The sequence below is a fragment of the Uliginosibacterium silvisoli genome, assembly GCF_036017035.1.
Taxonomy (GTDB): Bacteria; Pseudomonadota; Gammaproteobacteria; order Burkholderiales; family Rhodocyclaceae; genus Viridibacterium; species Viridibacterium silvisoli.
In genome coordinates, this window is record NZ_JAYXHS010000004.1 from 1 (window position 1) to 55,404 (window position 55,404).

Annotated in this window: 54 protein-coding genes (1 of these 54 only partly in view); 29 read left to right on the forward strand and 25 right to left on the reverse strand. The window is 58.8% G+C overall.

Annotation, left to right across the window (positions count from 1 at the left end; translation table 11 throughout):
- From VVD49_RS17975 to VVD49_RS18000, 6 genes are all read right to left on the reverse strand, one after another.
- Nucleotides 1-135 (reverse strand): flagellin N-terminal helical domain-containing protein (locus VVD49_RS17975; RefSeq protein WP_465189374.1); only part of this gene is annotated, 135 nt, incomplete at its 3' end.
- A 443-nt stretch (nt 136-578) separates the two neighbouring features.
- Nucleotides 579-1,568, reverse strand: a complete 990-nt coding sequence (locus tag VVD49_RS17980) for an NAD(P)H-dependent glycerol-3-phosphate dehydrogenase (protein WP_327600605.1) — start codon at nt 1,566-1,568, stop codon at nt 579-581.
- Nucleotide 1,569: 1 nt separating this feature from the next.
- Nucleotides 1,570-2,010, reverse strand: coding sequence for an SH3 domain-containing protein (locus tag VVD49_RS17985; RefSeq protein ID WP_327600606.1), 441 nt, complete (start codon nt 2,008-2,010; stop codon nt 1,570-1,572).
- Between the two features lie 12 nt (nt 2,011-2,022).
- Nucleotides 2,023-2,481, reverse strand: a complete 459-nt coding sequence (gene secB / locus VVD49_RS17990) for a protein-export chaperone SecB (protein ID WP_327600607.1) — start codon at nt 2,479-2,481, stop codon at nt 2,023-2,025.
- A gap of 75 nt (nt 2,482-2,556) precedes the next feature.
- Nucleotides 2,557-2,811 carry a glutaredoxin 3 gene (gene grxC, locus VVD49_RS17995; RefSeq protein ID WP_327600608.1) on the reverse strand — a complete coding sequence of 85 codons (255 nt, stop codon included), beginning with the start codon at nt 2,809-2,811 and terminating at the stop codon, nt 2,557-2,559.
- Between the two features lie 39 nt (nt 2,812-2,850).
- Complete coding sequence (locus VVD49_RS18000) at nt 2,851-3,261, reverse strand: rhodanese-like domain-containing protein (protein WP_327600609.1); 411 nt, start codon at nt 3,259-3,261, stop codon at nt 2,851-2,853.
- Between the two features lie 220 nt (nt 3,262-3,481).
- On the opposite strand from VVD49_RS18000, the gene gpmA reads away from it, so the two are divergent.
- From gpmA to VVD49_RS18015, 3 genes are all read left to right on the forward strand, one after another.
- The gene (gpmA, locus tag VVD49_RS18005) at nt 3,482-4,231 is read left to right on the forward strand and encodes a 2,3-diphosphoglycerate-dependent phosphoglycerate mutase (RefSeq protein WP_327600610.1); all 750 of its coding nucleotides are present in this window, start codon (nt 3,482-3,484) and stop codon (nt 4,229-4,231) included.
- 35 nt (nt 4,232-4,266) lie between these two features.
- Entirely contained in the window at nt 4,267-5,601 is a 1,335-nt protein-coding gene (locus VVD49_RS18010) for a murein hydrolase activator EnvC family protein (RefSeq protein ID WP_327600611.1), read from the forward strand.
- An 89-nt stretch (nt 5,602-5,690) separates the two neighbouring features.
- A complete protein-coding gene (locus VVD49_RS18015) occupies nt 5,691-7,103 on the forward strand; it encodes a S41 family peptidase (RefSeq protein WP_327601096.1) in 1,413 nt (470 codons plus the stop codon).
- 99 nt (nt 7,104-7,202) lie between these two features.
- Here VVD49_RS18015 and hslO read toward each other — a convergent pair whose 3' ends face one another.
- From hslO to VVD49_RS18040, 5 genes are all read right to left on the reverse strand, one after another.
- Entirely contained in the window at nt 7,203-8,087 is an 885-nt protein-coding gene (hslO, locus tag VVD49_RS18020; protein WP_327600612.1) for an Hsp33 family molecular chaperone HslO, read from the reverse strand.
- 7 nt (nt 8,088-8,094) lie between these two features.
- Nucleotides 8,095-8,442 carry an ArsC family reductase gene (locus tag VVD49_RS18025; RefSeq protein WP_327600613.1) on the reverse strand — a complete coding sequence of 116 codons (348 nt, stop codon included), beginning with the start codon at nt 8,440-8,442 and terminating at the stop codon, nt 8,095-8,097.
- Nucleotides 8,442-9,182 carry a TerC family protein gene (locus tag VVD49_RS18030; protein WP_327600614.1) on the reverse strand — a complete coding sequence of 247 codons (741 nt, stop codon included), beginning with the start codon at nt 9,180-9,182 and terminating at the stop codon, nt 8,442-8,444. Before VVD49_RS18030 ends, VVD49_RS18025 begins: the two co-directional genes overlap by 1 nt.
- A 141-nt stretch (nt 9,183-9,323) precedes the next feature.
- Nucleotides 9,324-11,033 carry a single-stranded-DNA-specific exonuclease RecJ gene (gene recJ / locus VVD49_RS18035; RefSeq protein WP_327600615.1) on the reverse strand — a complete coding sequence of 570 codons (1,710 nt, stop codon included), beginning with the start codon at nt 11,031-11,033 and terminating at the stop codon, nt 9,324-9,326.
- 39 nt (nt 11,034-11,072) lie between these two features.
- Nucleotides 11,073-12,137 (reverse strand): hypothetical protein, encoded by a 1,065-nt coding sequence (locus VVD49_RS18040; protein WP_327600616.1) that lies wholly within the window; start codon nt 12,135-12,137, stop codon nt 11,073-11,075.
- A 119-nt stretch (nt 12,138-12,256) separates the two neighbouring features.
- On the opposite strand from VVD49_RS18040, the gene VVD49_RS18045 reads away from it, so the two are divergent.
- From VVD49_RS18045 to VVD49_RS18055, 3 genes are all read left to right on the forward strand, one after another.
- A complete protein-coding gene (locus tag VVD49_RS18045; protein WP_327600617.1) occupies nt 12,257-13,531 on the forward strand; it encodes a lipoprotein-releasing ABC transporter permease subunit in 1,275 nt (424 codons plus the stop codon).
- Nucleotides 13,524-14,231, forward strand: coding sequence for a lipoprotein-releasing ABC transporter ATP-binding protein LolD (gene lolD / locus VVD49_RS18050; RefSeq protein WP_327600618.1), 708 nt, complete (start codon nt 13,524-13,526; stop codon nt 14,229-14,231). The genes VVD49_RS18045 and lolD overlap by 8 nt, the downstream gene beginning before the upstream one ends.
- Before the next feature lie 130 nt (nt 14,232-14,361).
- Nucleotides 14,362-16,386 carry a methyl-accepting chemotaxis protein gene (locus VVD49_RS18055; RefSeq protein WP_327600619.1) on the forward strand — a complete coding sequence of 675 codons (2,025 nt, stop codon included), beginning with the start codon at nt 14,362-14,364 and terminating at the stop codon, nt 16,384-16,386.
- Between the two features lie 19 nt (nt 16,387-16,405).
- On the opposite strand, the gene VVD49_RS18060 is transcribed toward VVD49_RS18055, so the two are convergent.
- Nucleotides 16,406-16,945 carry a DUF2062 domain-containing protein gene (locus tag VVD49_RS18060; protein ID WP_327600620.1) on the reverse strand — a complete coding sequence of 180 codons (540 nt, stop codon included), beginning with the start codon at nt 16,943-16,945 and terminating at the stop codon, nt 16,406-16,408.
- 118 nt (nt 16,946-17,063) lie between these two features.
- Between VVD49_RS18060 and VVD49_RS18065 the strand changes: the two genes are divergently transcribed.
- From VVD49_RS18065 to purL, 4 genes are all read left to right on the forward strand, one after another.
- Complete coding sequence (locus VVD49_RS18065; RefSeq protein WP_327600621.1) at nt 17,064-19,397, forward strand: DNA internalization-related competence protein ComEC/Rec2; 2,334 nt, start codon at nt 17,064-17,066, stop codon at nt 19,395-19,397.
- Nucleotides 19,398-19,467: 70 nt separating this feature from the next.
- The gene (locus VVD49_RS18070; RefSeq protein WP_416384914.1) at nt 19,468-20,397 is read left to right on the forward strand and encodes an alpha/beta fold hydrolase; all 930 of its coding nucleotides are present in this window, start codon (nt 19,468-19,470) and stop codon (nt 20,395-20,397) included.
- Between the two features lie 25 nt (nt 20,398-20,422).
- Complete coding sequence (locus VVD49_RS18075; protein ID WP_327600622.1) at nt 20,423-21,169, forward strand: DUF599 domain-containing protein; 747 nt, start codon at nt 20,423-20,425, stop codon at nt 21,167-21,169.
- Between the two features lie 315 nt (nt 21,170-21,484).
- The gene (gene purL, locus VVD49_RS18080; protein WP_327600623.1) at nt 21,485-25,426 is read left to right on the forward strand and encodes a phosphoribosylformylglycinamidine synthase; all 3,942 of its coding nucleotides are present in this window, start codon (nt 21,485-21,487) and stop codon (nt 25,424-25,426) included.
- A 55-nt stretch (nt 25,427-25,481) separates the two neighbouring features.
- Here purL and VVD49_RS18085 read toward each other — a convergent pair whose 3' ends face one another.
- Complete coding sequence (locus VVD49_RS18085) at nt 25,482-25,817, reverse strand: nucleotide pyrophosphohydrolase (RefSeq protein WP_327600624.1); 336 nt, start codon at nt 25,815-25,817, stop codon at nt 25,482-25,484.
- A gap of 189 nt (nt 25,818-26,006) precedes the next feature.
- On the opposite strand from VVD49_RS18085, the gene VVD49_RS18090 reads away from it, so the two are divergent.
- A complete protein-coding gene (locus VVD49_RS18090) occupies nt 26,007-26,228 on the forward strand; it encodes a DUF1161 domain-containing protein (protein WP_327600625.1) in 222 nt (73 codons plus the stop codon).
- Nucleotides 26,229-26,262: 34 nt separating this feature from the next.
- Here VVD49_RS18090 and VVD49_RS18095 read toward each other — a convergent pair whose 3' ends face one another.
- Genes VVD49_RS18095 through VVD49_RS18115 form a run of 5 tightly spaced genes read right to left on the reverse strand, consistent with a single transcriptional unit; the run spans nt 26,263 to nt 30,239 of the window.
- A complete protein-coding gene (locus VVD49_RS18095; protein ID WP_327600626.1) occupies nt 26,263-27,264 on the reverse strand; it encodes a 2-hydroxyacid dehydrogenase in 1,002 nt (333 codons plus the stop codon).
- 16 nt (nt 27,265-27,280) lie between these two features.
- A complete protein-coding gene (locus tag VVD49_RS18100; protein WP_327600627.1) occupies nt 27,281-27,790 on the reverse strand; it encodes a DUF1993 domain-containing protein in 510 nt (169 codons plus the stop codon).
- A 49-nt stretch (nt 27,791-27,839) separates the two neighbouring features.
- Nucleotides 27,840-28,217 carry a cupin domain-containing protein gene (locus VVD49_RS18105; protein ID WP_327600628.1) on the reverse strand — a complete coding sequence of 126 codons (378 nt, stop codon included), beginning with the start codon at nt 28,215-28,217 and terminating at the stop codon, nt 27,840-27,842.
- 34 nt (nt 28,218-28,251) lie between these two features.
- Complete coding sequence (locus tag VVD49_RS18110) at nt 28,252-29,541, reverse strand: pectate lyase family protein (protein ID WP_327600629.1); 1,290 nt, start codon at nt 29,539-29,541, stop codon at nt 28,252-28,254.
- Nucleotides 29,542-29,588: 47 nt separating this feature from the next.
- Nucleotides 29,589-30,239 carry a pseudouridine synthase gene (locus tag VVD49_RS18115; protein ID WP_327600630.1) on the reverse strand — a complete coding sequence of 217 codons (651 nt, stop codon included), beginning with the start codon at nt 30,237-30,239 and terminating at the stop codon, nt 29,589-29,591.
- A gap of 154 nt (nt 30,240-30,393) precedes the next feature.
- Between VVD49_RS18115 and VVD49_RS18120 the strand changes: the two genes are divergently transcribed.
- The gene (locus VVD49_RS18120; protein WP_327600631.1) at nt 30,394-30,921 is read left to right on the forward strand and encodes a peroxiredoxin; all 528 of its coding nucleotides are present in this window, start codon (nt 30,394-30,396) and stop codon (nt 30,919-30,921) included.
- A gap of 12 nt (nt 30,922-30,933) precedes the next feature.
- Here the strand turns inward: VVD49_RS18120 and VVD49_RS18125 are convergent, their stop codons facing one another.
- The 4 genes from VVD49_RS18125 to VVD49_RS18140 all read right to left on the reverse strand — a co-directional run bounded on the left by VVD49_RS18125 (nt 30,934) and on the right by VVD49_RS18140 (nt 33,288).
- On the reverse strand, nt 30,934-31,461 hold the full coding sequence (locus VVD49_RS18125) for a C40 family peptidase (RefSeq protein WP_327600632.1): 528 nt from the start codon (nt 31,459-31,461) through the stop codon (nt 30,934-30,936).
- Complete coding sequence (gene dtd, locus VVD49_RS18130; protein WP_327601098.1) at nt 31,461-31,898, reverse strand: D-aminoacyl-tRNA deacylase; 438 nt, start codon at nt 31,896-31,898, stop codon at nt 31,461-31,463. Before dtd ends, VVD49_RS18125 begins: the two co-directional genes overlap by 1 nt.
- A 56-nt stretch (nt 31,899-31,954) precedes the next feature.
- Nucleotides 31,955-32,554, reverse strand: a complete 600-nt coding sequence (locus VVD49_RS18135) for an SIMPL domain-containing protein (RefSeq protein ID WP_327600633.1) — start codon at nt 32,552-32,554, stop codon at nt 31,955-31,957.
- A 209-nt stretch (nt 32,555-32,763) separates the two neighbouring features.
- Nucleotides 32,764-33,288 (reverse strand): gamma carbonic anhydrase family protein, encoded by a 525-nt coding sequence (locus VVD49_RS18140; RefSeq protein ID WP_327601099.1) that lies wholly within the window; start codon nt 33,286-33,288, stop codon nt 32,764-32,766.
- Between the two features lie 379 nt (nt 33,289-33,667).
- On the opposite strand from VVD49_RS18140, the gene VVD49_RS18145 reads away from it, so the two are divergent.
- The 5 genes from VVD49_RS18145 to VVD49_RS18165 all read left to right on the forward strand — a co-directional run bounded on the left by VVD49_RS18145 (nt 33,668) and on the right by VVD49_RS18165 (nt 38,413).
- Entirely contained in the window at nt 33,668-34,078 is a 411-nt protein-coding gene (locus VVD49_RS18145; protein ID WP_465189377.1) for a pilin, read from the forward strand.
- 72 nt (nt 34,079-34,150) lie between these two features.
- A complete protein-coding gene (locus VVD49_RS18150; protein WP_327600635.1) occupies nt 34,151-35,788 on the forward strand; it encodes a glycosyltransferase family 9 protein in 1,638 nt (545 codons plus the stop codon).
- On the forward strand, nt 35,788-37,353 hold the full coding sequence (locus VVD49_RS18155; protein ID WP_327600636.1) for a tetratricopeptide repeat-containing glycosyltransferase family protein: 1,566 nt from the start codon (nt 35,788-35,790) through the stop codon (nt 37,351-37,353). The genes VVD49_RS18150 and VVD49_RS18155 overlap by 1 nt, the downstream gene beginning before the upstream one ends.
- Nucleotides 37,337-37,654, forward strand: a complete 318-nt coding sequence (locus VVD49_RS18160; RefSeq protein ID WP_327600637.1) for a hypothetical protein — start codon at nt 37,337-37,339, stop codon at nt 37,652-37,654. Before VVD49_RS18155 ends, VVD49_RS18160 begins: the two co-directional genes overlap by 17 nt.
- Nucleotides 37,655-37,657: 3 nt before the next feature.
- Nucleotides 37,658-38,413 (forward strand): glycosyltransferase family 2 protein, encoded by a 756-nt coding sequence (locus VVD49_RS18165; RefSeq protein WP_327600638.1) that lies wholly within the window; start codon nt 37,658-37,660, stop codon nt 38,411-38,413.
- A 73-nt stretch (nt 38,414-38,486) separates the two neighbouring features.
- On the opposite strand, the gene VVD49_RS18170 is transcribed toward VVD49_RS18165, so the two are convergent.
- Together VVD49_RS18170 and VVD49_RS18175 are read right to left on the reverse strand one after the other, a co-directional pair.
- Nucleotides 38,487-39,827: a hypothetical protein gene (locus tag VVD49_RS18170; protein WP_327600639.1), complete on the reverse strand. Its 1,341-nt coding sequence runs from the start codon at nt 39,825-39,827 to the stop codon at nt 38,487-38,489.
- A gap of 670 nt (nt 39,828-40,497) precedes the next feature.
- Complete coding sequence (locus tag VVD49_RS18175; RefSeq protein ID WP_327600640.1) at nt 40,498-41,619, reverse strand: DegT/DnrJ/EryC1/StrS family aminotransferase; 1,122 nt, start codon at nt 41,617-41,619, stop codon at nt 40,498-40,500.
- A gap of 483 nt (nt 41,620-42,102) precedes the next feature.
- Between VVD49_RS18175 and VVD49_RS18180 the strand changes: the two genes are divergently transcribed.
- From VVD49_RS18180 to VVD49_RS18210, 7 genes are all read left to right on the forward strand, one after another.
- Nucleotides 42,103-43,860 carry a PglL family O-oligosaccharyltransferase gene (locus tag VVD49_RS18180; RefSeq protein WP_327600641.1) on the forward strand — a complete coding sequence of 586 codons (1,758 nt, stop codon included), beginning with the start codon at nt 42,103-42,105 and terminating at the stop codon, nt 43,858-43,860.
- A gap of 143 nt (nt 43,861-44,003) precedes the next feature.
- Nucleotides 44,004-44,879, forward strand: a complete 876-nt coding sequence (locus VVD49_RS18185; RefSeq protein ID WP_327600642.1) for an FkbM family methyltransferase — start codon at nt 44,004-44,006, stop codon at nt 44,877-44,879.
- On the forward strand, nt 44,876-46,000 hold the full coding sequence (locus VVD49_RS18190) for a glycosyltransferase (RefSeq protein WP_327600643.1): 1,125 nt from the start codon (nt 44,876-44,878) through the stop codon (nt 45,998-46,000). The genes VVD49_RS18185 and VVD49_RS18190 overlap by 4 nt, the downstream gene beginning before the upstream one ends.
- Nucleotides 45,997-47,406, forward strand: coding sequence for a lipopolysaccharide biosynthesis protein (locus tag VVD49_RS18195; RefSeq protein WP_327600644.1), 1,410 nt, complete (start codon nt 45,997-45,999; stop codon nt 47,404-47,406). Before VVD49_RS18190 ends, VVD49_RS18195 begins: the two co-directional genes overlap by 4 nt.
- Complete coding sequence (locus VVD49_RS18200) at nt 47,403-48,521, forward strand: glycosyltransferase family 4 protein (protein ID WP_327600645.1); 1,119 nt, start codon at nt 47,403-47,405, stop codon at nt 48,519-48,521. The genes VVD49_RS18195 and VVD49_RS18200 overlap by 4 nt, the downstream gene beginning before the upstream one ends.
- Nucleotides 48,514-49,572 carry a glycosyltransferase family 4 protein gene (locus VVD49_RS18205; protein WP_327600646.1) on the forward strand — a complete coding sequence of 353 codons (1,059 nt, stop codon included), beginning with the start codon at nt 48,514-48,516 and terminating at the stop codon, nt 49,570-49,572. The genes VVD49_RS18200 and VVD49_RS18205 overlap by 8 nt, the downstream gene beginning before the upstream one ends.
- Nucleotides 49,573-49,574: 2 nt before the next feature.
- Nucleotides 49,575-50,711 (forward strand): glycosyltransferase, encoded by a 1,137-nt coding sequence (locus VVD49_RS18210; protein ID WP_327600647.1) that lies wholly within the window; start codon nt 49,575-49,577, stop codon nt 50,709-50,711.
- A gap of 9 nt (nt 50,712-50,720) precedes the next feature.
- On the opposite strand, the gene VVD49_RS18215 is transcribed toward VVD49_RS18210, so the two are convergent.
- Nucleotides 50,721-51,020: a DUF3144 domain-containing protein gene (locus VVD49_RS18215; protein ID WP_327600648.1), complete on the reverse strand. Its 300-nt coding sequence runs from the start codon at nt 51,018-51,020 to the stop codon at nt 50,721-50,723.
- 192 nt (nt 51,021-51,212) lie between these two features.
- Between VVD49_RS18215 and purB the strand changes: the two genes are divergently transcribed.
- The 5 genes from purB to VVD49_RS18240 form a co-directional block, all read left to right on the forward strand.
- A complete protein-coding gene (purB, locus tag VVD49_RS18220) occupies nt 51,213-52,586 on the forward strand; it encodes an adenylosuccinate lyase (RefSeq protein ID WP_327600649.1) in 1,374 nt (457 codons plus the stop codon).
- Between the two features lie 54 nt (nt 52,587-52,640).
- On the forward strand, nt 52,641-53,450 hold the full coding sequence (gene murI, locus VVD49_RS18225; protein ID WP_327600650.1) for a glutamate racemase: 810 nt from the start codon (nt 52,641-52,643) through the stop codon (nt 53,448-53,450).
- Complete coding sequence (locus VVD49_RS18230) at nt 53,447-53,830, forward strand: MAPEG family protein (protein ID WP_327600651.1); 384 nt, start codon at nt 53,447-53,449, stop codon at nt 53,828-53,830. The genes murI and VVD49_RS18230 overlap by 4 nt, the downstream gene beginning before the upstream one ends.
- A 331-nt stretch (nt 53,831-54,161) precedes the next feature.
- Nucleotides 54,162-54,908, forward strand: a complete 747-nt coding sequence (locus tag VVD49_RS18235; RefSeq protein WP_327600652.1) for a PP2C family protein-serine/threonine phosphatase — start codon at nt 54,162-54,164, stop codon at nt 54,906-54,908.
- A gap of 268 nt (nt 54,909-55,176) precedes the next feature.
- Nucleotides 55,177-55,404: the 5' portion of a hypothetical protein gene (locus tag VVD49_RS18240; RefSeq protein ID WP_327600653.1), read on the forward strand. 15 nt of this gene lie beyond the right edge of the window; the window shows 228 of its 243 coding nt (coding positions 1-228); the start codon lies at nt 55,177-55,179; its stop codon lies beyond the right edge, outside the window.

Here is a 55,404-nt window from a genome sequence, read left to right on the forward strand (position 1 = left end):
GGCGTCGTCCTTGGCGCTGTTGATACGCAAGCCCGAGGACAGGCGTTGCAGCGAAGTCGCCAGCGATGACTGGGACGTATTCAGATTACGTTGCGAATTCAACGATGAGACGTTGGTATTGATGGTCATTGCCATGTTGGTAACTCCTTTTTATGTGCGTTTCTCACTTTGGCCGCGAGGCGGTCAGCAGTGTTTGTCACTTGCCTGACTACTTAACGACCCGACACCGATGAAGCTTTAAATTGAAGGCGTTTAGGCCTGTAATTTGGTTTCGATCATGTGCCTTGTGAATCCATCAACGGCGGCCTCAGGGGTTTCCACAGGGTTACCTGACCTGCAGGGTGGCGGGCAGGAAAGCACCCGCGATGGCCCACGAAAGCCCCGTCATTACTGGATTTTTTGAGTGCATGGCAGGTGCTGACAGCGCAAATTCCGGGTGTCGGCACGTACGACCACCGGTTATCTCTGCCGGTCAGACGTGAGAAATCGCACGCGGTAATGCAATCAGTAGTTGTGTAGAACGACTACGCCGGGTGGCGTGAGAGGGCAGTGCAGGGAGTAAAACGGGGAGTAGGGGGTTACTCGGGTCGCGGATCGCGCGCCATCAACTGCTCGACAGCACTGCGGGGAGATACGCGACCAGCCAGCACATCGTGTACGGCACGCGTGATCGGCATGTCTACGCCGAGTACCTCGGCACGACGTACCGCAACCTGGGTGGTCAGCACGCCTTCGGCGACATGGCCGAGGGTGCGCAGGATCTCGGCGAGCGGCTGGCCGCTTGCCAGTGCGAGTCCCACGCGACGGTTGCGCGACAGATCGCCGGTACACGTCAGGATCAGGTCACCCATGCCGGCCAACCCCATGAGGGTCTCGCGGCGACCACCCAGTGCCTCGGCCATGCGTGCAATCTCAGCAAGACCGCGCGTCATGATGGCGGCGCGCGCATTGAAACCGTAGCCGAGGCCATCGGAAATACCGGCCGCAATGGCCAGCACATTCTTGACCGCGCCACCGGTCTCGGCGCCTACGACATCGTCATTGGCGTAGAGGCGCAAGCGGGGGTGGTGTAGTTCGCGCGCCCAGTGACTTGCCAGCACGGCATCCTTGCTCGCTAGCGTAATGGCGCAAGGCAAGCCTTGAGCGACTTCCTGCGCGAAACTCGGGCCGGTCAACGCGCCGCAGGGATGGTTGGTGCCCAATACATCGGCAACAACCTCATGCGGCAACAGACCGCTACCTGTTTCGAAGCCTTTGCAGGCCCACAGGATCGGCGCCGTGACGGCCAGCTTCTGCAGGCGTTGCAGGGTTTCACGCAGGCCGGCAACCGGCGTGGCGATCAGGATGAGTTCGGCGCTCTCGCAAGCGCGCGTCAGGCTGTCTTCGATGCGGATACTCGCGGCCAAAGGCAGGCCGGGCAGATAACGCGCGTTCTCGCGCGCTTCCCGCATCTGCATGACATGGCTGGCTTCGAAGGACCATAGCGCGACATCGTGGTTGCTGCCCGCATAGGTCATCGCCAATGCAGTGCCCCAGGCGCCTGCACCCAGTACCGCTAGTTTTGCCATCTCAGGAGCCCCAGACAGCCTTCAGTTCAATAAAGCCGGTGCGGCCGTCGCGGTGCTTGACCTTGACCCAGCTGCCAGCGGGTTTGTCGACCGGCTCCAGCAAGAGATCCTTGCTGGCCGTAAAGACGACGGGCGCATCGGCAGCGGCGGATTGTCTGACGTCAGCCGTCACGGCCGTGACGATCAGCTGACGCCGTTCCGATAGCAAGCTCCGTTCAACCCAGCCGATGCCACCGCCGGCTTCGCGGACTTTCGCCCAACGGTCCAGCGTGACGATCAGTTCAACCGGCGTGCCCTTGAGCAGAATGAATTGCGCGTTTGCCTGCTTCGAGCCCGCGTCGAAGACCTGCGTGTTATCGCTGAGGGAGCGATAGTCCAGCGCCTGCGCCCCGAGAGGGACCAATGCAGATACCAGCAGCAGGAGCAGGGCAGACAGGCGCATGCGCATTCCCTATCAGGCGTTGCCCGCAGGTTGAGCCAGTTGTTGCTGGCGAGCGTGGTACAGGGCTTCGAAGTTGACCGGCTGCAGCAGCACAGGCTGGAAGCCTGCACGCGTCACGGCAGAGGTCACGGTCTCGCGAGCGTACGGGAACAGGATGTTCGGGCAACCAATTGCCAGCACAGGCTCGAGCTCAGCTTCGCCAAGGTTGCGGATCTGGAAGATGGCGGCTTGAGCGACTTCAACCAGGAACACAGTCTTGTCTTCCGGCAGCTTGGCCGTCACGGTCACGCGCAGGACGGCTTCGAAGAAGCCATTGTCCAGAGGCGCAGTGCTGGTCGACAGTTCAACGTTGATTTCAGGCGTTTGCGACTCCAGGAAGATCTGCGGTGCGTTAGGCACTTCGATCGACAGGTCCTTCACATAGAGCTTTTCGATATTGAAGACAGGTGCGTTGTTGTTTTGCTGTTCCATTTTCTTATTCCGTTCTGGTGAGGTTTATTGCGATGGATCAATTGAAGAATTGCGGTTGAAGCAGTTCGTTGTGACCTAGCCGAGCAAGGGGTCGAGCTGCCCGGCGCGGTCGAGTGCGTAAAGCTCGTCGCAGCCACCAATATGCTTGTCGTTGATGAAGATTTGAGGAACGGTGCGCAGGCCGGTCAGTGCAATCATCTCGTCTCGCCGTGCGGGATCGAGGTCAATGCGCACCTTGTCAATCTCGGCGATGCCTTTGCGGCGTAGCAATTGTTCGGCGCGGATGCAGTACGGGCACACGCCGGTCGAATACATCAAGATCTTGGGCATGGACAGCTCTAGCGAATCTGGTTGCGGGGGCCGTACAGATCAGGCGCGTGACACCGGCTGCCCGGCTTGCGACCAGGCCGCGAAACCGCCATCGAGATTCACGACGCGTTCGAAACCGGCTTTGCGCAAGGCGGCCAGCGCGCTGCGCGAACGATTCCCGCTCTGGCAAACCACGATCAGCGGACGCTTGATGAATTTCTTCAACTCGCTGCTGCGCGTTTCGATTTCGTTCAACGGGATATTGCGCGCGGCAGGCAGATGACCTGCAGCAAATTCAGTCTGGTCGCGCACGTCCACAATCACGGCGTTCTCGCGATTGACGAGCAACACGGCTTGTTGTGGCGACACCGCATCGGGGTTGCCACGCAGCATCGGCACGAACAACAGTGCGCCGGAAACGATGGCCAGCACAAGCCAGAGGTAGTTATAGTTTTGCAGCAAGAATTGCATGGGATACCTGAGGACAGACGAGCAGGGCGACTTGCCTTGCTAGGCGTAAGACAGCGCGTCGCAGCTTTTATTTGCGGGCGCTTACCGTTAAAGATGATCCGCTACAATATCATCAATCCCGGCCACCGCGCGACCCTGTGGCGGAGGCCGGTTGCAGTCCCCTTTGTCGTTGCGTGCATTGCCGCACATTCCCCTAAAACCCAAGAATCAGGCTCGTGACATGTACAAGATCGTATTGCTGCGCCATGGTGAATCCACCTGGAACAAGGAAAACCGCTTTACCGGCTGGACCGATGTGGATCTGACGGAACAAGGCGTCGAAGAAGCGATTGCCGCAGGCAAGCTTCTCAAGAAGGAAGGCTACAGTTTTGATGTGGCGTTCACCTCGGTTCTCAAGCGCGCCAACAAAACGCTCAACGTCGTGCTCGAAGAACTCGACCAGTTGTGGATTCCGGTGACGCATCACTGGCGCCTCAACGAACGTCACTATGGTTCGCTGCAAGGTCTCAACAAGGCTGAAACTGCGGCCAAGTTTGGCGATGACCAGGTGCTGGTGTGGCGCCGTTCCTACGACGTGCCGCCACCTCCGCTGGAAGAAGGCGATGAGCGTCTGAATCTCGATGACCCGCGCTACGCAGACGTTGCCGCGGCTGATTTCCCGCGCACCGAGTGTCTCAAGGATACGGTTGCGCGCTTCGTGCCCTACTGGCTCGAAAGCATCGCGCCGGTCGTCAAGTCGGGCAAGAAGGTGATCATTGCAGCACACGGCAACAGCCTGCGCGCCTTGATCAAGTACCTCGACAACGTGCCGGACGACGAAATCGTCGGCGTTAACGTGCCGACCGCGCAGCCGCTGGTGTACGAGCTGGATGCCGACCTCAAGCCCATCAAGAACTACTATCTGGGCGATGCGGACGCGATTGCTGCAGCCATGCATGCTGTTGCCAACCAGGGCAAAGCCAAGGCGTGATCGTTTCGTTCCACTCGATGTCCGGATGGAAGCTGATGAAGAAGGGGCTCGCGCTCGCAGGCGCGGGCCTTTTCTTTTGTCTTGCCGTGCCGATGGTCGTCGCCGCGCCATCAGCGCCGCCGCTGGATGAGCGCCGTGACGAGCTGAAATCCCTGCGTGAGCAGATTCGCAGTCTGCAGACCGATATTTCCAAGGGCGAAGAAGATCGCGGCGAAGCGGCAGATCAGCTGGCTGATTCAGAACGCGCCATTTCTGGTGCGCAACGGCGGCTGCGCGAAATCGTCGGTGAAAAGCAGGCGGTCGAGGCGGAAGTGAAGCGCCTGCGTGCCGAGCACGACCGTCTCGACGGTGAACTCGCGGAGGCGCGCAAGCAGCTGGGGACGACTCTTTACCGGATCTACGTGGAGGGCGGCGAAGCCGGCGCGAGACGCATGCTGGGCGGCAAGGATCCGAACCAGATGTCGCGCGACGCCTACTACCTGCAGAAAATTGCTGAAGAGCGTGCGGCTGCAATACAGGATGCTCGCCTTGCGCTGGTCAACCTGCAGCGGATTCAAGCAGATGCCGAAGCGCGCCGTGAACAGTTACTGAGCCTCGAAGCCGAGCGTGGAAGTGAGCAGCGCCGTTTGCTGGATGAGCGGGCCAAGCGCAAGACCGTACTGGTGGAAGTGGCCGAGCGCGTCAGTGCGCAACGTCGCGAGATGCAGACACTGCAGCGCAGCCAGGTCCGTCTGGAGAAATTGCTGGTCGGGCTGGAGCGTATTGCCCGCGAGCAGGCAGCCAAGGAAGCGCGTGCCCGTGAGCTTGCGGCAGCGGCAGCCGCCAGGGCGGCGGCCTCATCTTCCGCGGCAAGGGCGAGCGCGCAGTCCAGCCGACGTGGCGAAGCCCGCAGCAGCGCACAGGCCTCCTCTGAAGGGGCTCCGCGGCGAGCGGGTATTGCTGATCGCGTGGCGGAGGCAGGAGCTCCCAGTGCCGATTTTGCACAACTGCAAGGTCGTTTGCGTTGGCCGGTAAAGGGCGAACTCTTCGGCCGTTTCGGGGCTCCAAGAAGTGAGGGCGGCCAGTGGCGGGGTGTTTTCATCCGCGCGGCGGAAGGTAGCGAGGTACGTGCGGTAGCCGATGGCAAAGTGGCGTATGCCGACTGGCTGAGAGGTTTCGGCAACCTGATCATCGTCGATCACGGTAACGGGTATATGACGATTTACGGCAACAACGATTCGCTATACAAGAACCCCGGGCAGGCTGTACGCACCGGGGAGGCGATAGCCAGCGTGGGGGCTAGCGGTGGGCAGGAAGAATCAGGTTTATACTTTGAGATCAGGCATCGCGGACAGCCGACCGACCCCTCAAAGTGGGTCGCAGCAAAGTAGCAATATTCAGAGTCACCAGACTCGCGACGGAATAAAGTAGTCGTACGACAGGTTTACAGGATTCCCGCAGGATTCCACTCGGAGAAATGATGAGTAGCAAGTTCAAGCAGTTCAGTTTGGTATTCAGTGGCGTCTGCATTGGCGTGCTCATCAGCCTGAATTTCGCGGCCCGTGCGGATCGCGAGGTGCCGCCATCGTCGCTACCCGTGCAGGAGCTGCGTAGCCTTGCGGCGGTTTTCAACTCGATCAAGCAGAACTACGTCGAGCCTGTCGAAGACAAGAAGCTGCTCGACAATGCCATCAGCGGCATGGTCGCCGGCCTTGATCCGCATTCCAACTTCCTTGATGCCGACTCCTTCAAGGATCTGCAAGACTCAACCAAGGGCGAGTTCGGTGGCCTCGGTATCGAAGTCGGTATGGAAGATGGCTTCGTCAAGGTCGTTTCGCCGATCGAAGACACGCCGGCCTTCCGCGCAGGTATCAAGTCGGGCGACTTGATCGTCAAGATCGACGATACGCCGGTCAAGGGGTTGGCGCTCAATGACGCCGTCAAGCGCATGCGCGGCAAGCCGCAGACCAAGGTGGTGCTGACGGTCGCGCGCAAGGGCGAAAACCGTCCGTTCGACGTGAGCCTGACGCGCGAAATCATCAAGGTACAAAGTGTGCGCTCGAAGCTTGTCGAGCCGGGCTATGGTTACCTGCGTCTGACGCAGTTCCAGGAGCAGTCGACGATCGACCTCGTCAAGCACCTCGACCGTCTCTACAAGTCGGGCCCGTTGAAAGGTCTCGTGCTTGATCTGCGCAACGATCCGGGCGGTTTGCTGAGTGGCGCGGTCGGCGTATCGGCTGCCTTCCTGCCAAGCAAGTCGATGGTTGTGTATACCGACGGTCGCGTTGAAGACTCACGCCACAAGTACTTTGCTTCGCCTGAGGATTACGCGCGCGGCTCGGAAGACGTTCTCAAGGCGCTGCCCGCCGGTGTGAAGAACGTACCTATCGTGGTGTTGGTTAATGGTGGTTCGGCCTCGGCGTCGGAGATCGTTGCAGGCGCCCTGCAAGACTACAAGCGCGCCACCATCATGGGTACGCAGACCTTCGGCAAGGGCTCCGTGCAGACCATCATCCCGTTGTCCGAAACTACGGCGGTCAAATTGACCACGGCGCGTTACTACACGCCGCAAGGCCGTTCGATCCAGGCCAAGGGCATCACCCCTGATGTGATTGTGGAAGACTCCCTGCAAGGTAGCGCACCAGTGTTCCTGCGTGAGGCCGATCTTGAGCGCCACCTGATCAACGACAAGGACAAGGAGGTAGCACCTGCTGCGCCGAAGCAACCAGCAAAGCGTCGTAACGATGATGATCCGATTCCGCCGCCGATCGAATTCGGTAGCAAGGACGATTACCAGTTCGCACAGGCGTTGAATTTCCTCAAAGGCAAGCCGCTGGAATTGCCTCCAGTCGCAGCTTCCGCGCCGGCTGCTGCGGCTTCTGCGCCGAAGTAAGCTCAGCGCATTCAGATGAAAAAATGGCGGCCGGGAAACCGGCCGCCATTTTTTATTCTTCGTTTATTGCTCTTTGATTCCTGATGTCACGTGCGCTGCTCAGTGCAAGGTCGGCGGAATCCTGGCCTCTTCGGCAAACAAGGCCAACCCTTCTTCTGCGCTGAATTCGTAGCGGTTGTTCGAAAGGTCATCATCGACGACGATCTTGCCCTGTTCAGCAATGATGCGTTCGACCTCTTCGCGTCCGAGATTCTTCAGCATGGCGCGCACTTTGTCCGGATCAGGCGGAAAGTGATGCGTCACCGGCCGTGGTTCGAATATGCGTACGGTCTCTTCGTGGAACAGGCGTGTCAGCAGGGTCTCGGTGTCGAGTGTCTGCAATTCATCATCGCGCAAGGTCTGTGCGAGTTGCATGACGCGTGACCAGCCGTCGAGGTCGCGCGCGTCAGCGCCCGGCAACTTTTGTAGCAACAGGCCGGAAGCGCTGGTCTCATTCGCGCTCAGGATCAGGCAGGCTGCCTGTTGTTCCGACTGCGCGATGTAGTGTTCGAAAACCGCTGCGAGCGAATTGCCTTCGATCGGCACGAAGCTCTGGAAGGGTTGATTCGAACCGGCCAGATCGAGCGTCATGACGAGGCGCCCGTCGCCGAGCAAAGCGTGCAGGCCGTCTTCCGCACCGATATCGCCTTCTACGCTGGCATAGCCGCGAACATTCAGCTGGTCGGTGCAATCGACAACGATCATCGGCACCTTGCCATTGCCACGCAGCTGGAAGCTCAGTTTGCCGGCCTCCTTCATGCGCTCGCCGATGAGGACAGTCACGGCCGCCATTTCACCAACGCATTGCGTGACGGCACGCGGGTAGTTGCGGCGGGCGCGCATGCGCTGCCAGCTTTCCGTCAGGCGCACGTGGGCGCCGTGGATGTCGAGTTCATCGAGCAAGAAGCGCTGGATGAAATCCTGCGAAGACACGGAATCGTTCATTGCATTGTTACTTGAATGTTGTTTGCCAGGCAGCCGGGTCAAAGCCGACCAGCAAGCCTTTTCCGGTGTCGACGACCGGGCGCTTGATCAGGCTGGGCTGGGCCAGCATCAAGGCTTTGGCCTTGCCGGCATCCGGCGCTTCCCGATCACTTTCGGGAAGCTTGCGCCAGGTGGTGCCGCGAGTATTGAGGAGTTTCTGCCAGTCGGCCCTCTGCATCCAGTCCTGGAGACGTTCTGCAGTCAGGCCTTCCTTCTTGAAGTCGTGAAAGACATAGGCAATCCCTTGTTCGCTGAGCCAGGTACGCGCTTTCTTGACCGTGTCGCAGTTGGGGATGCCGTAAAGCGTAATCGTCATTATTCGGGGGATTTCTTGTTGAGGCGGATGGCCAGACGTTTGCGCAGGCGGATGTTGATCATTTCGACCACGACAGAGAAGGCCATCGCGAAGTATACATAGCCCTTGGGGATATGGGTTTCGAAGCCTTCAGCGATCAGTGTCACGCCGACCAGCACCAGGAAGGACAGCGCCAGCATCTTGATTGTGGGGTTTGCATCCACGAAGTCACCGATCGATTTTGCGGCAAACATCATCATGCCGACGGAAATCATGATGGCGATGATCATGACTTCGACCTGGTCGACGAGGCCGACTGCGGTAATGACGGAATCCAGCGAAAACACGATGTCGATGATGGCAATCTGCACCAGCACGCCAGCAAAGCTGCTCGCGCCACTTGTCGGTGCGTGCTCGTCGTGTTCCGGTAGCTGCAGCGATCCGTGGATTTCATGCACGCTTTTCCAGAGAAGGAACAGGCCGCCGAAGATGAGGATCAGGTCGCGGCCGGATACGTCTTGCCCCAGGAAGTTGAAGAGTGGTTCAGTGAGCCGCATGATCCACGCAAGTGACAGCAGCAGCACGATACGCGAGCCCATGGCAAGCAAGAGACCGAGGCGGCGTGCGATATTGCGGCGAGCTTCCGGCAGTCTTCCCACCAGAATCGAAATGAAGATGATGTTGTCGATCCCGAGCACGATTTCAAGGGCGGTCAGGGTTGCAAGGGCAATCCATGCATTCGGGTCGGCAAGCCAGCTCATTGGAAGTCCATTAGTGAGGTGATGGATGAATATCGTGCTGCCGCGATAACGGCAGCGCTATGAGAGCTACAAAAAGCAATGAAGTTCGCTTGTTTCGCGGAACATATAGCAAAAAAGCCTCGTTACCGGAACGGTTTGCCATCAGGCCGGCTCGAAATGCTCCAGCATGAGCTGGACGCTCGCTACGCCATTGTATTCATTAACGGATAGTCGATAGGCCACGCGGATGCGGTTGGGAACCGACTCGGCGCAGTTGAACTGGATGGCTTCGAAGCTGTTACCGCCCTTGCGCAGACGCAGCTTGAGGTGGCGCTCCTTCAGGATGCGCTGGCTCTCCACTTCGAAGACATCGTCGAAGAGCGGCTGGGCAAAGCCCTGGCCCCAGATGGCGGCTTCGAGCATGCGTGCCATCTCCAGCGACATGTAGCCGGATTCCAGCGCGCCATCGGTTTCCACGCAGCGCTGCAGGTCGGCGGGGGTGAGCAGTTCGGCAACTGTTTCGGCGAATGCCGTGGCGAAGCGGGGATAGTCGACCTCGCGGATCGACAGGCCAGCCGCCATTGCATGGCCACCGAATTTCAGGATCAAGTCCGGATGGCGCTTGCTGATCAGATCCAGCGCGTCGCGCATATGCAGGGCCGGGATGGAACGCCCCGAGCCCTTCAGCTCGCCGGTACTACCGTCACTGCTGGCGGGGGCAAAGGCAATCGTCGGGCGGTGTGCGCGTTCCTTGATGCGGCCTGCGACGATGCCGATCACGCCCTGATGCCAGTCGGGTTCGTACAGGCTGATGCCTGCCTGTTCGCCGATTTCGGTGAACTCCAGCGTGGCCAGTGCTGCATCCTTCATCTCCTCTTCGATGCTGCGGCGCTGACGATTGAGCTGATCCAGCTCCTGCGCGATGTTCATGGCACGCGCAAAATCATCGGTAATCAGGCATTCGATGCCCAGCGACATGTCGGTCAGGCGGCCGGCTGCGTTGAGGCGTGGTCCGAGGGCGAAGCCCATGTCGAAGGTACTGGCGCGCGCGGGTTCGCGTGCGGCGACCGCAAAGAGCGCTCGCAAGCCAGCCTGCATGCGACCGGCGCGCATGCGCGCGAGCCCCTGGCTGACGAGGATGCGGTTGTTTGCATCGAGCTTGACCACGTCGGCGACAGTGCCGAGCGCGACCAGGTCCAGCAATTCCCCCAGCTTTGGTTCGGCGCGGTCATTGGCCGCGAACCAGCCGCGCTCGCGAAGCTCCGCGCGCAGGGCCAGGGCGACGTAGAACATGACGCCGACACCGGCGATGCACTTGCTCGGGAAATCGCAACCAGGCTGGTTGGGATTGATGATGACATCTGCCTCGGGTAGCGAATCGCCGGGCAGGTGGTGGTCGGTGATCAGTGTTGCCATGCCCAGTTCGCGGGCCCTGGCGACGCCTTCGATGCTGGCGATGCCATTGTCCACGGTGATCAGCAACTCGGGCTCGAGGCCGGCAGCGAGATCCACGATGGCTGGAGTCAGGCCATAGCCGTACTCGAAGCGGTTCGGTACGAGATAGCTGACCCTGGCTCCCATGCTTCGCAACGCGCGCATGCCGACCGCGCAGGCTGTTGCGCCATCACAGTCATAGTCGGCCACGATGAGCATGCGCGAGCCAGCCTCGATCGCGTCGGCGAGCAAGCGGGCGCCTGCATCGATGCCCTTGAGACCTGCGGGCGGTAGCAAGGCGTTCAGGTCTGTCTTGAGTTCATCGACATGCGCGACGCCGCGTGCGGCGAAAAGGCGCGCGAACAGCGGATGCTGCCCGGCGTTGTGCAGTTGTCGGGCTGCCTGTTGTGGAACGGAGCGTTGAACGATGCGGGTCATGCAGATGAGTTCGGGAAAAGGGGACGGGGTGGGGCCGACTTACTCAGCGGGCCTGCCAAGCCTGGCGATGAGCTGCGCTTTGCTGGCGCCACGTTGCCAGAATTTCCAGCGTGGCGTTGGGGAAATATCGAGCCGGGTGAGCGCAGTATCGCCCGGGGCGACGATGCGTAGATGATGCAGGCGTCCGCTGCGCAACTGGTGCACGAGCGGTACGAAAACCTCCGCATCCAGCTTTTGCAAGGCGTTCGACCAGGCGCCTGTATCACGTTGCTGGGCGGGCGCATGCAGATCGTCGATCAGCGACCAGGCCGCGGGTTGTCGGGCATCGAAGGCCGCGGGCTTGCAGTGAGCCAGGCGTGAGAGGCCGTTGAATATGGCGTTCGGTGTGCCTTGGCGAGCAGCCATCTGTGGGTGAGGAGAGGCCAGCGTTGGCGGCAGGCTACCGAGGCCCCACAGCCAGAGCGCATTCAGGGCCGGTGCGCGGCGTGCCTCGCGCGCCGTGTTGACCGGGTGGTTGTGGCAGAACACCTGCAGCTCGTTATTGAGCTTCGACCACCATGCCGCATGTTCGCCTTTTGCCTGGAATTGCGCGACGGGCCGGCTGTCAACATCTGCCAAGGGCGCAAGCGTGACAGGCAACTTGTCGGCATGCTCGGGTTTGAGCATCAGGTAGGCGTGTTCGGGCGAGGTACGCGAAAACTCGCCAATGTCGGCGAAGGTCGTGTTCAGGTCGCGCAGCAGGCTGTCCATTTCGTCGGCCTGCAAAGCCAGCGTTTCCGGGGCATCGAGCAGCAGGTGTTGGCGTGCGAAACGCAGGCTGACCGGATCGGCACAGACCCAGAGGGCGTCACTGTCTGGCATTGCGATCCCGTCGCCCGCCAGTCGCAACGCTGCAAAAGGCAACTCGCCCGTCAATCCGAATTGCTCAGCCAGCCAGGCATCCAACGGGCAGGGCGGCGCAATGTGCTCCTCTACCCGCGCCAGTAGCGCTGACAGGCCGGGCAGGTCGTATGGCGACAAGGCGTCAGCCACGCCCGTTGCGGGCCAGATCAAACCGGGAATGACGCAGAGGATCGACGTGGAAGCGAGCATGGGTGCGGACATGGCGCGATGGTACCAAGACTGGCGGTCAGGCTCGCGCGCAAAGCCGGGTCGAGGCGCTCGCCAAGTATCGAAAGCCTTTTGTGCATCGCCATGCGGCGCGGTGTAGCATGCAGCCCGCCATGAACATCTTCCGCAGAATTTTCAGCTCTTTCGAGCTTGCCATTGGCTTGCGCTACGTGCGGGCCAAGCGCCGACGCAGTGGCGGCGGCTTCGTTTCCTTCATCTCTTTCGTTTCGATGGCCGGCATTGCGCTGGGCGTCGGGGCCTTGATCATCGTGCTGTCGGTCATGAACGGCTTCCAGCGCGACTTGCGCACCCGCATTCTTGGCGTGGCTTCGCATGTGCAGATCTCGGCCTACACAGGCGAGCTGCAGGACTGGCAAAAATACGCCGAGCTTGCGCGCACGCTGCCGCAGGTATCCGCGGCTGCACCCTATGTGCAACAGCAGGCCATGTTCTCGCTGGATGCCACCGTCAAGGGGGCCATCGTGCGCGGCATCGATCCGGCGCTCGAAGACTCCGTAGCCGACTTCGCCAAGTATATGAAGGCGGGCAAACTGACCGACCTCGTGCCAGGCGAGTTCGACGTGATCCTCGGTGTTGATCTGGCCCGCTCCCTCGGCGTGCAGATGGGTGACAAGGTGACGCTCATAGCACCGCAAGGACTGGTGACGCCTGCGGCAGTCCTGCCGCGGGTCAAGCAATTCCGCGTGGTCGGGGTATTCGAAGCAGGCATGTACGAATACGACGTGGGCCTCGCGTTGATCCACATGAACGACGCGCAGAAGCTCTACCAGATGGGAGAGGGTGTCAGCGGCGTGCGCCTCAAGCTGACCGAGTTGTTCGATGCGCAGAAGGTTGCCTTGAAGCTCGGCATGCAGATGCCGCCGGAGGCCTATGTCACTGACTGGACGCAGAGCCACGCCAACTTCTTCCGTGCCGTGGAAATCGAAAAACGCGTGATGTTCATCATCCTGTCGCTGATCGTGGCAGTGGCCGCCTTCAATATCGTGTCTGCGCTGGTCATGGCCGTACAGGACAAGCGCGCCGACATCGCCATCCTGCGCACGCTCGGAGCCAGCCCGCGTTCCATCATGAGCATCTTCGTCGTGCAAGGCGCGTTGATGGGCTTCATCGGTCTCGGTATCGGCGTCGTCTTCGGCGTGACCGTGGCGCTCAATATCGGCACCATCGTGCCCTTCATCGAGAACCTGTTCAATTTCCACATCCTCTCACCCGAGGTCTATCAGATTTCGACCCTGCCCTCGGAGCTGCAGTGGCGCGATCTGATCGGCGTCATCGTCATCTCCTTCATCCTGACCCTCGTGGCAACCCTCTACCCGAGCTGGCGCGCGTCGCGCATCAATCCTGCCGAGGCACTGCGCTATGAATAATCCGACCATGGTCAGAGACAGCATTCTTTCGTGTATTGGTCTGGGCAAGACCTACGGTAGTGGCGAGACGGCCGTGCCGGTATTGCGCGGCGTGGACCTGAACGTCTCGGCGGGTGAGACCCTCGCCATCATCGGCTCGTCAGGCTCCGGCAAGAGCACCTTGCTGCATTTGCTGGGTGGCCTTGATTCACCGAGTACGGGCAGCGTGACCATCATGGGGCGCGCCATGAGCAAGCTGTCGGAAGCTGAGCGCGGCGATATCCGCAATAACGCCCTTGGTTTCGTCTACCAGTTTCATCATCTTCTGCCGGAATTCTCCGCGCTGGAGAACGTCGCCATGCCTTTGATCATTCGTCGCATGCCAAAAGCGGAAGCGCACGAACGTGCTGCGGCGATGCTGGCTGCGGTTGGGCTGGGGCATCGGCTGGAGCATGGCCCGGGCGAGCTTTCCGGCGGCGAGCGTCAGCGCGCAGCGATTGCGCGCGCCTTGGTCACCGAGCCGAAGTGCATCCTGGCGGACGAACCGACTGGCAATCTGGACCGACGTACCGCTGCCACGGTGTTCGAACTCATGCTGTCGCTCAATGAGCGGCTGGGCACCTCGCTGGTAGTGGTGACGCACGACCCCGAGCTCGCGCTGCGTGCTTCGCGCGTGCTCAATCTGCAGGACGGTGTGCTCGGCGACGCAGTGCCTGCCTGAATGCCGCAGTCGGGGCCGGGACCCTCGACTGCAAGGATTTCCCTCAAGACTGATGTGCGCTTGTCGATAGGATCAATACGGCCAGTGCAGGCCGTTTCAACTCGCCATCGCCAGTCAACGAGGACTCTTGATGAACCGGTTTTTCGGGCCCGCCATGTGGCTGATGTCCCGCCTGTCCTTCTCGGGCAAGTTCTTTACCATCAGTACCGCGATCATGGTGCTGGTGGCCGGTCTGTTGCTCTCTACTTTCCAGCAGTTCCAGGCGAATCGCAGTGCCGCTCACGCTGAATTGCGTGGCGTCGCCGTGCTGCGACCACTCCTGAAGGCGGTCTCCATGACCCAGGCGCACCGCGGCATGTCATCGGTGGCTTTGGGAGGTGACAAGGCGATGCGGGATTCGCTTGCCGAGCAGACGAAGCTGACCGATGCAGCCTTCGATGTCGTGGCCAAGGCTCTCGGTGAAGCGGATTTCGGCGACGAACTCGGCAAGCACTGGGGGCAACTCTCTGGCGACTGGAAAAGCCTGCGTGATGGCGGCATGCAGATGGCGCAAACGCCCAACTTTGCGGCACATACGAAGCTCATCGACGGCCTGCAGATCTTCATCTCGATGCTGACCGAGGAGTTCGCATTGATCCTCGACCCGGAAGCCGAGACCTACTTCGATATCGTGCTCGCCTCGCAGCACGTGCCTGCCTTGACCGAGCGCCTGGGTCGTATCCGTGGCATGGGGGCTGGCTTTCTCGCGTCGAAGCAGATGACTGATCTGCAGATCACGCAATTCACGACTTTCCTTGGCGGCCTCGATGCCAAGCTTGCCGATTTCGATGACGGGCTCAATCACGCTTTGCGCAATGCGAAGCAAGGCACGAGCGCCCTGAAAGATGCCCAGAGCAGCCTGGGCGGCGAAGTGGCGGCGATCCGTGCGGCGGCGGAGAAGCAGATCATCCAGCAGTCTCTGTCGATGCCGGCAAAAGAGTATTTCGATCTCGTTACCTTGCCGATCAAGCGGCTCAATGAACTCAACGACAAGACCATTCTTGTCGACATCGAAAATGCGCTCGCCTCACGCACGCGCCACTACGACATTCAGTTCGCGGCACTCAGTGGGCTGACATTGCTGTTCGTGCTCGGCTGCTTCTATCTCTTCGTCGGTTTCTACCTGTCACTCAACGGTGCCTTGCGTGCCTTGGTTGCATCATCGAAACGCGTTGCGGCGGGCAATCTTTCGGAGCGTGTGAACATCGACTCGAAGGACGAGCTCGCCGTGGTCGGTAGCGAATTCAATCTGATGGTGGATGCGTTCGGCAAGACCGTCACCGAGGTGCAGCGTAGCGCCAACGCGGTGAGCGACTCGGCCGGCCATCTCGCCAATAGCGCGACTCAGTTGTCGCAAAGCTCGGGTCAGCAGAACGATGCGGCTTCGCACATGGCTGCCGCGGTCGAGGAAATGACGGTGAGCATCGCTGAAGTGTCGCAGTACGCCGTCAACGCAGAAGGACATGCCTCGGAAAGCCGCGAATTCTCCAGCCGTGGGCAGGAGGCTGTTGCGCGCTCGGTGCACGAGATTGAAGGCGTAGCGAATCTGGTCACTGAAACGGCAGTACAGATTCGCGCGTTGGGCGCGGAGTCGGCGCGCATCGGACACATGGTCGACGTGATCAAGGAAATCGCCGATCAAACGAATCTTCTCGCGTTGAATGCCGCCATTGAAGCTGCGCGGGCAGGGGAATCAGGCTGCGGCTTTGCTGTGGTGGCTGATGAAGTGCGCAAGCTGGCCGAACGTTCGGCACGTGCTACGGAAGAAATCGGCGCCGTGATCGGTTCGATCCAGCAGAGTACCGTGCGCGCCGTCGAGGCCATGGAAAGCGGAGTCGGCAAGGTGCACGAAAGTGTCGCTACGACCGCGCATGCGGGGAGCGCGATGCAGAGCATCCGCGAAGGCTCGGACAAGGTGCGCGAGGTCATCGCCGAGATCTCGGCCGCACTGCGCGAACAGAGCACGGTGAGCAGCGAAGTGGCGCGCAATGTTGAACGCGTCGCCGCCATGGCTGATGAAAATCACGGTGCAGTTGCTGATGCGACGCGCACGGCAACGCAGCTGCGCGAGCTGTCGCAGCACATGCTGTCGGTGGTGAGGCGCTTCCAGATCTGAGCTTGCCTGGCGCGGAGGGTCAGGTGGCGTGACGTGCGCGACGTCGCTTGAGGGCGCGTTGCACATGCAGGCGCCATAACACCTTCACCGCGAAATAGCCCGCTACTGCCAGTGCCACGGCGAGTACCGGCAGGCCAAATGCAAGCGGCTTGCCAAGGCTGATCAACCACTGCATGAGCGCGGAGCCCCATTCGAGCAGGGACTGCGCTCCTTTTTCCGGTGGCATCACGAACTGTGCATCAGAGCCTGTGACGGCCCGGCCTATCGTGAACGCCACAAGGTAGAGCGGCACGATGGTCAGTGGATTGGTATAGAAGGTCGTGGCCAGCGCCAGCGGCAGATTGGCCCGCGCTACGATACAAGCGATGGCTGCGCCGAGCATTTGCAAGGGCCCCGGTATGAGGCCGCAGAACATGCCGATGGCAATCCCGCGGGCGGCTGAGTGGCGGTTCAGATGCCACAGACAAGGGTGCTGCAGCGGTTTGCCCAGCATGGCAAATACACGGTTCTTGCCCAGCGTGGCGTGATCGGGGGTGTAGCGTTGGAAGAACTTGCGCATTCAGCGGTCTCTCTGATTCAACTGTGATTGTAGTCTCGCCGGCGAAAGCCGGGTGCGTGCTGGGTGTGACCAGCATCTGTGCACAAAGTGCGTCGCTCAGCATGGTTAAATTCGTTCCATGCGTTTTTGGGTGGTGGCTTTCGCTTCGGGAATCTGGTGGTGCCAGCAACAGGCAGTATTGCCGCCGCTGTTGCCGTTGCTGGCCTATGCAATCGTGCTGGGCCTTGGCTGTGCGCTGGCGTGGCGTTGGCGCGCATCGAAACTGATGCAGGTCGTTGCCTGCCTGCTCATGTTTGCCTGCGGCGTTGTCTGGGCTGCCTGGCGCGCGGAGATGCGACTGGCCGAAACACTGCCCGCCGCGATGGAAGGCGGAGACTTTGTCGTATCGGGCTACATCGCCGATCTGCCAGATCGCGGCGAGCGCGGTACGCGCTTCCTGTTTCGCGCCGAGCAGCGTCCGGCGGGCGTGCCGGAGAATATCTCTCTGAGCTGGTATGCCGATGGCAAACAGGCTGTGCCGCCCTTGCGCGCGGGCGAGGCCTGGCAACTGACCGTGCGCCTGCGCAGGCCGCACGGCAATCTCAATCCGCATGGCTTCGATTTCGAGGGCTGGATGTTCGAGCGGGACATCCGCGCGGTTGGCTACGTCCGCAGTCGGGAGGTGAATCAACGCAAGGAGGTGATTGCATACGGGATCGCCGCGCATATCCAGCATGCACGCCAGGTGGTGCGCGAGCGTTTTGAACGCGCGTTGCCGCAGGGGCGCTGGGTAGGCGTGCTCAGTGCATTGGCCGTCGGCGACCAGTCGGCTGTGTCGGCCCAGCAGTGGCGGCTGTTCAGCCAGACGGGTGTGACGCATCTGATGTCCATCTCGGGCGGGCACGTGACCTTGTTTGCTGCGTTGATTGCGTGGCTGGTGCGGCGTGCCTGGTCGCGTTTTCCACGGCTGTGCCTGAGATTGCCGGCACAGAAAGCGGCGATTGTGGCTGGAGCGTTGGCCGCTTTCTTCTACGTGCTTCTGTCCGGCTTCGGGGTGCCCGCACAGCGCACGCTTTACATGCTGCTCGTGGCGGCCGCCGGCATCTGGTTCGGGCGAGGCACGGGGGCGGTGCGGTGCTTGTCGGCCGCGCTGCTGGTCGTGTTGCTCTATGACCCGTGGGCGGTCTTGTCTCCGGGCTTCTGGTTGTCTTTCGGCGCGGTAGCGGTGTTGTTCTGGGTCGGCCGGGAGCTGGTCAATAGCGAGAATTCCGTGCTGTCCTGGTTGCGTACCCAACTGCGTGCGCAGTGGGCGATTATCGTGCTGACCTTGCCCATTCTGCTGGGCCTGTTCCAGCAATTCTCGCTGGTGTCGCCATTCGCCAATGCGCTGGCGATCCCCCTGATCAGCGCGGTGATCACGCCGCTGGCCTTGCTTTTTGCCGTGCTGCCCTTGCCCAGCCTTGCCGAGCTCGCGCACTGGTTGCTGGACTTGCTGATGCGCTTTCTCGAATGGCTCGCCCTGTTGCCGATGGCCAGCTGGCAACAGGCGGCGCCGCCAGGCTGGTTGATCGTCCTCGGCGTGTGCGCGGCTTTCTGGGCGCTGCTGCCGCGCGGCGTGCCGGGTCGGCGCGTGGTCTTGCTGGTCTTCCTGCCCTTGTTGATGTGGACGCCATTGCGGCCTGCCGTCGGACGTTTCGATGCCACCATCATCGATGTCGGACAAGGCCTGTCCGTGCATGTGCAGACGGCACGTCATGACCTGCTGTTCGATACCGGCCCGCAGTACACGCCTGAGAGCGATAGTGGCGAGCGCGTCATTCATCCATTCCTGCGCGCAGCGGGCGTCCAGCAACTCGATCGCATGGTCGTCTCGCACGACGATCTCGATCACAGCGGTGGCGCGGCCTCGCTGCTGAAGCTGCTGCCGGTCCGGTCATTCATGAGCAGCCTGCCGGAGGAGCATGTGCTCGTCCGGCAGGCCGGCGGACAACAGCCCTGTGCGCGTGGCGATCGCTGGGATTGGGATGGCGTGAGCTTCGAAGTACTGCATCCTGCGGCCGAGGTTCAGGCGGTGAAGGACAACAACCGCTCCTGCGTGCTGAGAGTCAGCAACGCGAACTGGAGTCTGCTGCTCGCAGCCGATATCGAGGCGCCGGCAGAGAACGAGCTGTTGGCAAACAATGCCGCGCGTCTGCGCAGCACCGTAATGGTCGCGCCACACCATGGCAGCAAGACCTCGTCACAGCCATCCTTCGTCGATGCTGTTGCTGCGCGCACGGTGATCTTCACCACCGGCTATCGCAATCGTTTCCATCATCCCGCGCCGGAGATCGTCGCGCGCTATGCTGCGACGGGCGCGAACTTGCTGCGCTCCGATACGCATGGCGCCGTAATACTTGAAGAGACAGCACAAGGCGAACCGCAGCCAGTTTGGGAAAGGCAGTTGCGGGCACGTTACTGGCAAGGCAAGTAGTGGTACAAGAAGTGTTGGCAAGCGGGCAGGGCTGCGGCGACGTCGCCAGCCACTCTGAATGAGGATTCCTATGAAAAAGCTGTGGCGATTTCTCAAGTCATTGTTCGTGCGTCGCAGGCCGGTACAGCTTGCAGCGGACAAGCCATTCCGTCGCTGGGACGCGCGTTGTCTCGGCAAGGGTGGCGTGCATCGCATGTCTTGCGTGGAGTGGGGCGATCCTGCCAATCCGCGCGTGCTGGTATGCGTCCATGGCTTGACGCGCAATGCGCGCGACTTCGACGATCTGGCTCAGGCCTTGAGTACGCACTACCGCGTGATCTGCCCGGACGTGGTGGGGCGTGGCGAGAGTGACTGGCTGCTCAACAAGCTCGACTACCAGATTCCGCAGTATGCGGCCGATATATTCATGATGCTCAAGGCGCGCGGCATCAAGGAGGTGGACTGGGTCGGCACGTCGATGGGCGGGCTGATCGGCATGGGCCTGGCGGCACAGCCACACAACCCGATCCGTCGCCTGGTGCTCAACGACGTGGGGCCGGTCATCACTGGCGCATCGCTGCAGCGCATTGGAGAATATGTGGGCCGTGCGCCGGACTTTCCGACGCTGGAAGCGGCCGAGAGCTTCATCCGAGCCGTAAGCGTAGGGTTCGGCGATCTCACGGATGCGCAATGGCGGCACGTGACCCTGCACTCCATGAAGGAGGAGGGCGGCGTGTGGAGGATGCGTTATGACCCGGGCATTGGCGACGCGTTCCGCATAGGTCCGATTGGCGACGTTGCGATCTGGCCGATCTACGATGCGATCAAATGCCCGGTGATGGTGATTCGCGGCGCGAGCTCTGATCTGCTCCTGCCCGAGACTGTCACCGAGATGACGCGCCGTGGTCCACGCGCGAAGGCCGTGGAAATCCCGAATGTAGGACATGCGCCCATGCTCATGGATGCGGCGCAAATCAACATCGTGCGGGAGTTCCTGCTCGCGGAGACGCGGACCGCATGAGCCAACGTCTTCCGGAACAGTACGCATGAACTTCGTAAACCAGTTTCTCTCGCAATTCACCTGGCTGGACTGGCTGGGGCTCGCCTGGTTCCTGCTGTGCTGGACCGGTTACGAGCGCATCGTCGACCGCGGCTGGCGTGGCCGCATCACCTTGCTTGAAGAGACGCATCGCTTGCGTCTCTACTGGGCGCGGCAGATGTTGATCCGTGAGAACCGCATCGTCGATGTCGGTCTGGTTGGCAATCTCGTGCACAGCGTGTCCTTCTACGCCAACACCTCGATCTACATCATTGCCGGCCTGTTCGCGACGCTCGGCGCGCTGGATCGCTTCATGGAAACCGCCGCTGACCTGCCTTTCGCGCACGCCATCTCGCGCGAAGCGCTGGAGTTGAAGCTGCTCATGCTGATCGCCGTCTTCGTGGTGGCCTACTTCAAGTTCACCTGGTCGCTGCGCGAGTTCAACGTGCTGTCCATCATCATGGGCGCCGTACCTCCGAAGGAGCACGATACCGAAGAGCTGGAGCTGTTCGCCCAGCGCACGGCGGCTGTGAACACCTGCGCCGGCGACGATTTCAATCGTGGCATTCGCGCCTACTACTTCGGTATGGCGATCCTGGCCTGGATGGTGATGCCGGGGCTGTTCATCATCGCCACCACCTTGATCTTCGTCGTGCTGGCCCGCCGCGAGTTCGACTCAGAGGTGTTGCGCGCCTTGCGACTGCAAGTCGTCGCCAGACCGCCTTCCGGGCGTGAGGTAGACACGGGCAAGTGAGGACGGGACTGCTCCCTGTCAGCCCAGGGCCTTGCTTCCGGTCGGGCTGAACGCAGCCCACCGGTTGGGACTTGGTCAGGGCGTGGGACATGGCTTTTTCCGTCGAAAGTCAGGATTTGCGGGGCTCCTGGGGCCAGGCTTGCAAGCCATCAGGGTTCTTGGCGAGGCCGGCAAATGCCGCCCTGTGCCCCCGGTTTTCCATGACCCTGAGACAGATTTGGGTCGAAAAGCGACGCGTTTTTCGTTAAAATTCAGGCCTTTCTTCGGTAGCCGCTCCCCGGCGACTGCCTTGTTGGTCCCCATCGCGAGTCCTCAATGTCCGAAATCCTCAAGCTTCGTGGCGCACCGGCTTTCTCTGCCGTGCGTACCTCCCGCATTGCCGATGCCGTCTCTGCTGCGGCCAGTCGTATCCGCGGTCTGGTTGCCGAGCACTGGTACTTCATCGAGATCAATGCGCCGCTGAACGCCACGGAGCAGGCCCGTCTGGTCGATCTGCTGGCTGCGCATCCGGCGTCGGCAGAGCTGCCGGCCGGCGTGAATGTGCTGGTCACGCCACGTCTCGGCACGATCTCGCCCTGGTCGTCGAAAGCTACGGACATCGCGCACAACTGCGGTTTCGACAAGGTCGTGCGCATCGAGCGCGGCACGATGTACACGCTGGACGCGAAGAGTCTGGATGCCGCCGCGCGCGAAGCCGTGCTGCCGGTCCTGCATGACCGCATGACGGAGTCGGTGCTCGACAATGTGGCCGCAGCCGAAGCCTTGTTCGCACATTACTCGCCGAAGCCGCTTTCGAGCGTCGACGTAGTGGGGGGCGGACGTGCCGCCCTGGTGGCTGCCAATAGCGAGCTGGGTCTTGCATTGTCGGAAGACGAAATCGATTACCTCGTCGACAACTTCACGCGCGTCGGCCGCAACCCGACCGACGTCGAGCTGATGATGTTCGCGCAAGCCAACTCCGAACATTGCCGCCACAAGATCTTCAATGCTGACTGGATCGTCGACGGCGAGAAGAAGGACAAGAGCCTGTTCGGCATGATCAAGGACACGCACAAGGCGCACCCGCAAGGCACGGTGATGGCCTATGCCGACAATGCCTCCATCATCGAAGGCTTCGATATCGAGCGCCTGTATCCGGAAGCGGATGGCAAGTGGTCCTACAAGCAGGAACTGACGCATATCCTGATGAAGGTCGAGACGCACAATCACCCGACGGCGATCTCGCCGTTTGCGGGCGCGTCGACCGGTGCCGGTGGCGAGATTCGCGATGAAGGCGCAACGGGTCGTGGTTCGCGTCCGAAAGCGGGCCTGGCCGGCTTCACCGTCTCTAACCTGAAGATTCCCGGCGCAGTCCAGCCTTGGGAAACTGATTCTGTCGCCTACGGCAAGCCCGAACGCATCGCATCGCCGCTGCAGATCATGATCGACGGCCCGCTCGGCGCGGCAGCCTTCAACAACGAATTCGGCCGCCCGAATCTGACCGGCTACTTCCGTACTTTCGAGCAGGAAGTGCAGGGCGAAGTGCGCGGCTACCACAAGCCCATCATGATCGCCGGCGGCGTCGGCAACATCCAGGCGACGCAGTCGTTCAAGGAAGAGTTCGCGCCCGGCACGCTGCTGATCCAGCTCGGCGGCCCCGGCATGCTGATTGGCTTGGGCGGCGGCGCAGCTTCGTCGATGGCGACCGGCAGCAATACGGCCGATCTGGACTTCGCTTCTGTACAGCGCGGCAATCCGGAAATCGAGCGTCGCGCGCAGGAAGTCATCGACGCCTGCTGGCAGATGGGCGAGAAGAACCCCATCAAGGCGATCCACGATGTGGGCGCTGGCGGTCTCTCCAACGCCTTCCCCGAGCTGGCCGATTCGGCGAAGCTCGGCGCGCATTTTGAGCTGCGCAAGGTGCAGATCGAAGAGCCGGGCATGAGCCCGCGCGAGATCTGGTCGAACGAAGCGCAAGAGCGTTACGTGCTTGCGCTGCCGCCGGAACGTCTCGAGGAATTCCGCGCCATCTGCGAACGCGAGCGTTGCCCGTTTGCTGTTGTAGGCACTGCAAGCGACGATGGCCGTCTGCAGGTCACTGACAGCCATTTCGACAATCACGCCGTCGACATGGAAATGCAGGTGCTCCTCGGCAAGCCGCCAAAGATGCTGCGCGATGTCGCGACGCGCCAGGTCTTCCTGCCGCCGTTTGACGTAACCGCGATGGACGTCAAGGAAGCCGCACTGCGCGTGCTGCGTATGCCGGCCGTGGCGAGCAAGAACTTCCTCATCACCATCGGCGACCGTTCGGTCGGTGGCCTGACTGCGCGCGACCAGATGGTCGGCCCATGGCAAGTGCCCGTGGCCGACGTGGCTGTGACGGCGATGAGCTTCAAGGGCTACACCGGCGAAGCTTTTGCCATGGGCGAGCGTACGCCGCTGGCCTGCGTCAGCCCGACCGCTTCGGGCCGCATGGCGATCGGTGAGTCGATCACCAATCTGCTGGCCGCGGATGTGGCTGACATCGGCGACATCAAGCTGTCCGCCAACTGGATGGCTGCTGCGGGTCATCGTGGCGAAGATGCGGCGTTGTTCGCGACCGTCAAGGCTGTGTCCGATTTCTGTATCGCGGCTGACCTGTCGATTCCGGTCGGCAAGGATTCGTTGTCGATGCGCACGACCTGGAGTGACGAAGGTGGCGCTAAAGCGGTGGTTTCGCCGCTGTCGATGATCGCCACGGCCTTTGCGCCAGTCGCAGACATCCGCAAGACGCTCACCCCACAACTGAAGATCGAAGATGGCGTCGAGACCGAGCTGGTACTCATCGACCTTGGCATGCAGAAGCATCGCCTCGGCGGCTCGGTGTTCGCGCAAGCCTATAACTCGGTTGCCGAGCACGCGCCGGATATCGACGCCGCAACGCTCAAGCAGTTCGTTGCCGGTGTCGCGGCACTCAAGCGCGAAGGCCTGCTGCTGGCCTACCACGACCGCTCGGACGGCGGCCTGTTTGCGACGCTTGCCGAAATGGCTTTCGCATCGCGCAGTGGTCTCTCCATCGAGCTGGATTCGGTCTGCTACGACGACCTGATGAGCGATGTGGACGGCAGCGAGAAGCGTCCGGATCTGCTCAAGGGCCGCTTCAACGACCGCATCTTCGGCGCGCTGTTTGCCGAAGAGCTGGGCGCCGTCGTGCAGATCAAGCGTGCTGATCGCGAACGCGTGCAGACGGTGCTGCGCGAAGCAGGCCTCGGCGCTGCGACGCACTTCATTGGCTATCCGAACGACCGTGGCGATCTGCGCATCCGTCGTAACGCCAAGATGGTGTTCGAAGCTGGCGTGAATGAACTCCTGCAAGTCTGGAGCGAAGTCAGCCACGAGATCGCACGCATCCGTGACGATGTGGAGAGTGCCGATCAGGAATTTGCCGCGCTGGCTGACAAGAGCAATTCCGGCCTGTCGATGTCGCTGACTTACGATCCGGCTGATGACATCGCCGCACCGTACATTGCGAAAGCGCGTCCGAAGGTCGTCATTTTGCGCGAGCAGGGCGTCAATTCGCAGAACGAGATGGCGTCCGCATTCGAGGCAGCAGGCTTCCAGCCACATGACGTGCACATGTCCGATCTCATGAGCGGCCGCGTCAGCCTCACCGATTTCCACGGCCTCGCGGCCTGCGGCGGTTTCTCCTACGGCGACGTGCTCGGTGCGGGTCAGGGCTGGGCCAAGTCCATCCTGTTCAACGACAAGCTGCGCGAACAGTTCTCGGCTTTCTTCTCGCGCAGCGACACCTTCGCGCTGGGCGTTTGCAATGGCTGCCAGATGATGAGCAATCTCGCCGAGATCATCCCGGGCGCCGAAGCCTGGCCGCGTTTCCATCGCAACAAGAGCGAGCAGTTCGAAGCGCGCGTCGCGATGCTGGAAATTCTCGAATCGCCGTCGGTGTTCTTCGCCGGTATGGCGGGCAGTCGCATGCCTATCGTCGTAAGTCACGGCGAGGGCAGGGCGGTGTTCGCCAATGCAGGCGATCAGGCCAAGGCGCTGGTGTCGGCACGCTACATCGACAACACGGGCGCGGTGGCGGGCAGCTATCCGTTCAACCCGAACGGCTCGCCCGACGGCATCACCGGACTCACGACGGCCGATGGTCGCTTCACCATCATGATGCCGCACCCGGAACGCAGTCGTCGTGCTGTGCAGATGAGCTGGGCCCCGGAAACGCTTGGCGAAGACTCGCCGTGGATGCGCATGTTCCGCAATGCGCGCAAGTGGGTGGCATAACGAAGCGAAGGTCAGCTACAAGAAAAAACGCCCGCGATTCGCGGGCGTTTTTCATTCAGTCATGCAAGGGCGGGTACTTCGCCGCGTTGAGTGCGATCTTGTTGCGCACCGCTTCATCAATATCAATCTTCAGCACCATCGAGATGCGCATCAGGTAGAGCAGGACATCGGCAACTTCCTGCTTCACGTGCTCGGCCTTCTCTGACTGCATGATCTTGTCAGCTTGCGCATCTGTCATCCACTGGAAGATCTCGACCAGTTCGCCGACCTCTCCGGTGAGCGCCAGCAACAGGCTGCGTGGCGTGTGGAATGGATCCCAATCGCGCTGTCGTGCAAATTCGGCGAGTGTGGCTTCCAGGTTCTTGGTGTCGATCAGCTTTTCGCTCGTCATGGTGGAATGTCCATCTGCAGGTGTTGCGCAATTGTCGTATAAGGGCGGCGCGGCTGCCTCGATACCCGTTCGTAATGTGGCTTCGTCTGCCGGGCTGTCCTATAAATCCCTTTGCGCTGGCCTGATGTGGGTAGTGGCCGACGTGGCTGGATTGATGACGAGCGACATTTCAACTGACAGGGGGTTTCGATGATCAAGACATTTGCTGCGCTGGGTCTGGTGGCCATGATGGCGCCGGCGTTCGCCGCCAAATCATGCGATGAACTGAAGACCGAGATCGAAGGAAAGATCAAAGGGCACGGCGTCGAGAGCTTTACGCTGGATGTGGTGCCGACCGCCGACGTGAAGGAGCAGAAGGTCGTCGGTAGTTGCGGCGGCGGGGCTAGCAAGATCGTCTACAAGAAAGGCTAGTGAGCCCGCAGGTGCAGGCCGAAGGCTGGCGCCGTCAGCCTTCAGCCTTCACTTCATTGACGATGGGGCCGCCTGCTGCGAATGCATCGGCGTTCCCCAGCGTGGTGGTAGCAATGGCGTGCAGTGCTTCGCGCGTGAGAAAGCCCTGATGTGAGGTGATCAGCACATTCGGGAAGGTCATCAGGCGCGCCAGCATGTCGTCCTGGATCAGGCTGTTCGAGAGATCGTGGAAGAAGACGCCTTCTTCCATCTCATACACGTCGAGCCCGACGCCGGCTACTTTTCCACTCTTGAGGGCTTCGATGACGGCCGGTGTATCGATCAGGCCGCCGCGGCTGGTGTTGATGATGACGACACCTTGCCGCATCAAGGTCAGGGCATTGGCGTCGATGATGTGATGGCTTTGTGCGCTAAGTGGCAGATGCAATGAAATGATATCGGCATCGCGCAGCAGCGTGTCCAGGGCGACATAGTCGAAACCAACGTCCTTGGCGATCTGCGGGTTTTCGTACGGATCATAGGCAATCAGTTTGCAACCGAAGCCCCGCGCGATGCGCATGGCACATTGCCCGATGCGGCCGGCACCGAGCGCACCAAAAGTCTTGCCATGCAGATTGAAGCCTTCGAGCCCGTCCAGCGAGAAGTTCTGCTCACGCACGCGATTGAAGGCGCGATGCGTCTTGCGCACCAGGGTCAGCAGCAGCGCGAAGCAATGCTCGGCGACCGCCTCGGGTGAGTAGGCGGGCACACGCGCCACGCGGATGCCATGCTCCTGCGCAGCGGCGATGTCGATGCCGTTGAAGCCCGCTGCGCGTAGTACCACCAGCTTCACACCGATTTCGGCCAGTCGTTTCAAGACCGGCGCAGTCAGGCGACAGTTGACGAAGGGGCAGACCGCATCGAAGCCCTGTGCCAGCTCTACGGTCTTGTCGTGCAGGCGCTCTTCGAAGAATTCGAGCACATGTTGCTGCCCGACGTTTGCTTCGTTGAGTGCTCGCTCGTCGTACTTGTGTGTATCGAATACCGCGATGCGCATGCCCGGTGCCTCCTGATCAGCCAGCCTTGCCCAGATAGTCCTTCTTGCCCAGTTCTACGCCATTGTGACGCGCGATGGCGTATGCCGTCGTGACGTGGAAATAGAGGTTGGGGAGGACGAAGCCCGTCAGGTAGCTCTGGCCGTTGAAGTTCAGTTCGCCGGTGCGGGTCTTGATGACGACAGGGCGTTCTTCACTGCCAGCAATCTGCGCCGGCTTGAAAGACCGCAGGTAGTCGATGGTCTTTGCCAGGCGGGCAACGAGTTCGGGAAAAGTGGTTTCGAAGTCGTCGTACTTTGGCGGCTCTTCGCCGGCGAGACGTGCCGCGCCGCCTTTGACGGTGTCGCTTGCAATCTGCACCTGGCGCGACAAGGGAAACATGTCGGGTGCGAGGCGCGCGTTGATGAAGATTGCAGGGTCGATCTTTCTCGCCTCGGCATGCGCCGCAACCTTGTTGAGGATGTCGGTCAGGTTCTCCAGCGCACGCACAGCGCCGGGAATGAATGCCTGGTACATCGAGATGCTCATGACGCGTTCCTTGTGTGGCTCGGTGGGATGATGGTGCTTGTTCGTGATTTCAGTTCGGGGCAGGCAGATTCTGCGGATGGCCGGCATGGGTGACAACGAACACAAGCAGTTCGGCGGTCTCGCTACCGGTGTTGTTCAGGCCATGGTACTGGCCGCTGCCGGTCTGTAGTAGATCGCCCACTTGCATCGTGTCGGTGTGGCCATTGTCGTCGATGGTGACATTGCCCTTCAGCAGAAGATAGTACTCCGTCTCCATACGGTGATGATGCAAGCCGATCGTCGCGCCCGGTGCCACGTTCATGTAGGTCAGCAGCCGCAGGTTCGGATGCGTGTTGCGCGGAATGAGGTAGGCGAGGGAGACCTCGCCGCTGCCGTCGTGCACGTTGGTGCGATGCTCCTCAATCATTTCGGCGCGTTTATAGATCATCGTGCGGCTCCTGCTTGTTACGGTGAGTCGTGGCTCACTCAAGGTCGAGGGCAAGCCGTCGTAGCCAGCCATCAATGTCTGTCGAGGGAATGTCCAGTGTGCGACGCGTGGCTTGCACGCTCGGGTAGCCACCGACATCGTCCTGACTGTCGATGATGCGCCCCTTGCCAAGACGCAGGTCTGCCACGATGCGTTGGTCGACGATATCGCGCTCGCGAGGGCGCGCGCCTGCGTGCGTGAGTACGTTCTCCTTGACCTGCGCAGCGGGTAGAGCCGTTAGTCCGGCGGGCCAGACGGGTTTGTCCTTGAGCATGCGGATGCTGTCGGTCATCAGGCTGGCGGGCTGTCCCGCAGCGTCGAAAGCAAGGTTGTCCTCGACGTAGGCGTCAGCGGTGACGCCTGTATTCGAATGGCGTATCAGCGGCAAGCCTTTGCGCGTGTTAGAGCCGTGCTGAAGCACATTGCCGACGACGGTGATGCGCGGCGGAGGCGGCATCTCGCGACCGACCCATTCAGGCGGATAGCCGCCCAGGCAGATTGCGCAGTTCCCCGGGTTGTAGATGAGGTTGTTGACCACCACGCCCGTGGTGTTGCTCTTCATGTATGGGTTGCGGTCGTTGTTGTGGGCGTAGAGGTTGCCGATGATGGCGACGTCCTGCACGTTGTCGTGGATCAGCGAGCCCATCGAATGTTTGCCCTTGCCGTGGGCGGAGTCCCACAGGCCTTCGGCGATGATGTTGTTCGACAAGGTGACGCGATGTGCGGTGTTGTTGGGGCCCTGATCCAGCGGGCCCGAAACGGAAAGATTCTCGTCGGTACCCCAGCTCATCGAGCAGTGATCGACGACCACATTCCAGGCGTTGCCGCTCTCGACAGAAACATCGCTCTCGTAGCCATACTTCTTGGGCAAACCAGCGTCGCCCATGCGGAAGCGCATGTGTTGCATGAGGATGTCATGCGTCTGAAGCTTCATGCCACCGCGGATGATGGTGATGCCGGGTGTGGGCGCTGTCTGGCCAGCAATCGTGATGAAGGGATTGCGGATGCGTAGATCTGCCTTGTCCAGATCAATGAGGCCGCCGACTTCGAACACGACGATGCGTGGGCCGTCTGCCTCGATCGCGGCACGCAGGCTCCCACTGCCGCGTGAATCGAGATTGGTGACACGGATGATGCGGCCACCACGACCTGCGCTGGTTTCCGAACCGAAGCCCACCGCGCCGGGAAATGCGCGCGGCTCCTGTGGAGTGTTTGCTCCGTTCGATTGCGCCAGGCTTGCGTTGCATTGAACCGCAATGACGAGGGCTGCGAGCCATACTGACAATGATCTTCCTGAACCTGGCATGGCGATAGTGTCCCTCTAGTTGGTCTTCAGAAATCGGCCGCACTGGTGGCCGCAATGGCCTTTCCGGTGACGGGATGCGGAACGCTCAGATAGCAGGCATGCAGCAGCAGACGGGACGCCTTTTTCTGTACCGCGTCGCTCGCATAAAGCATGTCGCCCAGGATGGCGTGGCCGAGCGACAGCATGTGCACGCGCAGTTGGTGGGAGCGGCCTGTAATGGGTTCCAGCTCAAGCCGGGTCGTGCATGCCTCCTGATCGCGATGCAATACCTTGTAGCGTGTGAGCGAGGGCTTGCCGATCTCGTGATCGATTTTCTGCAACGGGCGATTGGGCCAGTCACAGATCAGGGGCTGGTCAATTTCGCCTGACGAGGCTGCGAGGGCGCCGTCAACGACGGCTACGTAGCGCTTGTCGACTGCCCGACTCTGGAATGCATAGCTGAGGGCACGATGCGCCGCCGCGCCGCGTGCAAATACCAGTAGACCGGAGGTCTCCATATCGAGCCGATGCACGATGAGCGCATCGGCGTATTCGGCCTGTACCCGCGACGCCATGCAGTCGTGCTTCCCATCACCCCGACCCGGGACCGACAGGAGTCCGCTGGGCTTGTTGACGATCAGGAGTGTGTCGTCCTGATAGACGATGTCCAGACCAAGGTGAGGGGGTGGTGCATACATCGCGGAAGCTGCGGAGAGGGCGGGAAGATCGGTACGTGGATTTTACGCCACAGCGCGCGGCTTGGCGGGGCGGCGGTCCGGAACGCAAATCGCGCCGGCTGGTCAGATCAAAGTGGTGGTGCTACGGTGCAAGCTCTCTATGAGGAACTCCAGCATGCTTAATCTGCGAAAGTGCGTTGCTTCTATTCTGGCCGCCGGTGCTGCCATGGCGGCCTGCGCCGAAACGCCTGCGGTGGGTTCCCTCGCGCCAGACTTCAGTCTGCAGGATCAGCAGCTCCAGGTACGCAAGCTCACGGATTTTCGTGGCAAGTGGTTGGTGCTGTATTTCTATCCGAAAGACGATACGCCGGGTTGTACCACCGAAGCCTGCAGCTTCCGCGACGGGCAGGCGTTGATCAGCGCGTTGGGCGCACAAGTGGTTGGCGTGAGTATCGACGATACGTCATCGCACAGCGCATTCGCCGAAAAGCACAAATTGCCCTTCCCATTGCTGGCGGATACGGATGGTCGCGTAGCGGCGCGCTACGGTGCCTTGTCTGACTGGAAGGTCGTGAAATTCGCGAAGCGCGAGACCTTCCTGATCGATCCCAAAGGCGTGGTGCGCAAGGCTTATCTCAACGTGGATGCCGATACGCACGCGGCGCAGGTGCTAGCCGATCTGCGCACTCTTGTTGGCAAGTGAGGGAGTGCCAGCTCAGAACAGCGTGCGCGCACCCGTGAACCGGCTGGCGAAGTAAGTGCTGTCGAGCCGCTCGATGCGGATGACGCCTTTGCTCGAAGGCGCATGCACGAAGCGGCCGTCGCCGAGATAGATCCCCATGTGGGAATAGGTCTGGCCGCTGGTGTTGAAGAACACCAGGTCTGCCGGTTTGAGCTCTGCGCGATCGATCGGTTGGGTGATCGCCGCAATCTGTGCTGCGTTGTGAGGCAGGCGCTTGCCAGCCACGCGTTCCACGACATAGCTCACCATGCCACTGCAATCCAGGCCCGCATCCGGATTGCTGCCGCCGAAGCGATAGCCCGTATTGAGCAGCCCCAGCGAAAAAATGACGATCTCACTGGCATGGTCTGGCTGATCAAGCCGGAATGCCGCGGTGGTTGGCGGGCGTTGAGTGGGCTTCGGCGTTGCTGGCGGAGCAGGGGGGGCGCTGCTGCAGGCGGCAAGACAGCCAAGGATCAAGCAGCACATAGATCTGCGCAGCAGCGGTCCTCGTTCAGTCATTACACCTCCAGCCAGAAAGTAACCGGCCCGTCATTGACCAGGCTGACCTTCATATCAGCGCCAAAGCGGCCACAAGCAACATCAGGGTGAGTTTGTCTGGCAGTGCTGACCAGGTAGTCGAAGCGTTCAGCGGCAACATCGGGGGCGGCTGCCGAGGTAAAGCTTGCGCGCGTGCCTTTTGTTGTATCGGCGGCGAGGGTGAACTGGGAAACCAGCAGCAGTCCGCCCTGCGTATCGCGAAGCGAACGATTCATGCGGCCCGTGTCATCTGAAAACACTCGGTAGTTGAGCATCTTCTCCAGCAGGCGGTCGGCCTTCTCCGTAGTGTCTCCGGGCTGTACTGCCACCAGCGCCAGCAAGCCCGTTTCGATCGCACCGACGATCTCGCTTTCGACCCGCACGGCCGCCTCGCTGACGCGTTGAATCAATGCAATCACGTCGCAGGCTTCTCCATTGTTCTTTGTCCCGGCATGTAAATCGGCAATTTCCACACTCAATCGATCAGCTCGACGCTGCCATTGATTGTTACCGTGATCAGCCCTTCACCCGCTTCAATGGGTGCCGGCGCAGCTTCGGCCATCGACATGCTCGCCTTGGCTGCACGCAGGTACGGCTGCGGTGCCATGCCCTGGGAGACATTGATGTTCTTGATGCGCCAGCGCTTGCCCAAGGCTTGTGCGGCCAAGGCCGCCCGTGCCTGGAAAGCTTTGAGTGCATCGACCATGGCTTCATCCGATGCCTTGGCCCGTGTCTCCGGCGCGAAACCTACGCTGACCTGATCCACCGCCGTCAGATTTTGCAGCTTTCCCAACAACTCCGACAGCGCAGCAATGTCCCGTGATTTCAGGCTGATGCTGGACCGCATGCGCCAGGCGTCAATGCGGCCGGGCGTTTTCGGCGCGTAGACCGGCCAGGTCTGGCTATTGGTTGTTTTGACCTTGATCGCCGGATAAGTCTTAACCAGCGCCAAGGCCTCATTCATGCGTTGATTGACGCGCTTCGCGAGCTCTGCTGGCGTAGCGTCCGTCTGCTCGACATAGGCCTGCGCCTGCGCCAAATCGTTAGGCAGACTGCGCGAAGCGTCGGCACTCAATTCGAGGGTAGGTAGTTCTGCCTTGGCGGGCGTTTGTGCCGCAGCTGGAAGGGAAAACAGAACGAGAGAGGCGAGAAGGGAAAGTGGAGCAAGAGCGCGTTTCAATGAACATACGGCGAAAGCTGCTATCTGCATGCAGTACCTCTAGAGATCAATCGCAAGCCGCCCCCGCAACTTGCCGCTATTGGGAATCTCCCCTGCCAGTCAGATCAAGCGATGCGCTTCAAGCCCTGGCGGAAGCGAGCTGCATTCTGCACATACACCTCTGCATTGGCCCGCATGCCCGCCACTTCTTCATCCGTAAGTTGGCGGATGATGCGTCCTGGCGTACCAACGACCAGGGAACGATCCGGGATGACCTTGTTCTCCGGAATCAGGCAGTTAGCACCGATCAGACAGTTCTTGCCCACCACCGCGCCATTCAGGATGACCGCATTGATACCGATCAGCGAGCCATCGCCAACGGTGCAACCATGCAACATCGCCATGTGCCCGATCGTGACGTGCTCACCAACCGTCAGCGGCACCCCGTCATCCGTATGCAGGATTGCACCATCCTGCACATTCGAACCTTCGCCCACAATGATGGGGTCGTTATCACCGCGCAGAACGGCGTTGAACCATACGCTCACGTTGCGACCAAGCTCCACAGTGCCTAATACTGCTGCGCTTTCTGCCACCCAAGCATCTTCGCCAAGAACAGGCGCGCGGTCATCCAGAAGAAAAACAGCCATTGCCATACCTTGAAAGTTGCGTTGCAGAAGTGCGCCACGCATTAGTGAAGAGATGATATCAGCAGGGCGGATTCGGCGTCAGGGCCGATCCCATTGCAATCGCGTCACTAGGTGGTGTTCGTCGATACTGTGCCGCTGGAGACAACAGAGATAGTTTATGCCTGCCATACTGCGGCTTGATGTGACGAATTTTGTCATGCGATGAGCGCAAAGCGCTGTCTCGGCCAGTTGGAATAGAGTGACCTGCCTACTGCAACCTTCTGATAATTATGGGAATGTGTTGTTTTTGATAGCTAAGCGCTTTTCTGGCACGCCGGTCGCTTATTGTTTTGCGTGCGGATTGCTGTCCGCTCCATTACGGGAGATTCATATGAGTAACATGAAACGCATCCAACAAGGCTTCACGCTGATCGAACTGATGATTGTTGTTGCCATCATCGGTATTCTGGCCGCAGTTGCTTTGCCGGCTTATCAGGACTACACAAAGAAAGCAAAAGTTTCGGAAGTTGTGCTAGCGGCAAGCTCTGCTCGTACTTGCGTAACCGAGATTTTCCAATCTAGCGGTGGTTCGACGATTCCGAGCACTGTTAGCAGCTGTGGAACAACGACCACGACAAAATACGCAGGCAGTGTTGTGGTTACGACAAGCAATATTACTGTAAGTGGTGCAGGTGACGTTGCTGGTGTAACAGTGGCATTGACGCCAAGCATTACCGGCTCGAACGGCACTTTGACTTGGACCTGCTCTGGTAGCCCGCTGAGCTTGATGCCTGGTTCTTGCCGGGGCTAATCGGTTTATTGGAAAAAAAGCCACCCTGAGGGGTGGCTTTTTTTATATGTGCTAAAGGTTAATAGAGGCCTCATGCTTGATCTTGCTGTGACCCTTCGGCGATCAGATTTTCTGGGACAGAAAACCACGGATTTTTATGGCATGAAACATATTATTGGAAAGTTTCTTTGGCGTAGTTCGAAGAATAATTCTGTGTTGCCGAAGGAGTGGCTTCCTGCTCTACAGGGAATACATATTGAGGAATTGAGAGTCCTTATTGAGAATACTGCCAAGGATGCCTTGCCGACTCTCGCTCTTTTACGGGATGAGGCTCAGTCTTGGGGTTGGAATGGCGGTTTGCTCGAAAAGCTGTGCGCCTATCGGGAGCTTTGCGGCGATGAGGTGGAGCAAGGGTATCGTCGTGTAATCAGAGAAGGATTGGCAGAACGTGACTTTGAATTGATGGCGAAAACCGCCTCGCGATGCCATGACTACCGACGCTACCAAGAGGCTTGGCAGATATTTTCTGCATTCAGATTTGTGGACGTTCCTGCTGGTCAGGAGAGCAGGTATTACGGTTTGAGCGTCGCGTTACTCGTTGCATCAAAGCGAGATATAAGAGAGGTGCGCAACTATGCCGACAAGGCTATGGAGCAAGGGTACATAAGCACTTTTTTTGCCCTCAATGCCATTATTATATATTTTGAACTCGGCGATCTCGACAAAGTCAGGATTTTGTGTGCGTATATTGCAAATGAGGCGGTAAAGGATTCGTCCGTACTTCAATGCTTGGGGTGGGTAGAGCTTGCGCGAGGCTACTACCCAGAAGGATTTCGTTTGCTGGAGGCTCGCATGGAGCTGCCTGAGCTCAAGGGGGAGGTGCCTCACCGAGTGTGGGTGCGTCAGCGTTGGGATGGCAGGAGCATGCAAGGGATGCGTCTCCTGATATATGAAGAGCAGGGACTTGGCGATACCATAATGATGGCACGCTATTTTGCTGGGCTGATAGAAAAAGGGGTTAAAGTGATTCTTGCGGCAAGGCAGCAAGTCATATCTCTTCTAGAGAGCAGTTTTCCTCAAATCACCTACACACCGCGTTCCCCTCAAGACTATCTGGATGTGGAGTTTGACGTTTGGGCCCCCATGATGAGTCTCCCTTATTATTTAAATACGACGATTGTGAATGTCCCACGTAAGGAAGGGTATCTTGTTGGGCCGAGAGATCAAAAATCCTATTGGTCTGATCGAATAAAAAACAGGTTTTCTTTGGGCAAGTTAAGGGTTGGTATTGCATGGTCTGGAAATCCAGACCACAAATTCGACAAACGGCGTTCGCTTACATTTGACGAAATCGCAGAATATGTGCGGTTGTGGCCAGAGATAGATTTTTTTGCGCTTCAGACTAGCACTCCGGACGTTCATCCCGCTAATCTTCACGTAATGTCCGAGGAGTTTGTTACATTGTCTGACACCGCGGCTCTTATTGAATTGATGGATATCGTGATCTCAGTGGACACTTCTGTAATTCATCTTGCTGGTGCATTGGGCAAGAAATCCTTTTTGATGTTGCCTTGTCGGTATGAGTGGCGTTGGGGACTGGAGGGTGAAGCTAACGCCTGGTATGACTCGGTGCGCGTGGTTCGACAGTCTTGCCATGGAGACTGGACGGATGTGCTTCACAGAATTTTTGGGAAAGAGAATTCGGTTCTAGCTACTGAAAGGCCAGTTTAATGTTTGGTTTTTCACGCAAACCCCCATGCCGAATTCCGGATAGCTTGATTGCCGCTCTAGACGCGCTGTCTTATCCAGACCTTTCCGTGGAGTTGCAGCGGTGGTGTACGCAGGTCAATGCCATTGTTGATGAAGAAAAATTGCTTGAGGCAGCAAAGCGTCGCGGGTGGAATGAAAAAGCCTGTGAGAAAATTAAAATAATAATTAGCTACTATCTCAATGACTATTCGCGCGCTTTCGAGTTATCCCGGAGATTCATAGAGCCGGATGAAGGGTTTGATGCCGATATTTTCACGTTATGTATTGGGATATTGTACCGCAACAACCAGTTTGAAGATGCTGCTTCGCTGATGGCAGCGGTGTCCGAAGAAAGGGATGAGTTAAGTGCCCGCGACGATTATTGGGTCTTACGTGCGGTGGTTAGCTGGTCGGTTTGTAATGTAACTGCGGCACATGCTGCGATAGATCGTGCGCTGGAGATTTTACCCAAAAATAGAATCGTGTTAGAGAATGCAGTTTCCATATACTGGGAGTTAGGGGCTCAGGGAAAATTCAAGGCTGCATTTGATAGACTGAGTGAGCTTGGCTTTGACACGGGCTATGCATATGCGCTCGTGCTGCTTGCAATGGGGCGATATTCTGAGGGGTTTGAGAGGATGGAAGCCCGCTATCAGATGGACGAAACTAACCGGTATTTGAACAAGGCCCTAACCTCCACCAAGCATTGGAATGGTGTTGAGTCGGTAGGGAAAGGACTCTTGTTAAGCGCAGAGCAGGGTCTAGGGGATAGTGTCCAGATGGCTCGATATATACCTGATTTATTTTCAGTCACTGGTGGCAGGCTTGCAGTGGAGGTGCAGGTCGAGGCGCTTTCTTTTCTGCAATACAATTTTCCTGAAATCCAGTTTTTTCCTCGAGAGTACGGGAAGCTACCCGATGTGAAATTTGATCATTGGATTGGTATGATGAGTCTGCCGTTAATTTTCAAAACGGAAATTGACACCATTCCGCGCCGTTTTTCTTATTTGAAAGCACCTTCAGATTGTCTGGAGTACTGGAGGGCACGAGTTGAGGGCCTAGCTCCAGACGCGCGGCGGAGACGTATTGGGATTGCTTGGTCAGGGCAATCCATACATCGTGCAGATCGCCGACGTTCTATTTCCTTTTCTCTAATAGCTAATTGGATTAGAGAATGTGATGCTGATTTTTTTGCTCTTCAGAAAATTGTTCCTGACATACGGCCAGTTAATTTGATTGATGTATCTGCCGAGATGATGACCCTTGGAGATACCGCAGCTCTTATTCAAGAGATGGACCTGGTCGTTACAGTTGATACGTCGATTGTCCATATTGCAGGAGCGCTTGGAAAACCGACGTTACTGCTGCTACCTTTTCGTTACGAATGGCGTTGGGGGATGGAAGGGGAGGAGAATCCTTGGTATGAGTCTGTGAGGGTTTTTCGTCAGCAGCGCGCCGGGGAGTGGGCAAATGTACTGGCGGTTGTTTTTAATAACGAAATACTACGTACTATTGGAGAGAGGAGCCGGAGTGGGATTACTGTCTGATATTTTTTCGAAGGCCCCAGTGGTCTTTGCCGACGAGTTGGTTGTTAAAATCGCCCGTCAATTTCCTCCTGCGAGCGAGGCTCAGTTGGGTAAAAAGGGCGCTCAGCGCAGGCTGGAGGGCGTTATCGAGCCTGTTATGCAGGATATCGATATATTTCAGCAAAAGAATCGACTAGGTTGGATAGGCAAGGCAAGGTTCGGCAACGCAGTGCGCTGGCGTTTGATCGAGAAAGGTTATTCAAAAGGATTCTCCGAGGCGATAACGGAAGGAGTGATTCGCCAAATTACCGTCCAGAGCTAAGCGATGCTTTCAATAATCATTCCGTGCTTCAATCATGAGGCGAGCTTGTTGCGCGCGATAGACTCCGCGGAAAAGGTCAGGGGGGTGTGCGAAGTCATCATTGTCGATGACTGCTCGACAGACAATTCTCTAGAACTTATTCAATCAATTGCGGCTGAGCGTAAAAATATCCGTTATTTCTGCAACCCAAAAAATTCTGGGCCAGGATATTCGAGAAATCGTGGTGTGCACGAGGCCGGTGGGCAGTATTTGGCCTTTCTTGATGCAGATGACGAGCTAATCAATGCCGGATTTTATGAACAGGCCCAGGAGGTCATTCGGCAAGATCCATCGATCCGCGCAATCAAAGCAAATATGGAGTTTTTTGATCCGGTAAAGGGGTGGATATTGCCGGATTACGATCCACGCTATGTGCCGGCAGTTCTAAGTTCCGCATGCGCAACGGTCATTCAACGGGACATGTTTCTGCGGATGGGAGGGTTTTCTGAGGATGTCGTATTTCGTGGGCCAAATGGTGGCGAAGATGTTGCTTTCATGCAGGCATTGATGAATTGCGGTTCGCTGGGCAAGATTGATGTTGTGTCTTATCGTGTTTGGAGCAAGGATGGCGGGCACGCCGATCGTTTTCTGGCAATGACTCGTTTGACGAATTCCGGATTTGAATTTGTCATACGAGGACAGGAAGATAGTGATGTAGTTGAGAGGGCTGTTGAAGAATTCAAACAGATGGTAATTAAGCGCATGAAAGAGTCTGAGTAATTCGTTGTTCGAAGTAGCTTTGCTTGTGACGGCTATATCTACATCAAGACAACTGTTGTCTTAATTGCCCTGGCTAGATATTTAGGTGCGCATAATCCACAAATACTTGCGTTCCTTCTGGCCTGTTACCCATTGCTAGCGCACAAGCGTCTAGGGTGGTCAGCATCTGCTCCGTATATCTTTCAATGGTAAGCAGTTCCCGCATTTTCTCCGCTTGATCGATTCCGATCTGAATAATGATTTCTTGGTTTTTCAACGCAAAATCAATCCGCTCTGCAATGGAGTCTTTTGAGAAGCTGAATGTAAAAATTGAATGATCGGTGAAGTTGTCTACAAAGAAGCTTTGTTGGTTTGTTAGAAACGCTGTGTAGCGACCGGATGCTCGCAATGTTCTATCATGGGCGCCGGTTGAGGTGTTGGGGGACATGTCAACCACGGCAAGGGCGCGATCAATTAATTGTCGTGTTCCCGCGTAATCAGAACGAGGGTCGTAAGTTGCTTGTTTTCCAGAGAAGCTAACATGGTCCCAATTGACGCCACGTATCGTGACGGGGAAGTCCAACAAAGTCTTGGCGATCAATGTGCTTTTGACCCTTCTTAAATAATCGTCCAGCTGAGCTGAAAGGAAAAAGAATAGCCTTTGGTCCCGCTGGACTTCAATGTCCAAATTGGTGAAGTATTTCTCAATCTCTACAAAAGTATCTGCCGCGTCATCAAGTCGCGCCTCCAGATCGCGGGAGATGTCGAGTAGCAAACTACCCGTTGCCGGTGGAAGGCTTCGTCGCCAAAAATCTTTCAGCCGCTCCGGACAATTTCCGTTCTTCGGAAAAATTATCAGATTTTCTTTGGATTTTAAATGAAAGTCGACTCTCTGTTTTTCTATTCTGTCGAATGGGAATAATGGCATGTTTGCGGATATGCCAGCATTAGGAAACCATTTTTTGAAGTAAGCATGGTGTTCCTTGTGCCCATACACATTGATGGAGTTCTTATAGTCCTGTACGTGCTTGGAAGGGAAGTAAGCTGGAGAGTCTCCAAAAAGTCTTAGAAATGGAATGTCCGCTGATGCCCAAGGGGCTATCGCACTTCCTTCGCTTGTTGGAAGTAGTTCCCCTACCCCGAATGGTGATATGGCAAACCATATGGGTGATTCGCAGGCCTTCTGTAGGTTCGACAGCCAATCGTCTTTGGAAATATCTATAAAAACTATGCCTTTTGCCAGTTTTTCTAGAGGCTTTAAAATTTCAAGCGTGTGTTCCTTGAGGGCATCCCCTTCGCTTGGTGGGAGAATCCCGACGATTACTCCTCCGCGCTGATATTTCATCTGCAGGTGGCTGGGGCTGCTGGATGCGGGGCTTTCATGGCGTTTTCTGAAAGTGCGATAAAAAATATCGGCAAGCAGGTTTTTTAGCATGTAAATTCCAATTTTCAGCTATGTCAGCATACAAAAAATGTTTGACGATGCTTGTGCGAACTATCGAAACCATGGGGGGCGGTGGCGTCTCTTGGTGTCAATATTTTTCAGATTTTTACAGAAAATTTATGTGGGCTCGAATTCCTTCTGAGGGTTTTTGGTGCTGTTTTTATGTCATTAAACATCATGGTGCCTATTGTCGATAGGCATGGCGCAAATTTCCAAGAGTTCTATGCATATAAATAACCCTCGCCTTTCCGATAATTCGTGATTGGTGTTTATCGACGTTGATGCAATTTTTTGTTGCTGTGAGGCCAAGGTGTGCGCACCTGTTGAAGATCTAGTCGAATGTAAGGCCGAGGAGATTTAATTGGTGATCGTCTTCAGTGAGCTCCACCGGTTTCTCTTGTCTCGTTGGTTGGCTCTTTGAAAGTGAATTCGTTAGAGCTCTCTTTCTCAAAAACATCGAGTGCATCCGAGTTGATTTTTATTGGAAGAGAAAGTGTTTCGGATTGATCGTTTAGCAACGTCCTGCTTCTACTGATTCATCCATTTTTGTGTGCTTGATGTTGTCGTAAACGAGTGCGTCGGTGTTTTTCATGATTGGCTAGTGCCCAATATACGGAAAAACTATGGCTGCATAATAGATATCTTCAGGCTCTGCCCTGTTTTAGTTTGTTGCCTTTCTGGATGCAATGAACTCTGTAATTTCTTCGAGAGTTTCCGCTTCCATATCTGGATATATTGGCAGGCAAAGTATCTGGCGTGATGCTCGCATCGCTACGGGGAGGTTGTCCTTGTGGGCAGACGGCAGGCTCCTGTACATCGGAAACTCTGAAATGAGGGGGAAGAAGTATCGACGCGGGTGAATGTCAATATCTTTGAGCGACTGATAGAGGTCGTCTCTGGTGATCGGGTAGTCAGGCCCAACCAGAATCGGGAAATATGAGTAGTTTGCTTGTGTTTCCCCTGATTCGTTCAGGCAGGTTATTCCTTTGATATTGGCCAGGCGCAGACGGTATTCTGCGTCGATTTCGCGGCGTCGTTGTATTGCCAGATCGATGGATTGTAGTTGCAACAGCCCAAGTGCTGCGTTGAATTCGCTCATTTTGCCGTTGATGCCTGGCGCGACGACGCTGACTTCGCCGACGTGCCCGAAATTCTTGAGTTGGTCTATGCGCACTTTGGTTTTCTCGTCATGGCACACGATAGCTCCACCTTCAAACGTATTGAACACCTTTGTCGCATGGAAACTGAGGGCTGACAGGTCTCCATGATTAAGGATGCTGCCCTGCATATCTTTGACGCCAAAAGCATGTGCTGCGTCATAGATGACTTTCAGGTTGTAGTTATCAGCGATTTTCTGGATGTCGGCTATGTCGCAGGGATGACCGTAGCAATGCACCGGCATGATGGCCGTTGTTTGTGGTGTGATTGCAGCTTCGATTTTTGCAGGATCGATATTGAGCGTGACTGGAGAGACGTCGACAAAAACGGGTTTTATCCCATTCCAGAGTAACGCGTGGGAGGTTGCAATGAACGAGTACGGAGTCGTAATCACTTCCCCGGTAATCCGGAGTGCCTGGAGCGCCGTGAGGAGAGCCAAGGTCCCGTTTGTGAAAAGCGAAATGTGTTTGACGCCTAGGTACTCACAAAGAGCGTCTTCAAGTTGATGGTGAAACGGACCTCCGTTCGTGAGGTTCTTGCTATCCCATATTTGCCGCAGGTAGGGAATGAAATCTTCTAGAGACGGTAGATGAGGTTTGGTGACAAAGACTGGTCTAGTCGACATCTGGTGTTCCTGCATGCTTTGGTCTAGCACAGTAGGCCCCAAGGTTTTTCTGCAGTCAATAGTTGAGATCCGGTTGCGATCTTCGGAGCGATATATGGTTTGAGGCAAGGGAGCTATGAGGCAGTACTTGGCATCCAGACCAATCCGATGCCGCTCCGTGTTATGTGGGCGTACTTGTGTGGCCGGATCACCATTAAGTGCCTGGGTTAGCATTGTCTGCATGCTTTTGTGCTGCCATACCAACTGGGCTTGATCCCCTTGCTCACTGATATTTTCAACGGTTTTCTACCGCAAAGTCAGGGCACTAAGCGCCGCTGTCTGTACTGCTTGCACTTGGCGAAAATTGTCATTTTGCTTGTTACAGTTGGCGGGGGTGATTGACCCGCTGGTATTGCTGTTTCGTGGCTCCGACGTCTTTCTCAATCGTGTTGTGTGAAGTTCGTAAATTTCACCTCCATCATAATTTTGGTGGTAACAGGCATAATGCGTGACATTTCGATTTCTTCCTCTAACCTGATGCCTCGAAATTTTCCAGCCTTGGCTTTGTCTATCCTGATCATCGCGGCACAGTTCGGCTCGTTGTTTGCCTCGCATCGCTATCCTCAGACTGTTTTCTATAACGAATTCGCTGGAGCAGTAGCTCTCATGGCGTTAGTCGGGGCGTTGAGTCTCGTGGGCAAAGTTCAATGGCGAGTTTCTCTGTGGGCTCTCGTGTTGATAGGCGTAGTTCTCGCGAGCGGCTTGTGGCAAGCAATGGCGGCAGGGGGGAGTGTTTCAGCATCTCAGGGACTAATCTGTTATGTGATGCTAGTGCTGTGTGGGCTCATAGCGATACAAGCCGTGGCTCAGATACAAGGGACCGCGCAGGTCGCTAGCCTGTGTGCCTGGGGGATATTGGTCGTCGCATGTTTGCAATGCGTGGTGTCTGCACTTCAACTCAAGGGGGTATCTTCACCTGGGTGGATCATGGTGAAGTTGATGAATGCCGCTTACGGCAACATTGCACAAGAGAACCATTTCGCGAATTTGCTTTGGCTGGGGCTTGTCTCGCTTCTCTATCTGTGGCTCAAGCATAGCTTTCCGAGCAGTCTTGCGTTAATCGTTTGTGCTGTGCTCTGTATGTTCTCAGCCTTATCAGTATCGCGAGCTGTTTGGCTTTATACCGGGGCTCTACCGCTTGTTGCTGTCATATATGCGAAACGCATGGTATTGGCTGAAAAGAGAAGAGTATGGATAGGCGTTGGCATACAGCTACTGCTGAGCGTGCTTTCCCAACTTTGGTTAGCGTTTGGTGGTGCGCAGGCGGCACTTGGTGTGACTTCTGCGATAGATCGCGTCAGCGAAGGCGGATCAAACGGGCAGCGAATGTTCGACTGGATGATTGCCGCCAAGACGATGCTCGCACATCCGCTGACAGGGGTTGGGCCAGGCATGTTTCCGTGGCAAACGGCGCTTGGGACGATTGGTCTAGCGCCTGTCAACTACGTGCGCATAGGTGAGAATGCACACAACACCGTGTTGCATTTTGCAGCCGAATTCGGGTTGCTATTCATTGTTGTCGTATTGAGCTTGATTGCCGCGTGGTTGTGGCGTCGCTGGAAGGAGGCGCCAACGCTTGAGAGCTTGTGGGGGCTCGGGGTCATTGCGGTGCTTGGGGCGCACAGCATGGTTGAGTATCCGTTGTGGTATGCCTATTTCCTCGTGCCTTTGGCGTGCGCCATCGGTGTGATTGATGCGGGGGACGAGCGCTTGCCGACCCTGCGTTTCAACGCGCGCTGGTTGTTGATTCCGGTGTTGTTGGGGGTGCTGGTGCTCGGTTCGACATGGAAGGATTACCGTCGTCTTGAGGCTGCTTATAAGATCTTGAATGAAGGCCCGGGCGCGAAGTCGGATGCGTGGGCTGAGCTGGATGCCGTGGGGGCTTCGATCAGTCAGACTTCATTGATGGCTCCACAGGCGGCGATCCTGCGTTTGCGTGCGTGGCGTACTAACGATCTGCAGCGCGTGCCGGAGATCGTGCAGGTGTGTGATGAGAGCTTGAAGATCAAGCCACAGTACAACTCGCTGCTGGCCTGCGTGGCGGCGTATACCTTGAGCGGCCGCAAGGCTGAGGCTGATCAGATCAACGAGATTGTCTGTGGTGCCTTTGCGCCGGTGCATAGTCGGCCTTTCATCGAGTACGCGCAGAAGCTTTATGCCCCTCGTGGCTGGAATTTGCCGCCACAAGGGCGCTGCCTGTAGTTGCCGCGGGGCGAACGGGGCCGGGCGCCAGCGGCGTTTGGACTGCGCTTTGCCCGTATACTGCCGCCCATTCCGTTGTGGGCGCCTCGGGCGCAGGGGCAATGCTTTCAGTGAAACATCGAGGTGGTCTGGCGTCTCTTCGCATGGCGATCAGTCGCCGTCTGCTGGATTTTGTTCTGCGTGGGCGCGATACCACAGCGCTGCCTCTGCATGTGTTGCTGCCCGGTGATGAAGTGTCTGGTGAGATGCTGGTGGCGGGTATTCACGAGGGGCAGTTGTTGCAGCCTTTGATGGATCACTTTCTTGCTGCTCACAAGCCGCACTTTGCCAATGAAGTGGCTCTCGATGTCGGTGCCAATATCGGCAATCATTCGTTGTTCTTTTCGCGCCACTTTCGCACGGTGCTTTCTGTCGAGCCCAATCCACGCACGCTTACCATCCTGAGGGCTAATGCCGCGTTGAGCGGGGCGGATGTCCGGGTGTTGCCAGTTGGCTTCGCGGATCAAGATGGCGCTCTGAGCTTTTTTTCGAACCATCAAGGCAATCTAGGCGCTTCCGGCTTTGCGTTCGCGCAGGGGCCAACGGATGCGCGCAGCGGGGAACAGATCGAATGCGCTGCGCGACGTGGCGACGCGGTGCTGAAGGAGGTGCTTGGTGTCGATGGTGCGCCTCGTATCGGCTTGATCAAACTGGATGTCGAGGGGGCTGAGCTGAGTGCCTTGCGTGGGCTCACCGAGTGTCTGGCGCGTGACAAACCTTTCGTCATTTTCGAGAGTTTGAGAACGGACGGAGAGAGCGGCGGGCTGGCGATTTTCTCTTTCCTGCGTGGGGCAGGGTATGCAAGTTTCTACGCAATCGAGAGTTCGGTTACGAGCGCAAAGCCGTCAGCTTTTGGCTGGCTGAGGCGCTTGTTCTGCGGCGAGCATGTGCGCTTGAGGCGTTTGGAGGCGCCCGTTGCGGGTGATGCCTATCTGATGATTCTGGCTGTACCCGCAGGCCGTGAACTGGTTGGTGCATGAGGATTCTTGTCGTCATTCCCACGGTGTTTGGCGGGGGAGCGGAACAAGTCGCCGCCATTCTGGCGCGCGAATGGAGTGGCGCGCATGAGGTGCGCGTGCTGGCCTGGCAGGGGCCCGGTGAGTCTCTCGATTTCGGTGTTCCGGTGCGTTTTGCGAATCTCGGGGTGCAGCAAGGCCTTGCGAGAAAACTGCGCAATGTGTGGCGTCGTGTCTGTCTTGTCAGACAGGAGATGCAGCGCTTTCGTCCAGAAGTGGTGATGGCTTTCATGGACGAGGCGGGCATGCCTTGTGTGTTGGCTGCGGCGACTCGGGGTGAGCTCTCACGCCTGATCGTCAGCGTGCATCACAATCCGCAATGGATGCCGCGTTGGCGGCGTATCCTGCTGGGTTTGTTTTATCGGTTTCCTGCAGCGGTGGTCGCAGTGTCAAGGGGCGTGCGCGACGAGCTGGTGGGCGCTTTGCACTTGCAGCCCAAGCGGTTGCGTCATATCCCGAATCCCCTGGTGACGCGTGTAGTGCCTGTTGAAGCGCAGTCCCTTGATGTCGCGAACGGGCTGGACGACAGGATGCCGAATGGCTTCCTGCTCGCAGTCGGGCGTATCGATCGATATACAAAGGGTCTGGACGTGCTGATTGCGGCCTATGCATCTTTGCCGACGCCGCGTCCGGGATTGGTCATCGTCGGTGACGGCCCTGACCGCAAGCTTGTCGAAGAGGATGCAAGGCGCGCGGGCGTGGAGCATGAGGTCTTGTTTACCGGCTGGCTGACGGATCCGCGACCGTTCTATCGTCGCGCGGCGCTCTTCGTACTGGCGTCGCGCTATGAGGGCTGGTCGAATGTGTTGATGGAAGCCATGGGAGAAGGATGCCCTGTGGTTGCGACACGTTGTCCGTATGGGCCACCGGAAATTCTGGGCGAAGATCTGGCTCACCTGCTGGTAGCGCCAGATGACGTGGCGGCGCTGGCGCAGGGAATCCAGATGGCATCGGCACTCGGTCGGGCTGAGCGTGAGGCTTTGTCTCTGGCCCTGCGTGAACGTGTGCAATGTTTTGCAGCAGACAAGGTTGCTGCGCAGTGGATCGATCTGGCTGGAACATTGCAAGGCAGAGCATCCACATGAGCTTGCGTGCGTCCCTTGCCTACATCACGGTGCGTGCGGTTTCCGGCGTGCTATCGGTGTGCTCGCTGTCGCTGTTCGTGCGTGGCCTCGGTGCAGAAGAGTATGCGAACTTTGCTTTGGGCCTGGCGGCCGCAGCGCTGGTCTCCACGGTGTTGATGATTCCGCTTAACACTACGCTGGCGCGTTTGTATGGCGATAGCACTTTGCGCGCTCGCGTGCAGGCCAGTTTGCTGGCCGCCGTGCTGGGATTCGGGGGTGGGCTGCTTGTCGCGGCGTTGGTGGCAGAGTGGCTTGGCGCATCGTGGCTGGCTCCCTGGGTGCTGCCCGCCGCGGCCTTGTTTGCGGCGACCCAGGGCGTGCTGGACTTCTCCGTACAACGCGCAAACTCAGCTTTGGAGACGCGACGCTACGGCTATCTTCTACTTGTCAAAGCCGTCGCCGTGATCGGGCTGGGCGTCGCCACAATTCACTTGTTCAATGGCGCCCCGGCGTTGCTTCTGGCGATGTCCATGGCATGCATGATTTCGGTTGCCGGCAGTATGCGCGGGCGATTCTCCCTGCGCGGTTGCGACGCGTCCCTCGCGCCGCGCATAGCCGGGTTTGCCGCGCCACTGATGGTGACCTGCTTTCTCAGTTATTTGCTGAACTGGGGCGACCGGTACCTGTTGATGCATTTCGTACCGATGGCGGAGCTTGGGCGTTACAGCGCGCTCGCCGATCTGACTCAGCAGACGCTGGTGCTGGTATGCAGCGGGCTCGGGGCGGCGTGGTATCCACGCATCGTGCAGGCCTGGGGAGCGGGCCAGCGTGAGGAGGCGCAGCGCTTGTTTTCGCGCTACGCCGTGATTGCGGTGTCTCTGGTCATGCCCGCTGCAATCGGCTTTTCATTCCTGCTGTCGCCTGCGGCCGCACTGCTATTCGGGCAGGGGTTTGCTGATCTACCGCCGAACTTGCCGACTTTGCTGGTGCTTGCCGCAGTAGTCGGTGGTTGCAAGAGCTTCTATTTCGACGTGCCGCTGTTGCTTGCCGAACGCACGTGGCAGCTTGCTGGCGGCATTGCCTTGTCGGCTGCAATGTCCCTGGTATTGATGAGCTGGGCCTTGCCGCGTCATGGCATCAGCGGCGCTGCAATGGGCTTGTTGTGCGGGCAGACACTGGGTTTGCTCTATAGCTTCTTGATGGGAAGGGCGGTGTTGCATCACCGCCTCGGATCACGCCAGCTATTTACCGTGCTGGTCGCGAGTGCGGTGATGGGGTGTGGGCTATGGGCGTGGCAACCAGGCGGCTTTGCCGGCTTGCTGCTCCGTTTCCTGACTGCCGTGCTGATTTACGCCCTGGTGCTGCTGGTGCTGGACTTCGATGGAGCGCGCGCGCGCATCGCGGGCGCGTTGAGGCGTACGCCATGAAGATCGTGCTCTTCGCCAATACCGACTGGTTTCTCTACAACTTCAAGCTCTCGCTCGCCAAGGCTTTGCGTGCACGCGGTGATGAGGTGGTGTTGCTGAGTCCGCCCGGTGAGTATGGCCCGCGACTGCGCGAGATGGGATTTCGCTGGGAGCCCTTGCCCGTGTCGCGTAGCGGGATCAATCCGCTGGCCGAGCTCGCAGCGATACGTCGCGTGGAGGCTTTGTACCGCGATGTACGGCCGGATGTCGTACATCACTTCACCATCAAGTGCGTTATTTACGGCTCGCTTGCCGCGAGGCGTGTCGGCATAAGGCGGATCGTCAATTCCGTGACCGGCCTGGGCTTTGCATTGTTGGCCGATACTTTGAAGGCGCGTTGCATCCGTCCCGTGGTGCTGGCGCTGTACCGGCTTGCGCTGCGCAATACGCAGGTGGTCTTCCAGAATGCGGACAATCGCGACACGCTGGCCGCGAAGGGTGTGCTGGCGCGCAGCAAGGTCCATGTAATTGCCGGCGACGGAGTGGACTCGGCGTACTTCGTGCCCCCGCAAAGCGAGGGCCAGCAACTCGTGGTGCTGATGATGGCGAGGCTGCTTTATCCCAAGGGCATCCGGGAGTTTGTCGAGGCCGCACGGCGTGTGCGTAGCACCATGCCGCAGGTGCGCTTCCTGCTGGCTGGAGAGCCTGACCCGGGCAATCCTGAAAGTGTTGATGCAGCGACGCTGGCTGCCTGGAAAGCAGAGGGCGTCGTGGAGTTTCTTGGTCACCGCTCCGATGTTCTGGCGCTGAACCAGACCTGCAGCGTGGCGGTTCTGGCCAGTACGCAGGGCGAAGGTATTCCGCGTTCCCTGCTGGAGGCGGCCGCCTGTCGTCGGGCTCTCGTTGCGACGAACGTGCCGGGATGTCGCGCACTGGTTGTTGATGGGCAGACCGGTTTGCTGGTGCCGCCATGCGACTCGGGCGCGCTGAGCGAGGCGATCCTGCGCCTGCTCAAGGATGCTGCTTTGCGTGCCAGGCTTGGACTTGCTGCACGCGAGTTGGTCGAGCAGCGCTTTTCAGACCAGTGCATCACTGGCCAGACTTTTGCCGTGTACGATGCGGCCGCAAATGCCTGACGTTTTTTTTCTCGTGCCCTTGCTGGCATTCGCTCTCTCCGCTGTGATCTGCCTCGCGCTGGCACGCCTGGCGCCGCGTCTGCGTCTGCTGGACCTGCCTGACGAGCGCAAGCGCCATGACGATGCTATTCCTGTAGTAGGCGGTATCGGCATCCTGGCAGGCTTGTTGCTGGCGATGGCAGCGGGCGGTCAGCGCTTGCCGCTGGAGGCTTTACTGCCCACCTTGTTGCTATTCGTGATTGGCGTGGCCGACGATATGCGCGGCATGCGGGCATCGCTCAAACTCCTCGCCCAGATCCTGGCCGCCTGGTGGCTGATCAACCTGACGGATGCGGCCCTGTTCTCCATTCCCGCGCCGTTTGCCCACGGGCAGTGGGTACTCGGCTCGCTTGCGACACCGGTGACCATGCTGCTTGTTGTGGCATTGCTCAATGCCATCAACATGATCGATGGGCTTGATGGTCTGGCTGGCGGATGCATGGCCATCGCGGCGCTGGGCGCAGCCTATGCGGGCCTGGTGACCGGGCATGGCGATCTTGCCGGGATTGCATTGGCATTGTTCGCAGCAGTGCTGGGCTTCCTCATCTGGAATGCGCGGCTGCCATGGCAAGCGCGTGCGCGCATGTTCCTCGGCGATGCCGGGGCACTGGGTGTCGGCATGTTGCTGTGCTGGCTGGTGTTCAAGTTGTCGCTCACGCCCGGCGGCATTCGCGTGCCGGTCACCGTGGCGTTGGCGCCTTTGGCGGTGCCGATGATAGACATGCTGGTCGTCGCTTTCTGGCGTCTCGCCGAGCGCCGCAATCCGATGCAGGCCGATCGTGGTCATTCGCATCACCTGCTGCTCGAAATCGGATTGCCTGCCGCGACGGTAGTACGGGTCATCTGGCTGGCCTCGGCGCTGGTGACGCTTGCAACCTTCGTGGCCTGGCGCCTCGGCGTGGCGGAGGGGCGTCTGCTCGGCGTCTTGTTGTTGTGCTCGGCAGTGCACATGATCTGGTTTCGTCGCAGCTGGCTGGCGCTGCGAAGACGACAGCGAGCCGGGAGCCACTGAGCATGCGCGTGCTGTTCATTTCCTCCGGACTGGGCGTTGGGGGGGCCGAGACCGCGCTGGAGCGTCTGATTCCTCACCTGCAGGCCAAGCGGGTGATATGCGAGGTCGTGTCCTTGCGCGAAGAAGGCGAAGTCGGCGCCCGGATGATGTCTGTCGGCATCACCGTGCACGCCTTGGGCATGCAGCCTCCAAAGCCTTCGCTGCAAGGCTTGTTACGCCTGTTCCGGGTGGTGCGGCATTTCAAGCCGGATGTCATACAGGGCTGGATGTATCACGGCAATATCGCGGCGCACATTGCGCGGCTGGCCGCGCCGCGCGCGGTTGTGCTGGGCGCGGTTCACCAGACGCTTGCGCGTCCGGAACTGGATCCCTGGACGACACGCGCCGTGATCCGCCTCGATGCGCTGTTGTCGCATCTGGGGAGTCGTACGATCTATGTCGCCCATAGCGCGGCTGAGCAGCACGTGGCGCATGCCTATTCGAAGCGTGCTGCCGTGGTGTTGCCTAACGGCTTCGACACCCGGCGCTTTGCGCCAGACGCAGAAGTCAGGCGAGGCATGCGCAAGCATCTGGGCTTTGCCGACGGCGATTTCGTGATCGGCACGGTCGGCCGTTTTCACCTCGTCAAGGACCATGCTGGATTCCTGAAGGCCGCCATCGAGGTGGCACAGCGTTTCGCGCATGTGAGATTCGTCATGGCGGGGGCCGGGCTGGATGCAGGCAACGCTGCGCTGGCGCCCTTGCTGACGCATCCGGCGCTGCAGGGCAGGGTGGCAATGCTGGGGGCGCGTAATGACGTGCCTCAGCTGATGCAAGCGCTCGATGTATTCGTGCTCAGCTCACTGAGTGAAGGCCTGCCGAATGTTGTGGCCGAGGCGATGAGCTGTGCGGTGCCCTGCGTAGTGACACGGGTGGGCGATGCGCCGTGGATGGTGGCGGATACAGGCTGGGTCGTGCCGCCCGGTGTACCGGCGTCGCTGGCGGCCGGCATGGCGGCTGCCGTTGTCATGGAACCGGCCCTGTTAGCGCAGCGCGGCAAGGCTGCGCGTGTCCGGGTAGAGTCCGAGCTGGCCATTTCCGGCGTGGCGCGCCGCTACATCGAGCTATACGAAGATCTCGTGCCGCAGCGCGCTACTTGAGCGAACTGATCAGGGCGCCGGAGGCGTCATCAACCTGTCGAAGTTGTTGATGTGGTCGTCCAGATTCTGTTCGAGCATGGAGCGGTACTGATTGACCAGCAGGTCTATCGTTTCCTGACGCTTTTCCTTCATCGCAGCGCCGGATTCGAAGTCGGTGGCGCTAACCCATGAATTGAATCGCGACAAGGCGAACATGAACGAGCCGCTGACCAGGCTGATGCCCAGCGTGCCGTCACAGTGCTCGTTGGCCAGCTTGATGTATTCATTGGCACGGTCGTAGAACTTCTTGTCGATCGGGATATCTGCCATTTTGTCGTCCTCTGTCGTCGTTTTTATGATTGATGCGGCCGCGCTTTGCGGTCTGTTGCGCGGGTCGTCAGGCCATTCTAGCGGAAGCCTGATTCGGCCCGCCGTATCGAGGATCCATCAATGTGCAGGACTGCCTGAGCTGCAAAAGTTATAATCCGCGATTCTTTCAGCTACGCCTCAGCTCCAAAAGTCATGTCTTCTACGCTCAATACCCTGTCTGCCCTGTCACCGCTCGATGGCCGCTACGCGTCCAAAGGCGACGGGCTGCGTCCGCATTTCTCCGAATTCGGCCTGATCCGCAACCGCGTGCGCGTGGAAGTAGAGTGGCTCAAAGCCTTGGCGGCTGCCTCGCATGTTGGCGAGATCGCGCCGTTCTCCGCCGCGACGATTGCCGAGATGGATGCGGTCGTGGCCAATTTCTCCGAAGCCGACGGTGAGGCCATCAAGGCCATTGAAGCGACGACCAATCACGACGTGAAGGCCATGGAGTACTGGCTCAAGGCGCGCTTCGAAAGCAATGCCGAAGTGTCGAAGGCCTCCGAGTTCATTCACTTCGCCTGCACTTCGGAAGACATCAACAACACTTCGCATGCGCTGATGCTCAAGGAAGCGCGCGATGCGGTGCTGCTGCCGGCCATCGACCGCGTGATCGCGCGTTTCGTCGAACTGGCGCATCAGCATGCTGACCTCGCCATGCTGTCGCGTACGCACGGCCAGACGGCCAGCCCGACGACGCTGGGCAAGGAAATGGCGAACATCGTCTATCGCCTGCGCCGCACGCGCAAGGCCATCGCGGCTGTCGAGATGACCGCCAAGTTCAACGGCGCAGTCGGCAACTACAACGCCCACCTGTCGGCCTACCCGGAAACCGACTGGGCGGCGTTCAACCAGACCTTCATCGAGTCGCTGGGTCTGGTGTTCAATCCCTACACGATCCAGATCGAGCCGCACGACAGCATGGCCGAGCTGTTCGACGCGATCGCACGTCTGGACACGATCCTCATCGACGCTTGCCGCGACATCTGGATGTACATCTCGCTGGGCTTCTTCAAGCAGAAGCTCAAGGCTGGCGAAGTCGGCAGCTCGACGATGCCGCACAAGGTCAATCCGATCGACTTCGAAAACGCGGAAGGCAACTTCGGCGTGGCCAACAGCCTGCTCAAGCACTTCAGCGAAAAGCTGCCGATCTCGCGCATGCAGCGCGACCTGACCGACTCGACCGTTCTGCGCAATATGGGCGTGGGCTTCGGTCACTCGCTGCTGGGCCTCGAGTCCTGCCTGCGCGGCCTGAACAAGCTCGAGTCCGATCCGGTGCGTGTTGCCGCCGATCTGGACGCTGCCTGGGAAGTGCTGGCTGAGCCGATCCAGACCGTGATGCGCCGCTACGGCATCCCGAAGCCATACGAGCAACTCAAGGAGCTGACGCGCGGCACGGGCATTACCATGGAAGCGCTGCAGGCCTTCGTCGGCAAGCTGGCGATTCCTGAGGCAGACAAGCAACGTCTGCTCGACATGACACCTGCCAGCTACATCGGCGCTGCTGCGGCGCTTGCCAAGGCAATCTGATGGTGCTGCGCCGTTCGGGTAAGCGATCAGGCAAGCGATCGGGCAAAGCAAGGCATGGCTGATCCGCGCCCGATCGGCGTTTTCGATTCCGGCGTTGGCGGCCTGTCGGTGCTGCGCGAAATCCGCGCGAGGCTGCCACACGAAGACCTGATCTATTGCGCTGACTCCGGTTTCGCACCTTACGGCAGCCGCTCGCCGGAGGAGATCCGCGAGCGCTCGTTGTTCCTCTCTGAGTTCCTGTTGAAGCACGATTGCAAGGCGCTCGTCATCGCCTGCAATACCGCGACTGCGGCTGCCGCCGATTACCTGCGCGCGCGCTGGCCGGCCTTGCCCATCATCGGCATGGAGCCGGCCGTCAAGCCCGCGACAGCGGCGACGCACAGCGGCGTGGTCGGCGTGCTGGCTACCGTGGGCACGCTGGCAAGCGCGCGCTTTGCAGCTTTGCTCGACACGTTTGGTAGCGAAGTTGAAGTGGTCACGCAGCCGTGCCCCGGGCTCATGGAATGTGTTGAGCGCGGCGAACTGGAGTCGCCGGCGACGCGCGCACTGCTGACTTCTTACGTGGAGCCCTTGATGCAAGCCGATGCGGACGTCGTCGTGCTGGGCTGCACGCACTATGTTTTCCTGCGTCCGCTGGTGCAGTCGCTGGTCGGCCACGCAGTGAAACTCATCGATACCGGCGCCGCGGTGGCTGCGCAGCTCGAACGCAAGCTCATCGCCGCGTCCGCGCTGGCTTTGCCGCAAGGCGTGGGCAGCGAGCGTTTCTGGGTCAGCGGTGACCACCAGCAAATGAACACGACCTTGCAGATGCTCTGGCATGAGCAGGCTGTGTTTTCGATCCTGCCCGAACGGAGCCCTCAATGAACATCGCCTTCCTGAGCATCGTCATCGCCTGTTTCATGCCTTTGATCCTGACTGTCATCGCCAAGTCAGGCGGCGCCCGCGACAAGCGCTACGACAACAGCGAGCCGCGCGTGTGGCTGGGCGATCTGGCTGGTTGGCCGCGCCGCGCCAACGCGGCCCAGCAGAACAGCTGGGAGGCGCTGCCCATTTTCGTCGCCGGAGTGCTGATGGCGGCGCATTCGCAAGTGCCGCAGGGCACGCTGGATTTCTGGGCTGTCTGGTTCATCGTGGCGCGCGTGATCTACGCGATTCTCTACATTGCCAACCAGTCCAGCTTGCGCAGCCTGGTGTGGGCGCTGGCGTTGTTGGCACCGCTTCGGCTGATGATCGCTGCGATCTGACGTACTTCTGGTTCTGGCCCAGAGTTGAGCCATTCTCACTGCCGGATAAACGATAGCTTTCCACAGGTAATCTGCAGCGTGGGAGCTCTGCGATCGCGTAGATTCCCGTCACGCCGGTGTCACACGAGAAATGTCAATTTATGTGAACTTGTGCCATGACCCGTACTGCCGTGCGGGGTAAAGTTCACCCCCCCGTTCGCCGTTGAAAGACGAACTCACGGCAGGGTGTTGGCGAAGCGTGAAACAAGTACCGACGCCAATCGGAGAGTCGGTAATATTGTGCTAAAAATCGTTAATATCGCCATATTCAACAAATTTAACAGGGCCGCTCATGGCGATCAGCATTGATAGCTGCGCAGCAATGCACATTGGAGACCGCTCCGAACAGCAGGACCGACTGGCCATTTTTCCTCATCCAAGCCGCCCGGGTTGCATGCTGGCGGTCCTGGCAGACGGCATGGGCGGGCATTCCGGCGGGGCCATGGCTGCTGAGCAGGTCATCCTGAAAGCGCGCCAGAATTTTGCGAGCTACGCGCCCTCCAGCGAATCACCAACCGAATTCCTGCGCAACGTCATTGACGACGCGCACGTCATCATCAAGCTCACGCGCTTCACCAGCGAGCAGGATCCACACAGCACGGCGGTTGTGTTCATGCTGCGTCCCGGCCATGCGGACTGGGCGCACTGTGGCGATTCGCGCCTGTACCATTTCCGCAATGGCGCTCTGGTCGCGCGCACGCCAGATCATTCCCTCGTCGAAGAGCTGCTGCGTTCGGGGCGTATCACCGAGGAGCAAGCCGAGACGCATCCTCAGCGCAACCTGCTGCTGTCCTGCTTGGGGGCCGAACGGGATCCACGTATCGACACCGGCGGCACGCCAGCTTTGCAGGCGGGCGATGCTTTCATCATCTGCTCTGATGGCTTGTGGGCCTATTTCCCGGACGAAGAGCTGGGGCAGACCCTGCACGAGCAGGATGCACGTACTGCAGCGCGCACCCTTATCGATGCCGCCAGAAAGCGCGCCCAAGGGATGGGTGACAATATTTCCCTCGCCATCATCAAGGTCGTGCCTGCCTGATTGATGTACAAGCCTTTGATTCCTTTAGAGAATGAAAAGGCTTTGAAATATTTTCGATCACTTCGAAATTTTTTCTAAAGTTCGACACCGGACGGCCGTAAAGAATTTTGTGGGGTTTCTCCACGCATCGACTCTCTCCTTGAAGCCGCCTCGCAAGAGGCGGCTCTTTTCTTCAAGTGCCTTGATTTGTAAGGATCGGCGCACTACACCAAGCAGACAGGGTCGTTCTTTTTTACCGTCGTCGTTGAACGTGAGTGGAATTCGAGTCATGGGTCGATCGTCCTTGCAGTCCCTTGAAGCCAGCAAATCGCTGGCGCAATTGCTGGCCCTCAACGCCATGTTTGACGCTGCGCGTATGGGTGAAGCAGGGCGCGAATCGGCGAAAGTGATTCAGGCTGCTGCAGATGCGAGCAATACGAGCGAGCCTGCTGACCCGGTGTGTGATGTGCTGCTGGCGCACTGCTATGCAGCCCTGATGGAAAACGGCGAACGCCCC

What these genes read in the sequence shown, in the direction of transcription:
- VVD49_RS17980 (WP_327600605.1), bottom strand. Translation starts at nt 1,568, where the DNA reads ATGGCAAAACTAGCGGTACTGGGTGCAGGCGCCTGGGGCACTGCATTG.
- VVD49_RS17985 (WP_327600606.1), bottom strand. Translation starts at nt 2,010, where the DNA reads ATGCGCCTGTCTGCCCTGCTCCTGCTGCTGGTATCTGCATTGGTCCCT.
- secB (WP_327600607.1), bottom strand. Translation starts at nt 2,481, where the DNA reads ATGGAACAGCAAAACAACAACGCACCTGTCTTCAATATCGAAAAGCTC.
- grxC (WP_327600608.1), bottom strand. Translation starts at nt 2,811, where the DNA reads ATGCCCAAGATCTTGATGTATTCGACCGGCGTGTGCCCGTACTGCATC.
- VVD49_RS18000 (WP_327600609.1), bottom strand. Translation starts at nt 3,261, where the DNA reads ATGCAATTCTTGCTGCAAAACTATAACTACCTCTGGCTTGTGCTGGCC.
- gpmA (WP_327600610.1), top strand. Translation starts at nt 3,482, where the DNA reads ATGTACAAGATCGTATTGCTGCGCCATGGTGAATCCACCTGGAACAAG.
- VVD49_RS18010 (WP_327600611.1), top strand. Translation starts at nt 4,267, where the DNA reads ATGAAGAAGGGGCTCGCGCTCGCAGGCGCGGGCCTTTTCTTTTGTCTT.
- VVD49_RS18015 (WP_327601096.1), top strand. Translation starts at nt 5,691, where the DNA reads ATGAGTAGCAAGTTCAAGCAGTTCAGTTTGGTATTCAGTGGCGTCTGC.
- hslO (WP_327600612.1), bottom strand. Translation starts at nt 8,087, where the DNA reads ATGAACGATTCCGTGTCTTCGCAGGATTTCATCCAGCGCTTCTTGCTC.
- VVD49_RS18025 (WP_327600613.1), bottom strand. Translation starts at nt 8,442, where the DNA reads ATGACGATTACGCTTTACGGCATCCCCAACTGCGACACGGTCAAGAAA.
- VVD49_RS18030 (WP_327600614.1), bottom strand. Translation starts at nt 9,182, where the DNA reads ATGAGCTGGCTTGCCGACCCGAATGCATGGATTGCCCTTGCAACCCTG.
- recJ (WP_327600615.1), bottom strand. Translation starts at nt 11,033, where the DNA reads ATGACCCGCATCGTTCAACGCTCCGTTCCACAACAGGCAGCCCGACAA.
- VVD49_RS18040 (WP_327600616.1), bottom strand. Translation starts at nt 12,137, where the DNA reads ATGTCCGCACCCATGCTCGCTTCCACGTCGATCCTCTGCGTCATTCCC.
- VVD49_RS18045 (WP_327600617.1), top strand. Translation starts at nt 12,257, where the DNA reads ATGAACATCTTCCGCAGAATTTTCAGCTCTTTCGAGCTTGCCATTGGC.
- lolD (WP_327600618.1), top strand. Translation starts at nt 13,524, where the DNA reads ATGAATAATCCGACCATGGTCAGAGACAGCATTCTTTCGTGTATTGGT.
- VVD49_RS18055 (WP_327600619.1), top strand. Translation starts at nt 14,362, where the DNA reads ATGAACCGGTTTTTCGGGCCCGCCATGTGGCTGATGTCCCGCCTGTCC.
- VVD49_RS18060 (WP_327600620.1), bottom strand. Translation starts at nt 16,945, where the DNA reads ATGCGCAAGTTCTTCCAACGCTACACCCCCGATCACGCCACGCTGGGC.
- VVD49_RS18065 (WP_327600621.1), top strand. Translation starts at nt 17,064, where the DNA reads ATGCGTTTTTGGGTGGTGGCTTTCGCTTCGGGAATCTGGTGGTGCCAG.
- VVD49_RS18070 (WP_416384914.1), top strand. Translation starts at nt 19,468, where the DNA reads ATGAAAAAGCTGTGGCGATTTCTCAAGTCATTGTTCGTGCGTCGCAGG.
- VVD49_RS18075 (WP_327600622.1), top strand. Translation starts at nt 20,423, where the DNA reads ATGAACTTCGTAAACCAGTTTCTCTCGCAATTCACCTGGCTGGACTGG.
- purL (WP_327600623.1), top strand. Translation starts at nt 21,485, where the DNA reads ATGTCCGAAATCCTCAAGCTTCGTGGCGCACCGGCTTTCTCTGCCGTG.
- VVD49_RS18085 (WP_327600624.1), bottom strand. Translation starts at nt 25,817, where the DNA reads ATGACGAGCGAAAAGCTGATCGACACCAAGAACCTGGAAGCCACACTC.
- VVD49_RS18090 (WP_327600625.1), top strand. Translation starts at nt 26,007, where the DNA reads ATGATCAAGACATTTGCTGCGCTGGGTCTGGTGGCCATGATGGCGCCG.
- VVD49_RS18095 (WP_327600626.1), bottom strand. Translation starts at nt 27,264, where the DNA reads ATGCGCATCGCGGTATTCGATACACACAAGTACGACGAGCGAGCACTC.
- VVD49_RS18100 (WP_327600627.1), bottom strand. Translation starts at nt 27,790, where the DNA reads ATGAGCATCTCGATGTACCAGGCATTCATTCCCGGCGCTGTGCGTGCG.
- VVD49_RS18105 (WP_327600628.1), bottom strand. Translation starts at nt 28,217, where the DNA reads ATGATCTATAAACGCGCCGAAATGATTGAGGAGCATCGCACCAACGTG.
- VVD49_RS18115 (WP_327600630.1), bottom strand. Translation starts at nt 30,239, where the DNA reads ATGTATGCACCACCCCCTCACCTTGGTCTGGACATCGTCTATCAGGAC.
- VVD49_RS18120 (WP_327600631.1), top strand. Translation starts at nt 30,394, where the DNA reads ATGCTTAATCTGCGAAAGTGCGTTGCTTCTATTCTGGCCGCCGGTGCT.
- VVD49_RS18125 (WP_327600632.1), bottom strand. Translation starts at nt 31,461, where the DNA reads ATGACTGAACGAGGACCGCTGCTGCGCAGATCTATGTGCTGCTTGATC.
- VVD49_RS18140 (WP_327601099.1), bottom strand. Translation starts at nt 33,288, where the DNA reads ATGGCTGTTTTTCTTCTGGATGACCGCGCGCCTGTTCTTGGCGAAGAT.
- VVD49_RS18145 (WP_465189377.1), top strand. Translation starts at nt 33,668, where the DNA reads ATGAAACGCATCCAACAAGGCTTCACGCTGATCGAACTGATGATTGTT.
- VVD49_RS18150 (WP_327600635.1), top strand. Translation starts at nt 34,151, where the DNA reads ATGCTTGATCTTGCTGTGACCCTTCGGCGATCAGATTTTCTGGGACAG.
- VVD49_RS18155 (WP_327600636.1), top strand. Translation starts at nt 35,788, where the DNA reads ATGTTTGGTTTTTCACGCAAACCCCCATGCCGAATTCCGGATAGCTTG.
- VVD49_RS18165 (WP_327600638.1), top strand. Translation starts at nt 37,658, where the DNA reads ATGCTTTCAATAATCATTCCGTGCTTCAATCATGAGGCGAGCTTGTTG.
- VVD49_RS18170 (WP_327600639.1), bottom strand. Translation starts at nt 39,827, where the DNA reads ATGCTAAAAAACCTGCTTGCCGATATTTTTTATCGCACTTTCAGAAAA.
- VVD49_RS18175 (WP_327600640.1), bottom strand. Translation starts at nt 41,619, where the DNA reads ATGTCGACTAGACCAGTCTTTGTCACCAAACCTCATCTACCGTCTCTA.
- VVD49_RS18180 (WP_327600641.1), top strand. Translation starts at nt 42,103, where the DNA reads ATGCGTGACATTTCGATTTCTTCCTCTAACCTGATGCCTCGAAATTTT.
- VVD49_RS18185 (WP_327600642.1), top strand. Translation starts at nt 44,004, where the DNA reads ATGGCGATCAGTCGCCGTCTGCTGGATTTTGTTCTGCGTGGGCGCGAT.
- VVD49_RS18190 (WP_327600643.1), top strand. Translation starts at nt 44,876, where the DNA reads ATGAGGATTCTTGTCGTCATTCCCACGGTGTTTGGCGGGGGAGCGGAA.
- VVD49_RS18195 (WP_327600644.1), top strand. Translation starts at nt 45,997, where the DNA reads ATGAGCTTGCGTGCGTCCCTTGCCTACATCACGGTGCGTGCGGTTTCC.
- VVD49_RS18200 (WP_327600645.1), top strand. Translation starts at nt 47,403, where the DNA reads ATGAAGATCGTGCTCTTCGCCAATACCGACTGGTTTCTCTACAACTTC.
- VVD49_RS18205 (WP_327600646.1), top strand. Translation starts at nt 48,514, where the DNA reads ATGCCTGACGTTTTTTTTCTCGTGCCCTTGCTGGCATTCGCTCTCTCC.
- VVD49_RS18210 (WP_327600647.1), top strand. Translation starts at nt 49,575, where the DNA reads ATGCGCGTGCTGTTCATTTCCTCCGGACTGGGCGTTGGGGGGGCCGAG.
- VVD49_RS18215 (WP_327600648.1), bottom strand. Translation starts at nt 51,020, where the DNA reads ATGGCAGATATCCCGATCGACAAGAAGTTCTACGACCGTGCCAATGAA.
- purB (WP_327600649.1), top strand. Translation starts at nt 51,213, where the DNA reads ATGTCTTCTACGCTCAATACCCTGTCTGCCCTGTCACCGCTCGATGGC.
- murI (WP_327600650.1), top strand. Translation starts at nt 52,641, where the DNA reads ATGGCTGATCCGCGCCCGATCGGCGTTTTCGATTCCGGCGTTGGCGGC.
- VVD49_RS18230 (WP_327600651.1), top strand. Translation starts at nt 53,447, where the DNA reads ATGAACATCGCCTTCCTGAGCATCGTCATCGCCTGTTTCATGCCTTTG.
- VVD49_RS18235 (WP_327600652.1), top strand. Translation starts at nt 54,162, where the DNA reads ATGGCGATCAGCATTGATAGCTGCGCAGCAATGCACATTGGAGACCGC.